The 57,671-nt window shown below is 60.9% G+C and carries 48 protein-coding genes (2 of these 48 cut by a window edge); 26 read left to right on the top strand and 22 right to left on the bottom strand.

Annotated features, from left to right (window positions below):
- Positions 1–510: the 3' portion of an MFS transporter gene (locus CKW30_RS09995; RefSeq protein ID WP_095180869.1), read on the top strand. The gene continues 678 nt to the left of window position 1, outside the view; the window shows 510 of its 1,188 coding nt (coding positions 679–1,188); its start codon lies off the left edge, out of view; it ends in the stop codon at positions 508–510.
- On the opposite strand, the gene arfB is transcribed toward CKW30_RS09995, so the two are convergent.
- Both arfB and CKW30_RS09985 read right to left on the bottom strand, forming a co-directional pair.
- On the bottom strand, positions 507–920 hold the full coding sequence (gene arfB / locus CKW30_RS09990; protein WP_016771119.1) for an alternative ribosome rescue aminoacyl-tRNA hydrolase ArfB: 414 nt from the start codon (positions 918–920) through the stop codon (positions 507–509). The genes CKW30_RS09995 and arfB overlap by 4 nt on opposite strands.
- 224 nt (positions 921–1,144) lie before the next feature.
- The gene (locus CKW30_RS09985) at positions 1,145–2,557 is read right to left on the bottom strand and encodes an amino acid permease (RefSeq protein ID WP_095180699.1); all 1,413 of its coding nucleotides are present in this window, start codon (positions 2,555–2,557) and stop codon (positions 1,145–1,147) included.
- 891 nt (positions 2,558–3,448) lie between these two features.
- Between CKW30_RS09985 and CKW30_RS27295 the strand changes: the two genes are divergently transcribed.
- Both CKW30_RS27295 and CKW30_RS09980 read left to right on the top strand, forming a co-directional pair.
- Positions 3,449–3,586, top strand: coding sequence for a hypothetical protein (locus tag CKW30_RS27295; protein WP_003222780.1), 138 nt, complete (start codon positions 3,449–3,451; stop codon positions 3,584–3,586).
- A gap of 71 nt (positions 3,587–3,657) precedes the next feature.
- Positions 3,658–4,623, top strand: a complete 966-nt coding sequence (locus CKW30_RS09980; protein ID WP_095180698.1) for a leucyl aminopeptidase — start codon at positions 3,658–3,660, stop codon at positions 4,621–4,623.
- 196 nt (positions 4,624–4,819) lie between these two features.
- Here the strand turns inward: CKW30_RS09980 and rluB are convergent, their stop codons facing one another.
- The 6 genes from rluB to CKW30_RS09950 form a co-directional block, all read right to left on the bottom strand.
- Complete coding sequence (gene rluB / locus CKW30_RS09975) at positions 4,820–6,040, bottom strand: 23S rRNA pseudouridine(2605) synthase RluB (protein ID WP_041478987.1); 1,221 nt, start codon at positions 6,038–6,040, stop codon at positions 4,820–4,822.
- Positions 6,041–6,182: 142 nt separating this feature from the next.
- The gene (locus tag CKW30_RS09970; protein ID WP_016771121.1) at positions 6,183–6,374 is read right to left on the bottom strand and encodes a DUF1289 domain-containing protein; all 192 of its coding nucleotides are present in this window, start codon (positions 6,372–6,374) and stop codon (positions 6,183–6,185) included.
- A 143-nt stretch (positions 6,375–6,517) separates the two neighbouring features.
- Positions 6,518–7,483 (bottom strand): SMC-Scp complex subunit ScpB, encoded by a 966-nt coding sequence (gene scpB / locus CKW30_RS09965; protein WP_095180697.1) that lies wholly within the window; start codon positions 7,481–7,483, stop codon positions 6,518–6,520.
- Positions 7,484–7,494: 11 nt separating this feature from the next.
- Positions 7,495–8,193 (bottom strand): ScpA family protein, encoded by a 699-nt coding sequence (locus tag CKW30_RS09960; protein ID WP_172828192.1) that lies wholly within the window; start codon positions 8,191–8,193, stop codon positions 7,495–7,497.
- A 123-nt stretch (positions 8,194–8,316) separates the two neighbouring features.
- On the bottom strand, positions 8,317–8,946 hold the full coding sequence (locus CKW30_RS09955; protein ID WP_041478985.1) for an L-threonylcarbamoyladenylate synthase: 630 nt from the start codon (positions 8,944–8,946) through the stop codon (positions 8,317–8,319).
- 13 nt (positions 8,947–8,959) lie between these two features.
- Positions 8,960–9,823, bottom strand: a complete 864-nt coding sequence (locus tag CKW30_RS09950; protein ID WP_039761090.1) for a PHP domain-containing protein — start codon at positions 9,821–9,823, stop codon at positions 8,960–8,962.
- 87 nt (positions 9,824–9,910) lie between these two features.
- Between CKW30_RS09950 and CKW30_RS09945 the strand changes: the two genes are divergently transcribed.
- The 6 genes from CKW30_RS09945 (at position 9,911) to CKW30_RS09920 (ending at position 14,241) form a co-directional block, all read left to right on the top strand.
- Positions 9,911–10,507, top strand: a complete 597-nt coding sequence (locus CKW30_RS09945) for a septation protein A (RefSeq protein ID WP_024012071.1) — start codon at positions 9,911–9,913, stop codon at positions 10,505–10,507.
- Between the two features lies 1 nt (position 10,508).
- Positions 10,509–10,808, top strand: a complete 300-nt coding sequence (locus tag CKW30_RS09940; protein WP_016771127.1) for a YciI family protein — start codon at positions 10,509–10,511, stop codon at positions 10,806–10,808.
- A gap of 108 nt (positions 10,809–10,916) precedes the next feature.
- A complete protein-coding gene (locus tag CKW30_RS09935) occupies positions 10,917–11,327 on the top strand; it encodes a translation initiation factor 2 (RefSeq protein WP_016771128.1) in 411 nt (136 codons plus the stop codon).
- A gap of 7 nt (positions 11,328–11,334) precedes the next feature.
- A complete protein-coding gene (locus CKW30_RS09930) occupies positions 11,335–12,012 on the top strand; it encodes a response regulator transcription factor (protein ID WP_016771129.1) in 678 nt (225 codons plus the stop codon).
- 259 nt (positions 12,013–12,271) lie between these two features.
- Entirely contained in the window at positions 12,272–12,724 is a 453-nt protein-coding gene (locus CKW30_RS09925; RefSeq protein ID WP_095180696.1) for a Spy/CpxP family protein refolding chaperone, read from the top strand.
- A 176-nt stretch (positions 12,725–12,900) separates the two neighbouring features.
- Positions 12,901–14,241, top strand: coding sequence for a HAMP domain-containing sensor histidine kinase (locus tag CKW30_RS09920; RefSeq protein WP_095180695.1), 1,341 nt, complete (start codon positions 12,901–12,903; stop codon positions 14,239–14,241).
- A 213-nt stretch (positions 14,242–14,454) separates the two neighbouring features.
- Here the strand turns inward: CKW30_RS09920 and CKW30_RS09915 are convergent, their stop codons facing one another.
- Positions 14,455–15,021, bottom strand: a complete 567-nt coding sequence (locus CKW30_RS09915; RefSeq protein ID WP_095180694.1) for a nitroreductase family protein — start codon at positions 15,019–15,021, stop codon at positions 14,455–14,457.
- Positions 15,022–15,142: 121 nt separating this feature from the next.
- On the opposite strand from CKW30_RS09915, the gene CKW30_RS09910 reads away from it, so the two are divergent.
- On the top strand, positions 15,143–16,597 hold the full coding sequence (locus tag CKW30_RS09910; protein WP_024012066.1) for a TrkH family potassium uptake protein: 1,455 nt from the start codon (positions 15,143–15,145) through the stop codon (positions 16,595–16,597).
- Here CKW30_RS09910 and CKW30_RS09905 read toward each other — a convergent pair.
- Entirely contained in the window at positions 16,554–17,615 is a 1,062-nt protein-coding gene (locus tag CKW30_RS09905; RefSeq protein WP_218192299.1) for an AraC family transcriptional regulator, read from the bottom strand. The two genes, CKW30_RS09910 and CKW30_RS09905, sit on opposite strands and share 44 nt — an antisense overlap.
- A 165-nt stretch (positions 17,616–17,780) precedes the next feature.
- Here CKW30_RS09905 and CKW30_RS09900 point away from each other — a divergent pair, with 165 nt between their 5' ends.
- A complete protein-coding gene (locus CKW30_RS09900) occupies positions 17,781–18,092 on the top strand; it encodes a DUF962 domain-containing protein (RefSeq protein ID WP_095180692.1) in 312 nt (103 codons plus the stop codon).
- A gap of 14 nt (positions 18,093–18,106) precedes the next feature.
- A complete protein-coding gene (locus CKW30_RS09895; protein WP_056783723.1) occupies positions 18,107–18,697 on the top strand; it encodes an HD domain-containing protein in 591 nt (196 codons plus the stop codon).
- Between the two features lie 110 nt (positions 18,698–18,807).
- Here the strand turns inward: CKW30_RS09895 and CKW30_RS09890 are convergent, their stop codons facing one another.
- A complete protein-coding gene (locus tag CKW30_RS09890) occupies positions 18,808–19,623 on the bottom strand; it encodes a UDP-2,3-diacylglucosamine diphosphatase (RefSeq protein ID WP_095180691.1) in 816 nt (271 codons plus the stop codon).
- Positions 19,624–19,758: 135 nt separating this feature from the next.
- On the opposite strand from CKW30_RS09890, the gene CKW30_RS09885 reads away from it, so the two are divergent.
- On the top strand, positions 19,759–20,523 hold the full coding sequence (locus CKW30_RS09885; RefSeq protein ID WP_095180690.1) for a helix-turn-helix domain-containing protein: 765 nt from the start codon (positions 19,759–19,761) through the stop codon (positions 20,521–20,523).
- A 72-nt stretch (positions 20,524–20,595) separates the two neighbouring features.
- Entirely contained in the window at positions 20,596–21,489 is an 894-nt protein-coding gene (locus CKW30_RS09880; protein ID WP_095180689.1) for a DMT family transporter, read from the top strand.
- Here CKW30_RS09880 and CKW30_RS09875 read toward each other — a convergent pair.
- On the bottom strand, positions 21,483–21,770 hold the full coding sequence (locus tag CKW30_RS09875; protein WP_095180688.1) for a SelT/SelW/SelH family protein: 288 nt from the start codon (positions 21,768–21,770) through the stop codon (positions 21,483–21,485). The two genes, CKW30_RS09880 and CKW30_RS09875, sit on opposite strands and share 7 nt — an antisense overlap.
- Before the next feature lie 71 nt (positions 21,771–21,841).
- Between CKW30_RS09875 and CKW30_RS09870 the strand changes: the two genes are divergently transcribed.
- Complete coding sequence (locus CKW30_RS09870; protein WP_095180687.1) at positions 21,842–24,031, top strand: patatin-like phospholipase family protein; 2,190 nt, start codon at positions 21,842–21,844, stop codon at positions 24,029–24,031.
- A gap of 105 nt (positions 24,032–24,136) precedes the next feature.
- Here the strand turns inward: CKW30_RS09870 and CKW30_RS09865 are convergent, their stop codons facing one another.
- The 3 genes from CKW30_RS09865 to recQ form a co-directional block, all read right to left on the bottom strand.
- Positions 24,137–25,939, bottom strand: coding sequence for a FimV/HubP family polar landmark protein (locus CKW30_RS09865; RefSeq protein WP_095180868.1), 1,803 nt, complete (start codon positions 25,937–25,939; stop codon positions 24,137–24,139).
- A 127-nt stretch (positions 25,940–26,066) separates the two neighbouring features.
- Positions 26,067–26,501 (bottom strand): MarR family transcriptional regulator, encoded by a 435-nt coding sequence (locus tag CKW30_RS09860; protein WP_016771142.1) that lies wholly within the window; start codon positions 26,499–26,501, stop codon positions 26,067–26,069.
- A gap of 306 nt (positions 26,502–26,807) precedes the next feature.
- Positions 26,808–28,937 carry a DNA helicase RecQ gene (recQ, locus tag CKW30_RS09855; RefSeq protein ID WP_095180686.1) on the bottom strand — a complete coding sequence of 710 codons (2,130 nt, stop codon included), beginning with the start codon at positions 28,935–28,937 and terminating at the stop codon, positions 26,808–26,810.
- A 397-nt stretch (positions 28,938–29,334) separates the two neighbouring features.
- Between recQ and CKW30_RS09850 the strand changes: the two genes are divergently transcribed.
- The 3 genes from CKW30_RS09850 (at position 29,335) to CKW30_RS09840 (ending at position 33,498) form a co-directional block, all read left to right on the top strand.
- Positions 29,335–29,922, top strand: a complete 588-nt coding sequence (locus CKW30_RS09850) for a YecA family protein (RefSeq protein ID WP_056783701.1) — start codon at positions 29,335–29,337, stop codon at positions 29,920–29,922.
- Positions 29,923–29,932: 10 nt separating this feature from the next.
- A complete protein-coding gene (locus CKW30_RS09845) occupies positions 29,933–30,328 on the top strand; it encodes a YbaN family protein (protein ID WP_056783699.1) in 396 nt (131 codons plus the stop codon).
- A 149-nt stretch (positions 30,329–30,477) separates the two neighbouring features.
- Entirely contained in the window at positions 30,478–33,498 is a 3,021-nt protein-coding gene (locus tag CKW30_RS09840) for an Ig-like domain-containing protein (RefSeq protein WP_095180685.1), read from the top strand.
- A gap of 167 nt (positions 33,499–33,665) precedes the next feature.
- On the opposite strand, the gene CKW30_RS09835 is transcribed toward CKW30_RS09840, so the two are convergent.
- Positions 33,666–41,513 carry a retention module-containing protein gene (locus CKW30_RS09835; RefSeq protein ID WP_095180684.1) on the bottom strand — a complete coding sequence of 2,616 codons (7,848 nt, stop codon included), beginning with the start codon at positions 41,511–41,513 and terminating at the stop codon, positions 33,666–33,668.
- A gap of 532 nt (positions 41,514–42,045) precedes the next feature.
- Here CKW30_RS09835 and CKW30_RS09830 point away from each other — a divergent pair.
- The 3 genes from CKW30_RS09830 (at position 42,046) to CKW30_RS09820 (ending at position 47,105) form a co-directional block, all read left to right on the top strand.
- Positions 42,046–43,404 carry a TolC family outer membrane protein gene (locus tag CKW30_RS09830; protein ID WP_016771146.1) on the top strand — a complete coding sequence of 453 codons (1,359 nt, stop codon included), beginning with the start codon at positions 42,046–42,048 and terminating at the stop codon, positions 43,402–43,404.
- Positions 43,405–43,573: 169 nt separating this feature from the next.
- The gene (locus CKW30_RS09825; RefSeq protein WP_095180683.1) at positions 43,574–45,733 is read left to right on the top strand and encodes a type I secretion system permease/ATPase; all 2,160 of its coding nucleotides are present in this window, start codon (positions 43,574–43,576) and stop codon (positions 45,731–45,733) included.
- A 10-nt stretch (positions 45,734–45,743) separates the two neighbouring features.
- Complete coding sequence (locus CKW30_RS09820) at positions 45,744–47,105, top strand: HlyD family type I secretion periplasmic adaptor subunit (RefSeq protein ID WP_056783689.1); 1,362 nt, start codon at positions 45,744–45,746, stop codon at positions 47,103–47,105.
- A gap of 114 nt (positions 47,106–47,219) precedes the next feature.
- Here CKW30_RS09820 and CKW30_RS09815 read toward each other — a convergent pair whose 3' ends face one another.
- Together CKW30_RS09815 and CKW30_RS09810 are read right to left on the bottom strand one after the other, a co-directional pair.
- The gene (locus CKW30_RS09815; protein WP_095180682.1) at positions 47,220–47,816 is read right to left on the bottom strand and encodes a tRNA-uridine aminocarboxypropyltransferase; all 597 of its coding nucleotides are present in this window, start codon (positions 47,814–47,816) and stop codon (positions 47,220–47,222) included.
- Positions 47,817–47,823: 7 nt separating this feature from the next.
- Positions 47,824–48,717, bottom strand: a complete 894-nt coding sequence (locus tag CKW30_RS09810) for a LysR family transcriptional regulator (protein WP_095180681.1) — start codon at positions 48,715–48,717, stop codon at positions 47,824–47,826.
- A 396-nt stretch (positions 48,718–49,113) separates the two neighbouring features.
- Between CKW30_RS09810 and speB the strand changes: the two genes are divergently transcribed.
- From speB to CKW30_RS09790, 4 genes are all read left to right on the top strand, one after another.
- Positions 49,114–50,064 (top strand): agmatinase, encoded by a 951-nt coding sequence (speB, locus tag CKW30_RS09805; protein WP_003222717.1) that lies wholly within the window; start codon positions 49,114–49,116, stop codon positions 50,062–50,064.
- A gap of 9 nt (positions 50,065–50,073) precedes the next feature.
- Entirely contained in the window at positions 50,074–50,496 is a 423-nt protein-coding gene (locus tag CKW30_RS09800) for a nuclear transport factor 2 family protein (RefSeq protein WP_095180680.1), read from the top strand.
- Between the two features lie 51 nt (positions 50,497–50,547).
- Positions 50,548–52,050, top strand: a complete 1,503-nt coding sequence (locus CKW30_RS09795; protein WP_095180679.1) for a cytosine permease — start codon at positions 50,548–50,550, stop codon at positions 52,048–52,050.
- A 159-nt stretch (positions 52,051–52,209) separates the two neighbouring features.
- The gene (locus tag CKW30_RS09790; RefSeq protein ID WP_041478965.1) at positions 52,210–53,589 is read left to right on the top strand and encodes a sodium:solute symporter; all 1,380 of its coding nucleotides are present in this window, start codon (positions 52,210–52,212) and stop codon (positions 53,587–53,589) included.
- Positions 53,590–53,750: 161 nt separating this feature from the next.
- Here CKW30_RS09790 and CKW30_RS27500 read toward each other — a convergent pair whose 3' ends face one another.
- Both CKW30_RS27500 and CKW30_RS09785 read right to left on the bottom strand, forming a co-directional pair.
- Positions 53,751–53,879 (bottom strand): PA1414 family protein, encoded by a 129-nt coding sequence (locus tag CKW30_RS27500; RefSeq protein WP_003184145.1) that lies wholly within the window; start codon positions 53,877–53,879, stop codon positions 53,751–53,753.
- Between the two features lie 142 nt (positions 53,880–54,021).
- Positions 54,022–54,915, bottom strand: coding sequence for a LysR family transcriptional regulator (locus CKW30_RS09785; RefSeq protein ID WP_095180678.1), 894 nt, complete (start codon positions 54,913–54,915; stop codon positions 54,022–54,024).
- Positions 54,916–55,018: 103 nt separating this feature from the next.
- On the opposite strand from CKW30_RS09785, the gene CKW30_RS09780 reads away from it, so the two are divergent.
- The gene (locus tag CKW30_RS09780) at positions 55,019–56,200 is read left to right on the top strand and encodes an MFS transporter (RefSeq protein ID WP_095180677.1); all 1,182 of its coding nucleotides are present in this window, start codon (positions 55,019–55,021) and stop codon (positions 56,198–56,200) included.
- On the opposite strand, the gene CKW30_RS09775 is transcribed toward CKW30_RS09780, so the two are convergent.
- Together CKW30_RS09775 and CKW30_RS09770 are read right to left on the bottom strand one after the other, a co-directional pair.
- Positions 56,148–57,077 carry a DMT family transporter gene (locus CKW30_RS09775; RefSeq protein WP_041478962.1) on the bottom strand — a complete coding sequence of 310 codons (930 nt, stop codon included), beginning with the start codon at positions 57,075–57,077 and terminating at the stop codon, positions 56,148–56,150. The two genes, CKW30_RS09780 and CKW30_RS09775, sit on opposite strands and share 53 nt — an antisense overlap.
- A gap of 252 nt (positions 57,078–57,329) precedes the next feature.
- A protein-coding gene (locus CKW30_RS09770; RefSeq protein ID WP_095180676.1) for a DUF2177 family protein crosses the window boundary here: on the bottom strand, positions 57,330–57,671 show its 3' portion. 51 nt of this gene lie beyond the right edge of the window; only the last 342 of its 393 coding nucleotides appear in the window; its start codon lies off the right edge, out of view — the gene reads right to left on this strand; its stop codon occupies positions 57,330–57,332.

The following is a 57,671-nucleotide window of genomic DNA, read 5'->3' as shown; positions in this document are numbered from 1 at the left end:
ATCGGTTTTGGCACCATCGCCACGTTCATTACCCTGTATTACGCGACCCAGCACTGGGACAACGCGGTGCTGTGCCTGAGCCTGTTCGGCGCCAGCTTCATCGGCGCGCGGCTGCTGTTCGGCAACCTGATCAACCGCCTCGGCGGATTTCGCGTGGCGATTGCCTGCCTGTCGGTGGAAACGTTGGGTTTGTTGTTGCTGTGGATTGCGCCGGATGCGCATTGGGCACTGGCGGGCGCGGCGCTGAGCGGTTTCGGCTTCTCGCTGGTGTTCCCGGCGCTGGGCGTGGAGGCGGTGAATCTGGTGCCGGCCTCGAGCCGTGGCGCGGCGGTCGGTGCCTATTCACTGTTCATTGATTTGTCGCTGGGGATCACCGGGCCGCTGGCCGGGGCGATCGCAGCAGGATTCGGTTTTGCTTCGATCTTCCTGTTCGCAGCCTTCGCTGCGTTGAGCGGACTTGGCTTGAGTGTCTATCTGTATAGGCACACGGCAAAATACCGCGAGGCTTAAAAATCCACTTTGCCGCGCCCGGCCTTGATACTGCCGCGCTTGGTTTTCGACTCCAGCCGACGCTTCTTCGAGCCGAGGGTCGGCTTGGTCGGGCGGCGTTTCTTTTCCACTTTGGTGGCGCTGAGAATCAGCTCGACCAGCCGCTCCAGCGCATCGGCGCGGTTGGCTTCCTGGGTTCGGTATTGCTGCGCCTTGATGATCAGCACGCCATCGCTGGTGATACGGCTGTCACGCAGTGCCAGCAGGCGTTCCTTGTAGAACTCCGGCAACGACGAGTTGGGAATGTCGAAGCGCAAGTGCATGGCGCTGGAGACCTTGTTGACATTCTGCCCACCCGCGCCTTGCGCGCGGATGGCGGTCAATTCGATCTCGGCATCCGGCAGATGCACGTTGTTGGAAATCACCAGCATGGAAAAGCGTCCGTAATCAGAGCGTGCAGGATAACCCGATTCACTCAACCTCTGTGGGAGCGAGCCTGCTCGCGAAGGCGGTGTGTCAGTCGATGCAGATGTTTCTGATGGACCGCTTTCGCGAGCAGGCTCGCTCCCACAGGGTTCGGTGTGATGTCAGATTTTTCCATTTCAAAACAACAAACCCGGCACTCTGGCCGGGTTTGCTGTTTCTGCTTGAGCGGTTACTTGGCGATCACTGGCAGCGCCTGCTGGGCACTGCGCTTGTTCTTGATCAGGTAGCAGACCCACATGAACACCACCCACACCGGAATCGCGTATACCGATATCTGAATCCCCGGGATCAGCAGCATCACGCCGAGGATGAACACCACGAACGCCAGGCAGACGAAGTTGCCGTACGGATACCACAGCGCCTTGAACAGTGGCGTCTGCCTGGTCTGGTTCATGTGCTGGCGGAATTTGAAGTGCGAGTAGCTGATCATCGCCCAGTTGATCACCAGCGTCGCAACCACCAGCGACATCAGCAGTTCCAGCGCGTGCTGCGGGATCAGGTAGTTGAGCAACACGGCAACCAGCGTCACTGCCGCCGAAGCCAAATTCGAACGCACCGGCACGCCGCGCTTGTCGATCTTCGCCAGAGCTTTTGGCGCATCGCCCTGCTCGGCCATCCCCAGCAGCATACGGCTGTTGCAGTAGGTGCCGCTGTTGTACACCGACAGCGCGGCGGTCAGCACGACGAAGTTGAGGATGTGCGCGGCGGTGTTGCTGCCGAGCATCGAGAACACTTGCACGAACGGGCTGCCGCTGTACGAATCGCCGGACGCGTTGAGGGTTTCCAGCAGACTGTCCCATGGGGTCAGCGACAGCAGGATTACCAGCGCGCCGATGTAGAAAATCAGGATGCGGTAGATCACCTGGTTGATCGCTTTCGGAATCACGGTTTTGGGTTTATCGGCTTCAGCAGCAGTGAAGCCGAGCATTTCCAGACCGCCGAAGGAGAACATGATAATCGCCATGGCCATCACCAGACCGCTCACCCCATTGGGGAAGAAACCGCCGTGGGACCACAGGTTGCTCACCGAGGCTTGCGGGCCGCCGTGGCCGCTGACCAGCAAGTAGCTGCCCAGGGCGATCATGCCGACGATGGCCACGACCTTGATGATCGCAAACCAGAATTCGGCCTCACCGAAGACTTTGACGTTGGCCAGGTTGATCGCGTTGATCAGCACGAAGAATGCAGCAGCGGAGACCCAGGTCGGGATATCCGGCGCCCAGTAATGGATGTACTTGCCGACCGCTGTCAGCTCGGACATGCCCACCAGAATGTACAGAATCCAGCAGTTCCAGCCCGAGAGGAAACCGGCGAAACCGCCCCAGTATTTGTGGGCGAAGTGGCTGAAGGAACCGGCCACCGGCTCTTCGACGATCATTTCGCCGAGCTGGCGCATGATCATGAAGGCGATGAAGCCGCAAATGGCGTAGCCGAGGATCATCGACGGGCCGGCGGATTTCAGTACCCCGGCAGAACCGAGGAACAATCCGGTACCGATCGCGCCACCGAGGGCGATCAGTTGAATATGGCGATTTTTCAGGCCGCGCTTAAGCTCGCCTGATTGCGAGGGTTGTCCACTCATGAAAAGGTCTCACGCAAGGTTTGATGATGTTCAGTAGACGTTGCTGCAAGGTTGCGATTTCAGGCAGCCCCGATCAAACCCCAGCGCAGGCACCAGGAGTTCAGCTCATTTACAACGGTCATGCGTCACCTGTTTGTTTTTATCTGTGACGAAATCGAACCCGGCACGCTTGTGGCGCGGCGGAGTGAACAAGGCGGATAGCCTCGAGATTTTTGCGATTACGCAGAGGGTCACAGTTAAAACGCGGCGCATTGTACACCGCTAACCCCCTGCTGCCAGACCCGCCTGATCAGCGTGTCGGTTGCCGGGATTGCGCGTGTCCGCCTCGACAGTGCCGAGCGGCTGCAAAATATGAGTCAGGCCTTTGCAGGCCATCGACGGGGACGAGGAAAAAACCGTCCCACGGGGAGAAGTGGAAATCAGTCGCGGCGTTCATTGCGCCTCCTTCTTGTTATTCGCCTGCACGACAGGCATGGGGCGCATCACACCCTGCCTGAACACTGGAAACAAGCGCGCCAGAGCCTTGCGCGGCAGCTGTTCTCCCGGCTTACGGAAGCTTTTCCTTACAACCAATGCGGAAGCGGGAAATCACCGCTCCGGCGGGGTCTTTTCGTCACGTTTTGTTTACAATGCGTAACGAATATTTTCCGAATCAGAAATTTCCGAAGGACGTCTGCATATTGACGGTAGCTAGCTGGCTATCAATTTCGCCTGCCTAGTTTTTTGTTTTCAAATAAGAAAACCGATCCTGAAAAACAGAAAAAAAAGTCTATTTAAAAATTAAATGGATAAAATTTTGCATTACGAAAAAGCCTCAACTAGGTTTTTCACGTCTCACCGGCCACCTCGACCGGTCAGTCATAAACCGTGAAATTCTCTAGGAGATCGACCATGCAAGCACTGGAAAAAGACTTGGATACCGAACTGCAACTGGACGAATGGTTTGAAGCGCCAACCCATGAGGCCGCTGTGGAAATGATGCAAGCCGACGCGGTGGTTCCGTTCGGCACGGCGATGTGGCCTCTGTAAGACATCCCGGGCAGGCACGGTCCGGCCGGTCGTGCCTGCCGCTTCATTCCCCGGTCAGTCAGGGAGGATTCATGGACAAGCCCCGCGCCATCTCGCATTTCCTTTACTACCTCGAACATCACCCTGCCCTCGCCGGCCTCGACTCGGCGAAGGTCATGCTTGGCCACACCGCCGATTACGAAGCCCTGACCGGCGCCATTGCCGAACAGGCCGGCGAGCATCCGCGCTTTCAGTTCAGCGCCCGGCGTCTGGACCTGGAAAGCACCACAGCGCTGTCCGAGGCAATTGCCGACAGCGATCTGTACATTTTCTTCTACGACTCTTCCACCCTGCCCAACCCGCGTCCCGATGGCCCGGAGTTCGTCCGCGCATTGCAAGCGGTCATGGCGGATAACTGGAAGAAGTCGCTGCTGTTCAAGGATTACGGCGACTACTTCTACGACACTTTCAGCATCACCCCGCAGCGCATCGCCGGGCTCAACAGTCACCTGATCCAGCGCATGTCCCAGGCGACCACGCTGAGTTTCAAGGATGACCACGGCTCATGGTTCGAAACGCCGATGAGCAGCATCAAGAAGTGGACCGACATCAACGGCGTCGGCAACTTCGACCTCGCCCCCGGCGAAATCGCCACCCACAGCGAAGCCATCAACGGCCATGTGAAGTTCAAGGGCACCTTCCTCAGCACCATCCCCTTCGCGCGCAAGTACGGCGTGCTGGAATCACCGCTGGAGCTGTGGATCGAGAACTCGACCATCAGCCGCATCGCCACCGACGTGCCGGGGCTGGAACATGATTTCAACAAGTACCTGGATGCCAACCCGTCGAACCGGCGGATTGAGGAGTTGGGGATTGGCACAAACGAAGGCGTGAAGGATCTATATGCGCGCAATGCCGGGTTTGAGGAGCGGCATTGTGGGTTGCATCTTGGATTAGGCGGTGGCGCCAAGGGCAGTCATCACCTGGACCTGATTTTTTCTGGCGGGGTGTTGGCGCTGGATGACAAGCCGGTGTTTGACGGGCGGTTTGTGTTTTAGGCGACTGACGCCTTCGCGAGCAGGCTCGCTCCCACAGGGATTTATGTTCGACGCAACTCCAATGTGGGAGCGAGCCTGCTCGCGAAGAGGCCCAATCAGACGCTACATGAGTTTCGCCAGACGAAAAAAAACGCCAACCCTAAGGTTGGCGTTTTTGCTTCAACTTGCAGCTTGCAGCTAGTAACTCACAGCTGCCTTATTCCGGCTTTTTGCGACCGAAACCCGGGCGCTGACCGGAACCAGCCGGTGCGCCGCGACGCTTGCCCGAGGGCTTGTCGCCGTCGACCAGTTTGATCCCCGGACGCTTCGGCGCCGGTTTGGCCGGGCGCTTGTTGGTGGTGTCGGCTGGACGATCCGCCACTGGCGTACCGCGACCGGCAGGAGCGCCGCGTTCGCCACGCTCAGTACGGCCATTGGCCGGACGCGGTGCGCGCTCGCCATCACGGGCAACCGGCTTGCGACCTGGGCGCTCGCCTTCGATCTGCGGCTCACGGCTCGGGCGCGGCGCGGTCGGTGCGCCAGCGGCCGGACGCAGAGTACGCACGCGCTCGGTCTTGGCCATCGGCCGCGACGATTTGCGCTGCATGCGTTCGAGCTTGTCCTTGCTCTTGGCGTTCAGCTGCGGCATTGCCACCGGCGTCAGGCCGACTTCGGCGCTGAGGACGTCGACTTCGTACTGGCTCATTTCGCGCCAGCGGCCCATCGGCAGGTCGGAGTTGAGGAACACCGGACCGAAACGCACGCGCTTCAGACGGCTGACCACCAGACCCTGCGATTCCCACAGACGACGCACTTCACGGTTGCGCCCTTCCATGACCACGCAGTGGTACCAATGGTTGAAGCCTTCACCGCCCGGCGCCTGTTGAATGTCGGTGAAACGCGCCGGGCCGTCTTCCAGCACCACGCCGGCCTTCAGGCGTTCGATCATCTCGTCGTCGACTTCACCGCGTACACGCACGGCGTACTCGCGGTCCATCTCGTAGGACGGGTGCATCAGACGGTTGGCCAGCTCACCGTCAGTGGTGAACATCAGCAGACCGGTAGTGTTGATGTCGAGACGGCCGATGTTGATCCAGCGGCCTTCTTTCGGACGCGGCAGCTTGTCGAACACGGTCGGACGGCCTTCCGGGTCGTCACGGGTGCAGATTTCGCCGTCGGGCTTGTTGTACATGATCACGCGGCGCACCGACTCGGCGGCCTCTTCGCGTTTGATCACTTTGCCATCGATGGTGATGGCGTCGTGCATGTCGACGCGCAGGCCGAGGGTGGCGTCTTTGCCATTGACCTTGATCCGGCCCTGGCTGATCCAGGATTCCACGTCACGGCGCGAGCCGACGCCGATACGGGCGAGGACTTTCTGCAGCTTTTCGCCTGCTGGGCCGATTTCCTGGTCGTCTTTCTGATTGATGTCACTCATCTGGGCACCTCCCGGTGTGGTCTGTTCAGGCGGCGCCTGAAGTATTGAAAACTGGGTCCAGGCCGAAGGGATCGACGAAGGGTCGCGAATCATACGCGGATGTGCGTCGTCGCGCATCAGAGACTAGCTGATCGATTGCCGGTTATTTCTTTTTCCGCCGACCGGCACCACCGAGTTTGATCAGGCGCAGCGCGGCTTCGGCCAGCACGGTGCGCTTGTCGTCCTTGTCGAGTTTCTTCCAGGCCTTGATCTCGCGCTTGCTGCGACCGCAACCCAGGCAGATGTCGTCGGAGAATTTGCAGAGGCTGATGCAGGGGTCTTTGGTTGAGCTCATCGCAATCTCCAGAACGACATTTCACCCTGTGGGAGCGAGCCTGCTCGCGAAGGCCCGTTGTCATTCAGCATTAATGTATCTGACACACCGCCTTCGCGAGCAGGCTCGCTCCCACAGCGTCTTCACTGGTTTCTCGATAGGCGTCAGTCTTCGAACTCGCGCCGTTCGGCTTCGATCGCCTCGGCCAGTGCGCGGGCTTCGGCTTCTTCTTCGCTGAGTTCCGGTTCAGGCTGTTCGAGGGCGGCAACGGCGGCCAGGAGTTTCTCGCGGGCCTCGGCGACACCCAGGACGTCCTCTTCCGGTTCGGCGTCAGGCGCCGCTTCAAGTTCAACTTCAGCTTCAACAATCGGCTCGATGATCTCAGGCTCGGGCACCGGCGCTTCGCCATCCACCGCATCGCGCAGCAAATCGTCGAAATCGGTTTTGATGCCCTCTTCCATGCTGTCCAGCTCCAGCAGCAGGGAATGGAAACTGGTTTCTTCCTTCTCCTCTTCCGGCTCCGCGCTGGCGTCGGCCAGTTCCTGCAGGCTCTGCGGCACCGGCGCGTCGTCGAAATCGAGCACCGGCTCGGCTTCCATCTCGCGCAGCTCGGCCAGCGGCGGCAGATCTTCAAGGTTTTTCAGGTTGAAGTGATCGAGAAACGCCTTGGTCGTGGCGAACATCGCCGGTTTGCCCGGCACGTCGCGGTAACCGACGACGCGGATCCACTCACGCTCGAGCAAGGTCTTGACGATGTTGCTGTTGACCGCCACGCCACGCACATCTTCGATCTCGCCACGGGTGATCGGCTGGCGATAGGCGATCAGCGCGATGGTCTCCAGCAACGCACGGGAATAGCGCTGCGGGCGTTCTTCCCAGAGACGGCCGACCCACGGTGAAAACTTCTCGCGGATCTGCAAACGATAGCCCGACGAGACTTCCTTTAGTTCAAAGGCGCGACCCTCGCAGGACTTGCCGAGCAGGGTCAGGGCTTTCTTGAAGACCGCCGGCTCGGGCCGCTCGCCTTCTTCAAACAGTTCATACAGGCGCTCAAGGGATTGCGGCTTTCCCGAGGCCAACAGAAAGGCTTCAAGCAGGGACGCCAGCTCGCGGGGTTCAGTCAGGTTCATACAGGGACTCGTTATTCGGCTCGGGCTCGCACGTGGATCGCGGCGAACGGCTCATTCTGCACCAGCTCGACCAAGGATTCCTTGACCAGTTCAAGGATCGCCATGAAGGTCACCACCACACCCAGGCGGCCTTCTTCAGCGGTGAACAGCTCGACAAACGGCACGAAGCCGCCGCCCTTGAGCCGTTCCAGCACATCGCTCATGCGTTCGCGGGTGGACAGCGCTTCACGGCTGACCTGGTGGCTTTCGAACATGTCGCCACGGCGCAGCACTTCGGCCATGCACATCAGAATCTCTTCCAGCGCGACGTCGGGCAACAGCTTGCGCGCCCGTGCTTCCGGGGCGTCGAGCTTGGGCACGATCACATCGCGGCCCACCCGACTCAGCCCATCGATACCTTCGGCAGCAGCCTTGAAGCGCTCGTATTCCTGCAAGCGGCGGATCAGTTCAGCACGCGGGTCGTCTTCTTCATCTTCAACGGTTTCGGCGCGCGGCAGAAGCATGCGCGATTTGATCTCGGCGAGCATCGCCGCCATCACCAGATATTCGGCGGCCAGCTCCAGACGCACCGACTGCATCAACTCGACGTAGCCCATGTACTGACGAGTGATTTCCGCCACCGGGATGTCGAGGATGTTGATGTTCTGTTTGCGGATCAGATACAGCAGCAGGTCGAGCGGGCCTTCGAAGGCTTCAAGGAAGACTTCCAGCGCATCCGGCGGGATGTACAGGTCCAGCGGCATTTCCATGACCGCCTGACCATAGACCATCGCGAACGGCAGTTCCTGCTGGGCGCCGGCCTGGGGATCGACCACGGTTTCCACTGCGGACATTCAGGCCTCGACCATGAACGGCGTCGGATCGCCGCAACCGACGCGGACCACTTCCGGGTCGTCGCCAGTCAGGTCAATCACCGTCGAGGCCTTGATGCCGCCAAAGCCGCCGTCGATGATCAGATCGACCTGGTGCTCGAGCAACTGGCGCATTTCGTAGGGATCGGTAAGTGGGTCTTCATCGCCGGGCATGATCAGCGTCACGCTCATCAGCGGCTCGCCGAGTTCGGCCAGCAGCGCCAGCGCGATCGGATGGCTTGGCACGCGCAGGCCGATGGTGCGTTTTTTCGGATGCAGCAACAGGCGCGGCACTTCGCGGGTGGCGTTGAGAATAAAGGTGTAAGGCCCCGGCAGGTGCGCCTTGAGAATGCGGAAGGTGCCGGTGTCGATCTTGGCGTAATTGCCCAGTTGCGACAGGTCGCTGCAGATCAGCGCGAAGTTGTGCTTTTCATCGAGCTGACGCAGCCGTCGCACACGCTCGATGGCGGTCTTGTCGCCGATCTGGCAACCAATGGCGTAGGACGAGTCCGTGGGATAAATCACCACCCCGCCTTTGCGGATGATCTCGACCGCCTGTTTGATCAGGCGCGCTTGCGGGTTTTCCGGATGTATCTGGAAAAATTGACTCACATTCTCTACCTGTTCAGACGGCGGCAATATCTGTGTCATGTTTGAACCGACACCACAGGGGTGGAAGGTCCTCGGGAACCGGCCGGTACTGGCCGATCTCGGACCAGCCGCCAGGGCCATGGAAGTCACTGCCGGCGCTGACCAGCAGACCGAACTCACGGGCAAGGATCGCCAGGCTGCCCACCTGTTCTGCGGGCTGATGGCCATTGACCACCTCGATAGCATGCCCGCCTGCTTGAATATAGTCGGCAATCAGCTTTCGGCGCTTGCTACGGGTGAAATCGTAGTGCCATGGATGCGCCAGGCTGACCCAGGCACCGGCGGCGCGCAGGGTCCCGACAGTGTCTTCCAGCGTCGGCCAGTGCAGTTTGACGTCGCCGAGTTTGCCGGCGCCGAGCCATTTGCGGAACGCCTCGGCGCGATCCTTTACATAACCTTCACGCACCATCCAGTCGGCGAAATGCGGCCGGGCCGGCGCGTTGCCGCTGTCGCCCAGTTCCTGCTGGATCTGCCGGGCGCCGTCGAGGGCACCGGGCATCCCCTTGAGGGCGAGCTTGCGGCTTATTTCTTCCGACCGCAGCCAGCGGCCATCGTGCAATTTGGCGATCGCTTCGACCAACGGCGCGGCGTTGACGTCGAAACCGTAGCCCAGCACATGAATGGTCGCCCCGCCCCAGGTGCAGGACAATTCGACGCCGTTGACCAGTTGCATGCCCAACTCGGTGGCCGCCGTACGCGCCTCGGCGAGCCCCTCAAGAGTGTCGTGGTCGGTCAACGCCAGGACTCGCACGCCGTTTTCGAACGCTCGCGCAACCAGAACCGCAGGCGCCAGGGCGCCATCGGAGGCCGTGCTGTGGCAGTGCAAATCAACATTCACGGGGAGTTGTAACCTCAAATCAGCTGGCGCTATCGCGCGCCCATATGTTTGTTATTATGCCGCCACATCCAGCTTCTGGCTCTCACTGTGAAACAATTCATCGATTTCATCCCGCTTCTGCTGTTCTTCATCGTTTACAAACTTGATCCACGGGTCGTCGACATTGCCGGCCAGCAAGTGACCGTAGGCGGTATCTACAGCGCCACGGCGATGCTGATCATCAGTTCCCTGGTGGTGTACGGCGCGCTGTTCATCAAGCAGCGCAAGCTGGAAAAGAGCCAGTGGCTGACGCTGATCGCCTGTCTGGTATTCGGCAGCCTGACGCTGGCCTTCCACAGCGAAACCTTCCTGAAATGGAAAGCGCCGGTGGTCAACTGGTTGTTTGCAGCGGCGTTCATCGGTAGCCACTTCATCGGCGATCGCTTGCTGATCAAACGCATCATGGGTCACGCGCTGACCCTGCCGGACCCGGTCTGGACCCGCCTGAACATCGCCTGGATCGCGTTCTTCCTGTTCTGCGGCGCCGCCAACCTGTTCGTCGCTTTCACCTTTCAGAGCATCTGGGTCGACTTCAAGGTGTTCGGCAGCCTGGGCATGACCGTGCTGTTCCTGGTCGCACAGGGCGTTTACCTGTCGCGCCATCTGCATGACACCGATACCACAACGCCAAAAACCGAGGACTGACATGCTCTACGCCATCATTGCCACCGACGTTGCCAACTCGCTGGAAGCCCGCCTGTCCGCGCGCCCGGCGCATCTGGAACGCCTGCAAGCGCTCAAGGGCGAAGGCCGCATCGTGCTGGCCGGCCCGCACCCGGCGGTCGACAGCAATGATCCGGGCGCAGCGGGTTTCACCGGCAGCCTGATCGTCGCCGAGTTCGACTCCCTCAGCGCCGCACAGGCCTGGGCCGATGCCGATCCGTACATCGCCGCTGGCGTTTACGCCAATGTGATCGTCAAGCCGTTCAAGCAAGTCCTGCCTTAAGTCCTTCCACGCGATGAACCTTCTCGGTTCATCGCGCTCTCAATCGCTCATTATTCTCGTTTGCCTGCCGACAACCTGCCCAATATCCATTTGGAAACAGGTGTCGCGATGCGCAAGGGTCCGTTGTGTCTGATGTTGCTCACGTTGTCGATCATGGCCCCCGCCCATGGTGAGGAAACCACCGAAAGCGGCAGCTCCACGCCATTGTCATTGAGCGCCGGCAGCCAGATCACCGAGCTGCAACAGCGGCTCAAGGCCAGTGAGCAGCAGCGCGAAGAACTGAACAAACAACTGCAAAATGCCGACAACACCCGCGAAAGCGCCCAGCTCGCCCGGCTGCGCCAGGAGAACCAGCGTCTGAAGCTGCAACTCAAGGAAGCCCAGGCCAGCCCGCTGCCGCGTTTGCTGACCGATCAACAGCAGTGGTTCGTCACTGGCGCCGGAGTAGCGCTATTGGCGCTGCTCTGCGGTATCTTTGCCAGCGGTGCAAGCCGAAAACGTCGGCAATGGCTAAATTGAGTGAGTCATGAGCGAGCTGTTATTGATTGATGATGACCAGGAGTTGTGCGAACTCCTGAGTAGCTGGTTGAGCCAGGAAGGCTTCCAGGTGCGCGCCTGCCACGACGGCCAGAGCGCCCGCAAGGCGTTGGCCGAAACCGCCCCGGCGGCGGTGGTGCTGGACGTGATGCTGCCCGACGGCAGCGGTCTGGAACTGCTCAAGCAATTGCGCAACGACCACGCCGACCTGCCGGTGCTGATGCTGTCAGCGCGGGGCGAACCGCTGGACCGCATCCTCGGCCTCGAACTGGGCGCCGACGATTATCTGGCCAAACCCTGCGACCCCCGCGAACTGACCGCGCGCCTGCGCGCCGTGTTGCGCCGCAGCCATCCGGCCGCCGTATCGACGCAACTTGAGCTGGGTGATCTGAGTTTCAGCCCGGTGCGCGGCGTAGTCAGCATCGACGAAAAAGAACTGACCCTGACCGTCTCCGAAAGCCGCCTGCTCGAAGCCCTCCTCAAGCAGCCCGGCGAGCCGCTGGACAAACAGGAACTGGCGCAACTGGCCCTCGGCCGCAAGCTGACCCTGTACGACCGCAGCCTCGACATGCACGTCAGCAACCTGCGCAAAAAAATCGGCCCCCACCCCGACGGCCGCCCACGCATCGTCGCGCTGCGTAGCCGTGGTTACTACTACAGTCTGTAAAACCATCTAGTTTCGTGTACGAGCTGCCCAAGGCGGCGATCTTCAGGCTGCAGGACGCAGAGCGTCCTCGGCTGCATTCCCACGCAGAGCATGGGAACGATCAGATCGCAGCCTTCAGCACCTCCTGCACTGGAAATGTGTAAGGCCGAGCGCGAAACGTCTTTACCGAAGCTTTACGCTGCGCTGACCGCCGCTGACCTTGATCTGCGTAATCTGCACTCATCCGGAACGTACCGGGAACGAGACAAGGAGATACACCATGCGCAAGACTCTTATCGCTCTGATGTTCGCTGCCGCTCTGCCAACCGTGGCCATGGCCATGCCGCAGGATGGCGGTCCGCTGGGTGGTCCGCTGGATGGCCCGCGCCACGGCGGTCAGATGCACGGTGGCATGCACGACAAAGGCCCGTACAGCCAGCTCGACCTGACCCGCGAACAGCGCGAGCAGATTCGCAAGATCATGGGCGAGCAGATGCACGAGCGTAAGCAGGTGGTCGACAAGTACCTGGAAAAACTCTCGCCGGCCGACCAGAAAGCCATGAAGGACGAGATCGCGGCCAACCACAAGAAAGCCGAGTCCGATGTCCGCGCACTGCTCAAACCCGAGCAACAGAAGCAGTTCGACGAAATCCAGAAGAAACGCGCCGAACGCCGCGCCGAGTGGGCCGAGTTCAAGGCCTGGAAAGCGCAGCAGGCACAAAAGGCGCAATAATGGCTTGACCCTGGGCCCGACGACTCACATCGTCGGGCCTGTTCCATTCAAATCGAATGTGGGAGCGAGCCTGCTCGCGAAGGCGGTGTATCAGCCAGCAATGGATTGACTGACACTACGCCTTCGCGAGCAGGCTCGCTCCCACATTTGAACGGAGTGATTTTCGAGGAGTTTCTGTGCGTTCACTGTTCTGGCGGATTCTTGCGAGCTTCTGGCTGGCCATCGCTCTGGTAGCCGGGCTGTCGATCCTGCTCGGGCACATGCTCAATCAGGACGCGTGGATTCTCAGCCGCCATCCCGGCCTCAACACGCTGGCAGCAGAATGGACGCAGACTTACGAAGCCCAAGGCGAGGAAGCCGCGCAGGATATCCTCGAACAACGTAAACGCCAGTATCACATCGACGTTCAGGTGCTCAATGAAACCGGCGATCCGGTGGTGCGCGGCACCTTTCCGCGCCGCGCCGCCGCGTTCGAGGCGCGGCAGAACAACGACGATCGCCGTCTGCCGTGGCGCCGCCTGACCGACGAAATCACCAGCGAAAAAACCGGTGAAACCTACCTGTTCATCTACCGCATCCCGCACCCGGAACTCGACGCCTGGCACCGCGAAAGTCTGCTCTGGCCACTGAGTGCGCTGGGTATTGCGCTGGTGGTGCTGACCCTGTTCAGTTTGCTCGTGACTTTCTCCATCACCCGCCCGCTCAGTCGCTTGCGCGGCGCGGTGCATGATCTGGGGCAGACGACTTATCAGCAGAACAGTCTGGCGAAACTGGCCAACCGCCGTGACGAATTCGGCGTGCTGGCCACCGATTTCAACCGCATGGGCGCGCGCCTGCAAAGTCTGATCGGCAGTCAGCGCCAGCTACTGCGCGATGTCTCCCACGAACTGCGCTCACCACTGGCGCGCCTGCGCATTGCGTTGGCTTTGGCCGAGCGTGCCAACCCTGAAGAGCGCGAAAAACTGTGGCCACGCCTGACCCGCGAATGCGATCGGCTGGAGGCGTTGATCAGTGAAATTCTGGTGCTGGCGCGAGTCGATGCCGACAATGCCAGCGCTGAAGAAGTCGACCTGAATGCGTTGCTCGCCACACTGCAAAAGGATGCGCAGTTGGGCTCTCCCGAGCAGACCGTACGCCTGCAAGCTGAGTCACAACTGAATCTCAAAGGCTGGCCGACGATGATCGAGCGCGCCGTGGATAATCTGCTGCGCAACGCCCAGCGCTTCAACCCGAGCGATCAGCCAATCGAATTGCAGGCTGCGCGGCAGGGAGAGCGGATTGTCATCAGCGTGCGCGACCACGGGCCGGGGGTGCAGACCGAACATCTGAGTCAGTTGGGCGAGCCGTTCTACCGGGCGCCGGGGCAGACCGCTGCCGGGCATGGCCTGGGGCTGGCGATCGCCAAACGCGCGGCAGAACGGCATGGCGGCACGCTGACGCTGGCCAATCATCCGCAGGGCGGCTTTGTGGCGAGTCTGGAATTGCCGCTGGTACCGGGAGTCGTGGTCCAGCCCTGAAAAAGCCCCTCACCCCAACCCTCTCCCGGAGGGAGAGGGGGCCGAGCGAGTTGTCTGCCGTTGTGCATCGACCTTATGGATTCGCAGAAACCAGACGTCGGTATCCCGACGCTGGATTCAGCGAAGGACGCTCAGGTCGGTGTAATTCCAAAGCATCCCCCAATCAGTCCCCTCTCCCTCTGGGAGAGGGTTAGGGTGAGGGGCTTTTGATCTTCAGACCTTACCTGGCCAGGCGCTGACGAACTCAGCCAGATCAACCTTCTCCGCCACGCGCGGCTCTTTCTGCGGCGTGCCGAGATAGAGGAACGCGATCACCTCCTCGCCTTCCACCAGCCCCAGGCCTTCGGCCACATGCTTGGAGTACGCCAGATCCCCGGTGCGCCACACCGCGCCAATCCCCTGCGCATACGCCGCGAGCAAAATCCCGTGGGCCGCACAGCCGGCCGTGAGCAGTTGCTCGGCCTTCGGGTATTTCACGTGTTCCTGCAATTTCGCGATCACCACAACCACCAGCGGTGCCCGCAACGGGCCGTTGCGCGCCTTGTCGATCATCGCTTCGGTGACTTCGCCGCCCTGCTGGCGGGCCGCCTCGGCCAGCAACTCGCCCATTTGCTCACGCGCTGCGCCTTCGACGGTCAAAAAACGGTACGGCTGCAAGTGCCCGTGATCCGGGGCACGCAAGGCCGCGCCGAACAGGGCTTCGCGCTGCTCGGCAGTAGGGGCCGGTTCGACCAGGCGGGGAACGGAAACACGGTTGAGCAACGCGTCGAGAGCCTGCATCGGCCACCTCCTTTGAAAAATGTGCAGCTATTCTAGCTGCAACTGCGCAGCGCCTGCCGGTTTACATGCCTTGCCCCGCAGGTAGAATGGCGCCCTTGTTCAATCAGCCCGAGCGGATTTCATGGCGTTGCCGACCTTACGGATCATTGGTTTTATCATCGGCATCTTCCTGATAACCCTGGCTGTGGCCATGGTTGTGCCGATGGCCACGCTGGTGATTTTCGAGCGCACCAGCGATCTGCCGTCGTTCCTCTGGGCGAGCATGATCACCTTTGTCGCCGGCCTCGCTCTGGTGATACCCGGCAGACCGGAACACATTCACCTGCGCCCGCGCGACATGTATCTGCTGACGGTCAGCAGCTGGCTGGTAGTGTGCATTTTCGCCGCGCTGCCGTTTCTGCTGACCCAGCACATCAGCTACACCGACTCGTTCTTCGAAAGCATGTCCGGCATCACCGCCACCGGTTCCACGGTGCTCAACGGCCTGGACAACATGTCACCGGGGATTCTGATGTGGCGGTCGCTGCTGCACTGGATCGGCGGCATCGGCTTTATCGGCATGGCGGTGGCGATTCTGCCGCTGCTGCGCATCGGTGGCATGCGCCTGTTCCAGACCGAATCCTCCGACCGCTCGGAGAAGGTCATGCCGCGTTCGCACATGGTGGCGCGGTTGATTGTGGCGGCCTACGTCGGTATCACCATTCTCGGCAGTCTGGCGTTCTGGTGGGCCGGGATGAGCCCGTTCGATGCGATCAACCACGCGATGTCGGCGATTTCCACCGGTGGTTTCTCGACCTCTGACCAGTCGCTGGCCAAGTGGACGCAACCGGCAGTTCATTGGGTGGCGATTGTCATCATGATCCTCGGCAGCCTACCGTTCACCCTGTACGTGGCGACGCTGCGCGGTAACCGCCGTGCGTTGATCAGGGATCAACAGGTGCAGGGTTTGCTGGCGATGTTGCTGGTGACCTGGCTGGTGCTCGGCACCTGGTATTGGTGGACCACCAAGCTGCATTGGCTGGAAGCGCTGCGGCATGTGGCGCTGAACGTGACCTCGGTAGTCACTACCACCGGCTTCGCCCTCGGTGACTACAGCCTGTGGGGCAACTTCTCGCTGATGCTGTTTTTCTATCTGGGCTTTGTCGGCGGCTGCTCAGGTTCGACGGCGGGCGGGATCAAGATTTTCCGTTTCCAGGTCGCCTACATCCTGCTCAAGGCCAACCTCAATCAGCTCATCCACCCGCGCGCGGTGATCAAACAGAAGTACAACGGTCACCGTCTCGACGAAGAAATTGTCCGTTCGATCCTGACTTTCTCGTTCTTCTTCGCCATCACCATCTGCGTGATCGCGCTGCTGCTGTCGCTGCTCGGAGTCGACTGGATGACCGCACTGACCGGTGCCGCCAGCACCGTGTCCGGCGTCGGCCCGGGTCTGGGCGAAACCATCGGCCCGGCCGGCAACTTCGCGACGTTGCCGGATGCGGCGAAGTGGATTCTGTCGTTCGGCATGCTGCTCGGCCGACTGGAGATCATTACGGTGTTTGTGCTGTGTATTCCGGCGTTCTGGCGTCATTGACTGCGTCCGGCACCTGCGTCAGGCGCAAGCGGTATTCGCCGGGTGTGGTGTCGAACCAGCGGCGAAAAGCGCGGAAGAAGTTGCTCGGGTCGGCAAAGCCCAGCAGGTAGGCGATTTCCAGCAAGGTCATGCTCGGTTGCGCCAGATATTGCTCAGCCAGCTCGCGCCGGGTGTCGTCGAGCAACTGCTGAAAACTGGTGCCCTCCTCCTGCAAGCGCCGCTGCAAAGTGCGCTGCGACAGGTGCAGCGTCTGCGCCACGGTGTCGCGCTTGGGCTCACCTTGAGGCAACAAACGACACAACACTTGGCGTGCCCGGTGCGTCACGCGGCTCTCGGAGAACCGCGCCAGATATTCCCCGGCAAAGCGATCATGCAACAGCGCCATGGCTTCGTTGGCGGTCGGCAGCGGCGCCTCCATATCGGCCCGTTCGAAAATCAACGCGTCGTACGGCGCGTTGAACACCAGCGGTGCGTGAAAGGCTTCTTTATAAGGTTGCAGATTTGTCGGCTGATCGCCCTGAATCAACACTTTGACCGGGTGCAGCGGGCGCCCGGTCAGCCAGCCGCACAGCGCCAGTGCACAGGCGAGTGACGCTTCGGCGCTCTGCCGGGTCGGCGGCAGATGATCGCCGTGCACGGTGAGAATCAGCGCGTAACCTTCGTCGAGCAGGCGAAAGCTCAGATCAGCGCTTTCGGCAATGATGCGTTGATAGCGCACCAGACGCTGGAAGCCTTCAGCCAGGGTATTGCTCGACATCAGCGCATAGCCGGCGACATGAAACGAGGCCGGGCGCACCACTTTGCCCATGTTCAGGCCGATCGCCGGGTTGCCGGACACCTCGACCGCGCGCTGCCAGAGCCGGGTCATGGAGTCTTGCGGGAAGCGTGCATCCGGATCTTCAAGGGCGCTGAAATCCAGCCCCAGTTGCCTGAACAGAACCCGGCAATCCAGGCCGTCCATCTCCAGTGCTTTGACAATCCCCATCGCCCAGCTTGCAGAAGTCGTTCGTTCGCTCATGGTTGTTATTCTTTTACATGACGGGCTGCAGATAACCGCCCTATTTGCGAAGGATACTAAAGTGGCGCCGATTGTCACTCGCCCACGCCAATGATCACTCTAGACTCAAATAAGCTGCCCGACGCACAACTTGTTGCCAGAACAATCACCACAGAGAGCGCGGTCGTGGAAAACATCAAGCAGTTCAACAGCTTCGCCGAGTTCTATCCGTATTACCTCGCCGAACACAGCAACAGCACCTGCCGTCGTCTGCATTTCATCGGCACTTCTCTGGTCATCTTCATTCTCGCCCTGAGCATCGCCAAAGGCGCCTGGCTGCTGTTGCTCGCGCTACCTCTGGCCGGTTACAGCTTTGCCTGGATCGGCCATTTCTTTTTCGAGAAAAACCGCCCGGCGACGTTTCAGTATCCGCTGTACAGCCTGCTCGGCGATTTCGTCATGTACCGCGACATGATTCTCGGTCGCGTGGCGTTCTGAATGAGGGTCTGCCAATGAATGCCCATGCTCGCTTCACCCATATGAAGGACGGCACCGAGGAAGACTGGGCGATTATCGCCGCCGATTTCAGTGCCTATGCCAGACAGCTGCCATCGCGGATCCTCGCGCATTTGAAGCTGCTTGAAGGCGACTTCGGTGGTTTCCCGGTGGATCGCCTGACCCACTCGTTGCAAACCGCGACCCGCGCGTTTCGCGACGGGCGTGACGAGGAATACGTGGTCTGCGCGCTGTTGCACGACATCGGCGACACCCTCGGTTCCTACAACCATCCGGACATCGCCGCAGCGATTCTCAAGCCGTTCGTGAGTGCGGAAAATCTGTGGATGGTGGAGAAGCACGGCATCTTTCAGGGCTATTACTTCTTTCATCACCTGGGCATGGATCGGCATTTGCGCGAGCAATTCAAGGACCATCCGCAGTTCCACGCCACTGCCGAGTTCTGTGCCAAATACGATGCGGCGGCGTTTGATCCGGCGTATGACACGCTGCCGCTGAGCTTCTTCGAGCCAATGATGGAGCGGCTGTTTGCGCAGCCGAAGAACTCGATCTACAAAGCCGCGATGCAAGAACACAGCCCGGCCTGAGAACACATGTGGGAGCGAGCCTGCTCGCGAAAGCGCTGTATCAGGCACATAAGCTTTGTCTGACACTACGCCTTCGCGAGCAGGCTCGCTCCCACAGGGTGATCTTTCGCTCAGGCGAGCTCGGCAACTTTGGCAGCTTTCAATTGCGCCTCCCGCGCCTGGGCATCCGCCAGCCGATACAACTCGATCGTGCCGTCCCAATGCTCGATCAACGCGGTGCACGATTCGACCCAGTCGCCACAATTGAGGTAGTCCACCTCCCCCACCTTACGAATCTCGGCATGGTGTATATGCCCGCAAACCACGCCATGCAGTTCGCGCTTCACGCACTCGTGGGCGATGGCTTCTTCAAAGTCGCTGATGAAACTGACGGCGGTCTTGACCTTGTGTTTCAGGTACGCCGACAGCGACCAGTAACCGTAGCCATAGCGGGCGCGCCAGTGATTGAGCCAGCGGTTGAGGGTCAGGGTGAATTCGTAGGCGGAGTCGCCGAGAAACGCCAGCCAGCGGTGATAGCGGGTGATCACGTCGAACTGATCGCCGTGAATCACCAGCAAATGCCGGCCATCCGCGGTAACGTGCACCGCCTCGTCGACCAACTGGATATTGCCCAGAATCAGCTTCGAATAGCGCCGCAGGAATTCGTCATGGTTGCCGGTGACGTAGATCACCTCGGTGCCGCGCTTGCTCATGGTCAGCAATCGGCGGATGACGTTGGTGTGCGCTTGCGGCCAGTACATGCCGCTGCGCAGTTTCCAGCCGTCGATGATGTCACCGACCAGATAGACCTTGTCGGCGTGGTAGCCCTTGAGAAATTGCGACAAGTGCTCGGCCTGGCAATCCCGGGTGCCCAGGTGCACATCGGAGATCCACAGGGTTCGCACCCGTTGTTTGCGACTGGGTCTGGCGAGCTCGGCGCTGGTCATGGGCAACCCTCTGCGATGTTTTCGCCAGCTTGCGCGCGCCGGGTTAATCGACCGTGACAAGCGTGAGTCAGTCGTGTGACAACGCATCCGGCGTACGGCGGTGTAGACTGAGGGCCACTTCGGAGACAACCTGCCATGCGACCGATCCTCACCTTGCGTCAGTACACCCACGACTTGATTGTGCACAGCCACGAGCACCCGCAGTTGGTGTTCGGGCTGTCCGGTGCGCTGGATTTCGAGGTCGAGGGCTGTGGCAGCCAAGTGCGTCAGCAGAGTGTCGTGGTGGTTCCGTCCGGCGCTCATCATGCCTGCGACAGTCCCCAAGGCAGCAGCTGCCTGGTGCTCGACATCCCTGAAGGGCAATGGGTGCAGGATTCGCTGGGCGCGCATGCCGAGGCCAGTCGCCGCTTGCTCGATCATCCGGGGCGGCTGTCGCTGGACTCGGGGCAGAGCCAATTGGTCAGCTGGCTGGCGAACAGTCCGGTCAGCGATCCGTTGATCGCGCAGCAAGGCGCGGTGTTGCTGTTGGCCAGTCTCAATCACGCGCAACCTGCCGAACTCCGCGCGCGTCGCTTGCCCTACGCCGCGCTGGATGCGCACATCGAGCAATACGCCGCCTATCCGCTGCAAGTGGCCGACCTGGCGCGCGTGGCCGGGTTGTCCAGCGCGCGCCTGCACGCTCGGTTCATGGCCGAATGCGGACAGACGCCGATGGATTACATCCGCAGTCGACGCCTGCATCTCGCGGTGCAACTGCTGCGCGACACTGCATTGCCGATTGGTGAAGTAGCCAGTCGCGTCGGTTACAGCTCGCAAAGTGCGTTCTCGGCCGCAGTCCTACGTGAGTTCGGCTCGTCGCCCGGACATCTCCGGCGCGATTCCTACGACAAAAGACGATAGCCTGCCGACAGACTTGCAGGCCGAGACGCGGTTCAATGGCCCCATGAAGTTGAACCTGAAAAAAGGAATGCAATGACTCCGCGTACCGCCCTCGGCGCTCTGCATATCGGCGCTTTGATGTTTGGCCTGACCGGTGTGTTCGGCAAACTCGCTGCCGCATCCCCTGCTGTGATCGTATTTGGACGTGCAGCTTTCGCCGTGCTCGCCCTGGCATTTTTTGCCCGTTTCGCCAGCCAGCATGGTTGGCAGAAACTTCAGGCCGTGGACTGGCGGCGCCTCGCCCTCAGCGGCGTGTTGCTGGCCGGGCACTGGGTGAGTTTCTTCATATCCGTGAAGATCGCCGGGGTGGCCATCGCCACGTTGGGCTTTGCCAGTTTCCCGGCGTTCACGGTGATTCTCGAAGGACTGATCTTCCGCGAACGTATTCGTGCCAATGAAATCGTCCTGGTGGTATTGGTCAGCATCGGTCTGGTGCTGGTGACGCCCGCATTTGATCTGGGCAGCGGCGCCACCGTCGGCTTGCTTTGGGCAGTGTTGTCCGGCCTGCTGTTTTCCCTGCTGTCGCTGACCAACCGCGCCAGTTCCGGGCGCATCCCGGCGGTGCAGGCAGCGTTGTGCCAGAACGTCGTCGTGGCGTTGTGTCTGTTGCCGGTCGCGGCGCCGCAGTTGAGTCAGGTCCGAGCGCTGGACTGGTTGTGGATCGCCCTGCTCGGAGTGTTCTGCACGGGCGTGGCGCACAGCCTGTTCGTCGCCAGTCTGGCGGTGATCAAGGCACGCACGGCGGCAGTGGTGTTCGCCATGGAGCCGGTCTACGGCATCACCCTCGCCTGGCTGCTGTTCAGTGAAACCCCGACCCTGCGGATGCTCATCGGTGGCGCGTTGATCATCGTCGCGATTGTGGTGTCGGCGCGGATGTCAGGCGGCAGCGACAAGACAACCGTCGCCGCCGAGGCCGCCTCTCACTGAGTGCGGTCGTTGTGGCCGAGGTCGCGGTCAGGATCGATCTGATCGCGCACTCGCTGCTTCAATACCTTGGCCTCAGGGAAACCACCGTCGGTCTTGCGCTCCCAGATCTGCACACCCGCACAAGTGATATGAAACACCCCACCGGTGCCCGGCACCAACGACACTTTGCCCAAGTCGTCAGCGAAGGTGCTGAGCAGTTCCTGAGCCAGCCACGCCGCGCGCAGCAGCCACTGGCATTGAGTGCAATAAGTGATGACAACTTCGGCTTTGGCGATGGTCATGATCGCTGAAACTCCTGAGACAGAGGGCGCCGCTATAATAGCCGGCTTTACCGCTTGCCCCGAGACTCACAATGCGCCGTTTGCTGTTCTGCCTGCTGCTTGGTTTCCTTCCCCTGCTGGTTCACGCCAGTGAAGCGCCACGACCGAAAGTCGGCCTGGTGCTGTCCGGCGGCGCTGCGCGCGGGCTGGCGCACATCGGCGTGCTCAAGGCGCTGGAAGAACAAGGCATCAGGATCGACGCGATTGCTGGCACCAGCATGGGCGCGGTAGTCGGCGGCCTGTACGCCTCGGGCTATAAGATCGACGAGCTGGAAAAACTCGCCCTGAGCATCGACTGGCAAGCGGCGCTGTCCGACGCGCCGCCGCGTGAGGACGTGCCATTTCGACGCAAGCAGGACGACCGCGATTTTCTGGTGAAGCAGAAACTCAGCTTCCGCGACGACGGCAGTCTCGGCCTGCCATTGGGGGTAATTCAGGGCCAGAACCTCGCACTGTTGCTGGAAAGCCTGTTGGCGCACACCAGCGACACCCGCGACTTCGACAAACTGCCGATCCCGTTTCGGGCCGTGACCACCGACATCGCCAATGGCGAAAAAGTGGTGTTTCGCAAAGGCCACCTGCCGCAAGTGATCCGCGCGAGCATGTCGATCCCGGCGGTGTTCGCCCCGGTCGAGCTCGATGGGCGCCTGCTGGTGGACGGTGGCATGACCGACAACATCCCGCTGGATGTTGCGCGGGAAATGGGCGTCGACATCGCCATCGTCGTCGACATCGGCACGCCGCTGCGCAATCGCAAGCAACTGACCACGGTGGTCGATGTGCTCAATCAGTCGATCACTCTGATGACCCGGCGCAATTCCGAGGAACAACTGGCGACTCTGCATGCCAATGACGTGTTGATCCAGCCTGCGCTGGCCGCGTTCGGCGTGACCGATTTCGGCAAGGCTCAGGAGATGATCGATGCTGGTTACCGCGCCACGCGGATTCTCGATGCGCGGCTGGCGCAGCTGAAGCCGACTCAAACCCAGGACGCGGAACTGAACGCCGCCCGTCAGCCTGGGCAACGCACGCCGATCATTACCGGGATCCGCGTCGAAAATGACTCGAAGGTCGACGATGACGTGATTCGCTATTACATCCGCCAACCGATCGGCGCGCCGCTGGACCTGGGCCGCCTGCATTCGGACATGGGCACGCTGTACGGCCTCGATTACTTCGATCAAGTGCGCTATCGCGTGGTGCACAAAGGCCAGGATCACACCTTGGTCATCAGTGCCAGCGGCAAGCGCAGCGGCACCGATTACTTGCGGGTCGGCCTCAATCTGTCGGACGACATGCGCGGCGACAGTGCTTTCAACCTTGGTGCCAGTTATCGCGTCAACGGCATCAACCGCCTCGGTGCGGAATGGCTGACCCGCGCGCAGATCGGCGACAAGCAGGAGCTGTACAGCGAGTTCTATCAGCCGCTGGACGTCGGCTCGCGTTACTTCGTCGCGCCCTACGGGTCGTTCGAGGCGCAGAACGTTGACTCGGTGCTGGATAACGATCCGATCGCGCAGTATCGGGTCGAGCGTTACGGCTTCGGCCTCAACCTCGGCCGGCAGATCGGCAACAACGGTGAAGTGCGACTCGGCGTCGGCCAGGCCTGGGGCAAGGCTGACGTACGCATCGGCGATCAGGATCTGCCGAGCGAGAGTTTCACCGAAGGCTTCTATACCGTGAAGTATTCCTACGACTCGCTGGACAACGTCTACTTTCCGCACGAGGGCAAGGACGTCAGCCTGACGTTTGCCCAGTTCGAACCGGGCCTGGGTTCAGACAATCGCTATCGCCAGTGGGAATTGAATTTCGACAAGGCCATGAGCCACGGGCCGGATACGCTGATACTCGGCGGGCGCTACGGCCGGACGCTGGACGATGCCAATGTGGTGACATCGAGCTTCCTGCTCGGCGGCGCGCGGCAGTTGTCAGGATTCCGTGAGGATGCGCTGTCCGGGCAGAATGTCAGCCTGATGCGCGCCGTGTACTACCGCCGCCTGACGCCGCGCTCGTATCTGCCGCTGGACTTCCCGCTGTACGCCGGCGCCTCGCTGGAGCGCGGTCGGGCGTGGAACAATGACAATGAGTTCGACAGCGGCTACATCAACGCCGCGAGTGTGTTTATCGGCTTCGACACGCCGCTGGGGCCGTTGAACTTCACGTATGGGTTGAATGATGCGGATGAGCAGGCGGTTTACCTGAATCTGGGGCAGACGTTCTGACGCCTTCGCGAGCAGGCTCGCTCCCACAATGGAATGCGCTCTATCCTGTGGGAGCGAGCCTGCTCGCGAAGGCGGTCTCGGGTGAACCCAAAAATCCGTTGGCGCTCAGCGAATCCCCGCCAACAACGTCCTTGCCGTCTGCTTCAACGGCTCATCCCCTTCCCTGAGCAATTCATTGAGCAGCGCGATCGCGCTGTCGATGTCGCCATCGTCGATGCAGGTTTGTGCCTGTTCGAGCTTGCCGGCGGACTCGATGTCGGTGGACTCGGGTGGTTGCAGATCCAAAGGTTCCAGCACCAGCGACGGCTCGGGATCGCCGAACTCATTGAGAAAGTCATCGTCGAGCGGCTGGGCGTCGGGTTCGGGTATCCATTCAAGTTCGGCTTCTTCAGCAGATGCAGCCTGTGGCAGGTCAAAATCGACAGGCAGCACTGACAAGCTAGTGCCCAGCTCTGGATCATCGATTGGCGGTGCGGCGGAATCGGTGCGGCTGTCGTTCAGATCCCAATTTGAATCCATCGACAGCTCGCCCAGATTCAATTCGAAATCATCCTCGAGAGCGCCGGGCGACGATGCAAGCGGCGCAGCTGCGGTCGCTGCCGTGGCCGCGGGCAGCTCAGGCGCGATTGGCGTTGCTGCAAATGCCGCCGGTGCGGCGCCTGCCAGTTTGGGATGGCGAGCGCGGGTTTCAATCAGTTCGCGCTCATCGACGCCAAGCGCACGCAGGCGGTTTTCCTGCTGTTCGTAAGCGGCGCTGTCACCCTGGCGCCCAAGAACCTCCAGCAACTGCAAACCGAGATCGGTGCGTTCAGGCTCCTTGTGCAAGGCATCGCGCAGCAGCCCGGCGGCTTCGCTGAGCCGGCCGTAGGCCAGATAGATGCCCACAGCCTCCAGCACGTCGCCGGCACCGGGTTCGTCGCGATGATCGGCGGCCGCGTGCGCACCGACAGATTGTTGAAGTTCAGGCTCATCAACGTTGTCTTCGGCGCTCACAGGCAATAGCGGCATCGGCGTGCCATCTGCGGTCGAACCTTGCTGACGGCGACGTATGAGCAACGCAGCCAGCACGCCCAGCAGCAATAGAAGTCCGCCGAGCAGCGGCCAGTTCACGCCATCGTCTGCCGCCTCGACCGGGGCTGAAACAGCGGCCGGAACCGGAGCGACCACGGGCGGTGGCGGTGCTTTCTGCACTTCGGCCAAGCGGGTTTGCAAATCTTCAATCTGCTTCTTGCCGTCGGCTATTTGCACTTGCTGCTCTTGCAGCCTGAGGTTCTGTTCGTCGAGGGTCTTTTGCAGTTGCTGGGTGAGCAGCACGCTGGCGGCCAGTTGCTCGGCCTGCGCATCATTGGCAGGCGGCGCCGGCGTTGGCGGCACAGGCGTCGCAGGGCGTTTGCCTTGGGCAGCCTGGGGCGGTGCGGTAACCGGTTCGACGGTTGGAAACTCAGAAGATTGCGGGCGCGGATCCGGCTCGTCAGTAGTGGGCACGATGCCCGGCGAACCCGGCGGGTCGATCAGCACCGTGTACTCGCGCAGCAGACGGCCGTTGGGTTGATCCAGCTGCACGAGAAAATTCAGGAAAGGTTCGTTGACCGGTTTACCCGAGGTCACCCGGATCATCTGGCGGCTGCCGCGCAGGATCGGAGTGAACTTGAGGTCATTGAGAAAGAACACCCGCTCGACGCCCGCCCGGCCGAACTCATCCGCCGAAGCCAGGCTGGCCGAGAGATCGTTTTGCGTCAACGTGCCGACATCGACCAGCGCGATGTCGGCCTTGAACGGCTGATTGAGGGCTGAGTGAACAGTGATTTCGCCCAACCCCAACGCCATCGACCAGGTCGAATAGCTGAAAACGCCAGCGAGCAGCAGCCATTTGGCGCCCCCGCGCAGCACGTGCCGACTTGCGAGCATGAGCATCCCTTAAATAAGCAAAACCGGTTTCTATGCGTTCGCACATCCGGTACGAACACGATATTGCCCAGTAGTTCTTATAGTCCGCTCAGCGCGATCTCTCAAAAAATCGCTGCAGGGATGTGCCTCAAGATTTTTCCAGGTTGGCCAGGATGTGACCGTGTACGCGCATGCACACCTTCAAATCCGCCTCATCGACGCCCTCGAACAATTCGTGGCGCAGTTGCGTGGCAATGGTTTCGATTTGTTCGATCAAGGGCAAGGCAGGTGCGCAGAGCACGATTTTTTTCGCCCGGCGGTCTTCCATCACGGACTGGCGTTGCACCAGTCCCTGGTTCTCCAGACTATCGAGCAAGCGCGCCAGGGTCGGGCCTTCGACGCCGACACTCTGCGCCAGTTCGCGTTGGGTCGGCGCCTCTTCGAAACGCGCCAGATGCAGCAGCACCAGCCAGCGCGCCTGCGACAGGCCCAGCCCGGCGAGGCGACGATCCAGTTCGGCACGCCAGCCACGGGACATCTGGGCCAGTTGCATACCAAAGCGATGTTGATCGGTTAACGGCATAAAACACTCACGGTTAGACTGAAAATACGGAAAATCTAATTATTAGTCAGCTAAGCATGGGAGGCAGTTATAGGCAAGAGTGGCTCTGTACTGAATCGTTACAACTGCGCGAAGATCAAAAGCCCCTCACCCTAGCCCTCTCCCAGAGGGAGAGGCAACTGAGCGGGGGATGCTTTGAAAATTCGCCGACCCGACAGCGCTCGCTGAATCCATAATCGACTCGGTTTGCAGGTCGAGTCTGCCGCCAGACACCGCGGTCGGCTCCCTCTCCCTGTGGGAGAGGGCTGGGGTTAGGGAACGGCAAGATTACATCTCGAATTCAGACTGCAACGCCGCCCGCACACAATAAAGCACGCCTTCAGGAACACGTCCGGCGAACAACTCGGCGACTTCGGCGACGGACGGCAACTCGCCCTCGCCATCGAGAAACGCGTCCTGCACTTCGCCCATCAATTCCTCAGGCAAATCCAGCGCCTGCTCCAGCGACAACTGCTGCTTGCCGATGGCTTCGGCGAGCATGGCGTAGACGTTCTTCTCCGAGCACTGCAACTGCCCGGCGATCTGCAGCGGGGTCATGCCGGCGCGGGCCAGGGTGATCAGCTCGTGACGGACATCGGCGACCACCTTCGGCGCCTCCGCCCCGCCGCCGAGCACTTCGAGGAAGGCTTCGCCATAGCGCTCCAGCTTGCGTGCGCCGACGCCGCTGACCCGGGCCATTTCCGCCAGAGACGTCGGCTGGCTGCGGAGCATTTCCAACAACGTCGAGTCGGGGAAGATGACGTAGGGCGGCACGCCGTGTTCTTCGGCCAATTTGCGCCGCAGTGCGCGCAAGGCTTCCCACTGTTCGCGTTCCTCGCCGCGCACCAACTGGCTGGCCTGGCTCTTGCTGCCCGTTTTCGCGGTGACTTGCGGTTTCAGGTCGCGGCGCAGTTCCAGCTTCACTTCGCCTTTGAGCAGCGGCCGGCAACTGTCATTAAGACGCAGACCGCCATAACCCTCGTGATCGACATCGGCCAACCCACGCGCCACCAACTGGCGGAACAGCGAGCGCCACTCGCTCTCGCTTAATGCCTTGCCAACACCGAATACCGACAAATGCTGATGGCCGAAGCTGCGCACCTTTTCGTTGTCCTTGCCCAGCAACACGTCGACCAGATGACCGACGCCATAGCGCTGGCCGGTGCGGAAAATCGCCGACAAGGCCTGACGAGCAGGTTCGGTGGCGTCCCAGGTCTGCACGCCGTCGACACAGTTGTCGCAGTGCCCGCACGGCTCAGGCATGTCTTCATCGAAATAGGCCAGCAACGCCTGCCGGCGGCAGCGGGTTTCTTCGCACAGCGAGAGCATCGCGTCGAGCTTGTGCTGCTCCAGACGCTTGTGCCGCTCGTCGCCTTCGGAGTTCTGCAGCATCTGCTTGAGCATCACCACGTCTTGCAGACCGTAGGCCATCCACGCATCCGCCGGCAGCCCGTCACGGCCGCCGCGCCCGGTTTCCTGGTAATACGCCTCGAGAGATTTCGGCAGATCGAGGTGCGCGACAAAGCGTACGTTGGGCTTGTCGATGCCCATGCCGAACGCCACGGTGGCGACCATGATCAGGCCTTCCTCGTTGAGGAAGCGCTTCTGGTGATAGGCGCGCAGATCGTTGGGCAGACCGGCGTGATACGGCAGCGCCGGGAAGCCCTGCTCGCTGAGGAACGCCGCAACTTCTTCGACCTTCTTGCGCGACAGGCAGTAAACGATGCCGGCATCGCTGCGCCGCTCGGCGAGGAACGCCAGCAACTGTTTGCGCGGCTGCTCCTTGGGCACGATGCGATAGAAGATGTTCGGGCGGTCGAAACTCGACAGAAAGCGCTCGGCGTTCTGCAGGTGCAGGCGATCGACAATTTCTTCGCGGGTGCGCTTGTCGGCGGTCGCGGTGAGGGCAATGCGCGGAACGTTGGGGAACAGCTCGGCCAATTGACCCAGTTGCAGGTATTCGCGACGGAAATCGTGGCCCCATTGCGATACGCAATGCGCTTCGTCGATGGCGAACAGGGCGATTTCCAGGCTTTGCAGGAACGCCAGCATGCGTGGCTGCACCAGACGCTCGGGCGCGAGATAGAGCATTTTCACTTCGCCGCGCTTGATCCGCAGGGCGAGATCACGCTGCTGCTCGGCACTCAGCGTGGAGTTCAGCGCAGCGGCGGCGACGCCCAGTTCTTCAAGGGTGGCGACCTGATCGTCCATCAGCGCGATCAACGGCGAAACGACCACCGCCAGGCCCTCGCGCAACAGTGCCGGCACCTGGAAGCACAACGACTTGCCGCCACCGGTAGGCATCAGCACCAGCGCATCACCGCCGCTGGCCACGCGCTCAATGATCGCACCCTGACGGCCACGGAAACTGTCGTAGCCGAAGATGTCCTTGAGGACGCGTTGAGCCTGTTCGAGCATAAAAACTCCAAAAATCTACCGATACATCCCTGCTCAGGCTGGTTCAGAGCAGCCTCGGCTGCTTAAACAAAACGTAAGAACACATTGCATGACCAGCGCAGCGCCGGCAGGGATCGCAAAACGCGGCAGTATACCCGAGGCCTTCGCCGCACAGGGTGCCGCTGAGAAGACACCGCCCGACCGACACACAAAAAGCCCTTGTGGGAGCGAGCCTGTTCGCGAAAGCAATCGGTCAGTCAATGCAACAGTGCCTGACATGCCGCCTTCGCGAGCAGGCTCGCTCCCACATGGCTTTGTATACCGTCCGGCATTTACGGCAAATCTGCCAAGCGGCTGGCTAGAGCGCGCAAGAAAGCCTAGAATTCCCGCATTGTTTATTCCCCAAGGTAGCCCCGTAATGTCCTTCGCTGAGCAACTGACCCGCCTGCAAGTCTTCCTCGATGCCGACGAGCTGCACGACGAGGCGCTGGATTACGTCGCCGCCCACGGTTACCTGACCGCGCTGTCTATCTGCTCCGAAGACGTTCCGGAGCGCGAGTGGATCGACGCGCTGTTCGCCGAAGAGCCGCATTACGCCGACGAAGCCCAGCGTGCCGAAATCGAAGCCACACTGATCGGCCTCAAAGCACACATCGCTCGCCAACTGGCCTCGGATGAAGAATTCGAATTGCCGTGCGAACTGGATCTGGGCGAAGAGCCGGACGATTCCGAATTGCGCGGCTGGTGCATCGGTTTCATGGAAGGCGTGTTCCTGCGCGAAGCGGCCTGGTTCGAAACCGCCGAAGAAGAAGTCAGCGAAATGCTCCTGCCGATCATGGTCGGTTCCGGCCTGTTCGACGAGCAGCCTGAGTTCGAAGACATCGCCAAGGACGCCAACCTGATGGACGACATGATCGTTCAGATCCCGGAAGCCCTGACCGCGCTGTACCTGCTGTGCCAGGCCCCCGAAGAAAAACCGGCGATCCTCAAGCCCCGTCATCACTAAGACCCGGCCTATGGACAACCCCATAGGCAACCGCCCCCTGATGTTGCGCTACGTCCTGCTGGCCATCGGCTGGCTCAGCGTCGCATTGGGGGTGATCGGTATCTTCCTGCCGGTCCTGCCCACCACCCCCTTCCTCCTGCTCGCCGCGGCCTGCTTCGCGCGCAGCTCTCCGCGCTTCTATCGCTGGCTGGTCGAACATCCACGGCTGGGGCCATGGATTCGCGACTACCTCGAAGGCAACGGCATCCCGCTCAAAGGCAAGGTCTACGCGATCGGCCTGATGTGGGTGAGCATTCTGTTCTCGTGTTATCTGGTGCCGTTGGTTTGGGCGCGTGGGTTCATGCTGACCAGTGCGGTGTTGGTGACGGTTTATATTGTGCGGCAGAAGACCTTGAAAAAACGCTGATTGCTCCACCGTCGGCGGCACAACCGTTCATCCGATATCCGTCCGCACCTGTCAGAGTTGACAGGTGCGCGCTTTAACGTCGCATGCTTAATTCTTCCGTATCGGCGCTGACAGCCCAGGTAAGCGCCCCGTATGGAAGGCGAAAATTCATGACCAGCTCACAATACCTGATATTCCCTCCTGCGCCGCGTTCCGGTATCGGTGTGCTGGCCCTCTATCCGCCGCAACCACTCCTGCACAAGCTGCAAACTGACCAGAGCTACGGTATCAACATCGCCATGATTGCTCAGAACATTAACGGATTGGGCTTCAGTCTCCCGGCGTATCTGTCTCAAGCCCTCGGTGACCGGATCGAAGTCTTCCTCGATAGACCCGATGTCACCACCCCTTCGTCCGTGATTGATTTCGCCCTTACAGAGGACGATTTTGAGGCCGATGGAAAGACCCCTAAAACCGTACTTTTTTACATTACAGCTGAAACCCTCGAGGAGAAATTCCTGCCGTTTACCGACGTCAGGCTGGATTGCTGGTTTAAAGTCACGAGACTGAGCGGCAACCCGGGGGAATCGCCACACTCACAACTCTGGTTCAAACATCCCGCTCCGGGCGAAGCGGACATTGACGGCGGCAAGCCTTCCAATCAGGGCCTCAAGCTGCCGATCGCATCGGAAAGTATCGTCGATCAGAACGTCATCGATGAGGGCATGGAAGTCACGGTCAAGCATTACTTCAATCAGCAGATCGGCGATACGGTCGTGCTGACATTTGGTTCGCTGCGGCTGGACTTTGTCGTTACCGACGACTCGGCCGACATCGTTTTCAAGCTGACGCCTGACTTGCTCGGCAAATTGCAACAAACCAGCAATCTGGTGGTGCGCTGGAGCGTTTATGACGTTGTCGAGAACTCCAGTGGTTTTTCGGAACCGCTCATTCTGCCGTTCAAGCCCGTAATAACCCTGCTGACCGCGCCGATTTTCGAGCAGTCCGATGCCGACGACGTAATACACCATGACTGGCTTGCAGGCGGCCCGACGAACATTCTCCTGACGGGCAGTTTTGCGATCAACGATGTGATCGCCCTGACACTGGAAGGATTCACCCGAAACAACGTGCCAGTCACTCATACCTATTCTTTAACGGTGACCGTAGACAGCAAGACACTGAACTTTCCCGTGGAAAATTTCCGCATTCAAAATGTGATAGGTGGAAGTTTACGGGCAACTTATATTCTGACCAGAGCAGGTCAGTCCAAACTTTCCAAACCTGCTGACGTCACCGTTGCGGGTAAATCCTTGCCACTGGGAGCACCGGAGGTCACCCCACTGGTGGAAGGTGAGCTGGCAGTCGACACTGCCAAAGCCTTTATAAATGTCGCCAGTTTCTGGCCCTTGAAACAAGGGGCAGAGGTCAAGCTGCATTGGCAGACCACAGACATCAACGGCAAGTTGGTACGGTTTACTTGGGGACAGCTTGTAACGGATCCTTCAAAGCCCATCGTTTTCGAGGCTGAGAACGAGTACATCAAGCCCTACGCCAGCGCGAGACTGGCCGTGCAGGCCACCATCACCAATCCCGGCGAAAGTGAAGTCTTTTCCGATATCGCGCAGTTGAAGATCGGCGATCCCAAGGAGCTTGTCCTCACGCCGCCCTCACTGGTATCGCCTTTCACTAATCCGCTTGATCCCTTGGCAGCGCTGCCGAGCATGCTCGTGGAGTATCTCGATGCCACGACCGAAAAAGTCCGTCTGGTATGCACACCACTGCCTCTGGGATTTGATCGCTTCCCGCTGGTAGAGCTTGATTCGGCCAAACAAGCCCGCTTTCCGTTCGACAGGCGCCTGATCGTGGCGCTTCACGGTGAAACCGTGCGATTCAAATTCAACCTGAATCAGGACGGCAAGAAAATCGGATCTTCTCCGGAAACTGAGATTTCTTTCAAACTGATCGCTGATCAGGATCCCAGGTTTCCGAGACCGCGAATCATTGGCATTGATAACGCAATCCTGGACGTAAAAAAACTGACCAGCGCAGACAAATTGGCGGTCAACCTCTGGCACGGACAACGGCCGGGCCAGAGCATGACGCTGGTGCTGATCGGCATCGACAGCAAAGACAACCCTGTTCGCCACGTCATCATGAACGCGGAGGCGAGCGTCACCAGCGCCGGGCTGATACGGGAACTGTCAACGCCGACGCTGGAAGTGTTGAAAAATCTCAAAAGCGGCAGTACGGCGACATTGATATTTTCCGTGCGCCTGGGGTTGCGCGGCAATCCAGTGGAATTTCCCCACCAGACCTATCAGATCGAATCTCTGGTTGAGTTGCAGCCGGTCATCACACTGATTAAGGACTCGCAGAACAGGGAGATTCCGCATAGCGACCTGACGGTTGATCCGAATGTCACGATCGAGGGAACTGCGAGCGTAGAACAGCAGGTTGAAGTTCTGGTGAATGGCAAGTCGATAGAGACATTGACCACAGACAAGGACGGGAAATTTTCAACGCTATTGAAGGGGCTCGTTGTCGATGTACTGACAGTCGTGCAGATTCGAGCACTCTATGGCGACGGTCTTCTCTCTCCTTTACGCTCGTTCACGCTGCGCAAAGCGCTGCAAGTCAACAACAGCGCCATGGCCCTGTCAGGACTGAGAGTTTATGCATGGCGCCACACTCACAGTGCAGATTTTCCAAACAACACCCAAATCCGCGCCGCCGTCCCGTCTACAGGCGTCCACCCGATCACCTACAGAAGCAGTAATCCGAACGTGGCTTATGTCGACGGCAACGGGAAAGTCACGGGCATACGTAACGGCAATACGTACATTACCGTACAGGACCGATTCAGCTCATTTTCCTATTACGTCAGTGTGACGAATGTTTATCAGTTGGCTATCGGCGGCTACGGCATGACACACCAAGAGGCGCTCAACTGGCGATACAGCATTCCGGGCGCAGAAGCCATGGGTGGTGCACTGCACACAATGCAAGTGGTATATGGACCCGATCCTTATTGGCCAATAGCCGCTGGGGGCATATACCGGATGTGCGATGAAGGCGGCTGCCCGAGCAACTCGCGGTCGATATATGCGCATGCCAATGGCGGAATTGTTTGCCATCCGGACCTGAATGCCCGATGGGCTCCATGGTGTATCTATCCCATTTACGGATAAACCGGCCTCTTCGCGAGCAGGCTCGCTCCCACAGTTTCACCGCTCTCCCCTGTGGGAGCGAGCCTGCTCGCGAAGGCTGACTTAAAGACAACACGTCTCTACAGACAGACAAAACCCACCGTCCCGAATCAACCGGGGCGGCGGGTTTTGTTGTTTCAGACCTCAGATCAGACCGTATCCACCTTCAACGAATGATCATTGAGCATGCCGCTGATGATCGTCGCTGTGTCGTGACCGCTGGCAATCATGCCGCCTGCGCCCGGGGTCACGCCGTAGTGGCTGGCGAGGTTGACGCCGGCCAGGTCGATGGTCTGGCTCGGCGCGGCGCCGGCCATGGCGCTGACGTCGATGCTGGTCATCACCGAGGCGCCGCTGCCGCTGACGGTGAAGTGCAGATAGTCGTCCAGCGACGCGGTACTGGCGTTTTCGCCTTGCAGCAGTTGCGACAGATCGAGCCTGTCGGTACCGGGGGTGAAATCGGTAATCAGGTCATGGCCGCTGTTGCCCTTGAGCCACTGGAAGGTGTCGGCCCCTGCCCCGCCCGTCAGCGTATTGTTGCCCATGCCACCAATCAGTAAGTCATCGCCAGCGCCGCCATTGAGGAAGTCGTTGCCGAGGCCACCGTTGATCACGTTGTTGTTGCCGTCGCCGGTGAGGCTGTCGTTGAAGTTGGAGCCGAGCAGGTTTTCGATGCCGGTCAGCGTATCGGTACCGGCGCCGAGGGTGTTCTGCGCACCCAGCAGGCCGAGATTGACGGTGACGGCGGCTGTGGCGTGGGCGTAGCTGGCGGTGTCGCTGCCAGTGCCGCCGTCGAGCAGATCGTTGCCCGCGCCGCTGTAGAGCAAGTCGTTGCCAGCGTCGCCGTGCATTTCGTTATTGCCGGAGCCTGCCGTGAGTACGTCGTTGCCGTCGCCGGCATTGATCACGTTGTTGCCGCTGCCCGCCACCAACACATCGTCGCCAGCAGTGCCGGTCAGGGTGTGGCCGTCCTGATAGCTGATGCTGACGTTGGCCGTGTCGCTGCCGCCGTGGTTGTCGTTGGCGGCGTAAGTGCCGTGGTAGTCCGGCGTGATGTCGTGGGCCGCGGCGTAGTTGAGGGTCATGGTCAGCTGGTAGTTCTCCGCCGCATTCGGGTTGCCGCCACCATTACCAATGTTGGTGATGTGAATCTGGTAGACGCCGTCCGCCGAGGCGCTGAGGGTCTGGCCATCCGCCAGCGCCATCCAGGCACCGCCATTGAGCGAATACTCCATGCTGATCTTACCGGCACCCAGATTGTGATCCAGATTGAGGGTTTCGCCCTGACGCAGATTGACGGTAATGCGGTCTTCATCGTTGGCATTGCTGTTGCTCACCATGCCCAGATAACCGCTGACCACCAGCACGGCGGTCATGGTCGCGGCATTGGCGCTGAAGGCGCTGCGCACATTGGCCAGATTCTGGTTGGCTGCGTTATTGGTCTGCCCAGTGAAGCCGATCAGGCCGCTGCCGGTGAAGTCCGCCGCTTTCGACACCCAACCGGTATTGAAACTGGTGGGTGTGGCGTTGAGGGTGTCGCCGTTCGGATCGGTGTCATTGGCCAGCAACAGCTCGCCCGGCACCACGATATTGCCCGACAGCACGTTGGTGATGACGTGATCGTCCATCGCCACCGGTGGCGCGTTGGGGATCACTTTCACCGTCAGGGTGGAGCTGGCCAGATCGCCGTCGTTGTCGCTGACGGTGAAGCCGATGTTTTCGGTGATCACCACTGCGGTGGTTTTCTGCGAGGTGTAGCTGTATTCGCCGGTATCAAGATTGACCACCAGCGTGCCGCTGTTGTTGGTGGCAATGCTGACGCTGTTGTTGGCGGTATTGAAGGTGCCGTGATTGGCGCCGCCGCTCGCGGTCAACGAACCCTGGCCACTGAGGGCTTTCGGATCGTAGGTGTAGGTGGTGCCGTCGACCACGATCGACTTGATGAAACCGCCATCGGCGCCGAACGAACCGCCCTCGCCCAGCAGCGAACCGGTGACCGGCGCGCCCTGCACGGTGCCGGACAATACCGAGTTGAGCTGATTGAGATCGGTGACCACCACCGCATTGGTATTGGTGTGGTTAATGCCGTCGTAGGCCAGCGGATCGAGGTTAGCGTTGCTCACGCCACTGCCCAGACCAATGGCGTAGTTCTTGATGTTGTTGGCGTCGAGGAAGTTTTTCAGCGCGGCTTCGTCAGCCGTGCCGATGTCGCCCTCGTTGGGCTTGCCGTCGGAAAAGAAGTAGCCGACGTTCTGCGCCCCGGTGAGTTTGCCGGAGGTGTTGAACGCGGTCTGCATCACCGCCACGGCGGCGTCGTAGTTGGTGCCGCCGCCGGCGTTGAGGCCGGCGAGGAGTGTCTTGGCAGTAGCGACATCGACCCACACGGTGGTGCGGTCGGCGGCATTGCTGCTGAACGTCACCAACTGCACTTTCACATCGCCCAGATCATCGTACTTGTCGAGCAAGGCACCAATGGCCTGCTTGGCCAGTGCCAGCCGCGACAGGCCCGGCACGCCAGAGGCATCAGCCATACTGCCGGAGATGTCGAGGACGATGAGAATGTTCGAATCGATCTCCACTGCGGTTACCGAGCGATCCGAGGCAACGGCTTTCGGTATGTCGTCGACGATGTTGACCACGAGGGTGCTGGTGGTGCTGTTGCCCAGTGCATCGGTGGCTTTGTAGGTGAACGTTTCGCTGAGGGTGTTCGGCCCGTCGTTGGCGTTCGGCGCGGTTTTCGGCGCCGAGGTCAGCGTGTAGGTGTAGGTGCCGTCAGCGTTGAGCAGCAGTTGCCCGTAGCTACCGGTGGCGTTGCCGACCAGGGTGTAAGTGATCGCGCCGCTGCCGCCACTGACCGAACCGACCAGCGTGCCGCTGGCGGTTTCACCGGTATTGCCCGGTTCGCTGCCGGTGACTGTGCCGGGGGCGAGATCCTGGCCATCCTTGTTCAGGTCGAGGGCTTTTTCATAGACCGTCACATCCTGATCGACCGAGGCGACCAGTTTGCTGTCGGCGACGTTGATGGTCAGCGTCGTGGTGCTTTCATCGCCATCGCTGTCACGGATGGTGTAGGTGAACGTGTCGGTCGCGCCCGGCGGGCTCACCGAGTTCGGGTTGCTGTGGTAAACCGCATTGCCCGCCGCGTCGAGGGTCAGGTAGCCGTAGTTGCCGTTGATGTTGCTGTTGAGCCCGCCGCTGGCTGATGTCGCGGTGTTGCTGCCGGCGCGCACGCCGACCACCGTTGCGGCACCATCGGCGCCGCTGAGGTCATTGCCGAGCACACTGACATTGACCGTGCCGCCCTCCGCTACCGAGCCGGTATCGGCGTTGGCAGTCGGCAAATCGTCGACGATATTGACGTTGATCTGACCGCTGGCGGTACTGCCATCGGTATCAGTGGCGACCACGTCGAAGCTCTCGCTGAGGCTGTTGGCACCGTTGGCGTTCGGATGAGCTTCGTTGTCGACCAGGGTGTAGCTGTAACTGACCACGCCGGTGGCCGGATCGTAACCGGTGATGGTGAAGGTGCTGCCCAGTGGCGAGACCACCGATTGCGGCAAACCGGCGGCGACGCCATTGCTGATCACCGCAATGCCGCCGACCGTGAGGGTTTGCAGGCCATCGAGGGCGGTCACGGTGAAGCTGCCGCTTTGGGTCAGCGCCGAGGTGTTGGGGCTGCTGCCGTCGCTGAGGTTTTTCTCGTAGACGGTGATTTCGCCGCCCTTCACATCGAGGCCGTCGAGGCACACCGGATCGTCGTTGTTATGGATGTTCAGCACCAGGTTGGCGGTGCTGGTGTCGCCGTCGGCATCGGTGATGGTGTAGGCGAAGGTTTCCGTGCCGTTGCCGCCGCCGTGGAGGTTTTTGAAGTCGGCGTCATTGGCGTCCAGCGTGTAGGTGTAAGTGCCGTTGGCGTTGAGCACCAGGGTGCCGTAAGTGCCGGTGAAAGTACCGGCGGTCACCGGGCCGCTGGCGACGCGGTCGGCGCCTTGCACATCGTTGTCGAGGACGTTGCCGGTCAGGGTCACCTGGGCTTCGGTCGCGTTGTCGGCATTGCTATCATTCAGCGCCTTCGGCACGTCATCGACGATGCTCACAACGATCGTGCTGGTGACGACATTGCCCAGCGAATCGGTGGCCTGATAGGTGAAGGTTTCGCTCAGGCTGTTGGCGCCGTCGTCAGCATGCGGCGTGGTGGTCGCTGGCGAAGTCAGGGTGTAGGTGTAAGTGCCATTGGCATTGAGGACGATCTGCCCGTAATTACCGGTGGCGCTGCCGACCAGTGCATAGCTGATCGCGCCGACCGCACCAGTGACCGAGCCGACCAGGGTGCCGGAAGCGGTTTCGCCAGTGCTGTTCGGATCGCTGCCGACCACACTGCCCGCCGCCAGATCCTGGCCATCCTTGTTCAGGTCGAGGGATTTTTCGTAGACGGTGACGTCAGTGTCGCTGACCGCTTTCAGGCAGCTGTTATAGACGTCGATGGTGATCGTCGTGGTGCTTTCATCACCATCGGAATCGCGCACGGTGTAGGTGAACACATCCACCGCACCCGGACCGTTCACCGCGTTGGGATTGCTGTGATAAACGGCGTTGCCGTTGGCATCAAGCGTGAGGTAACCGTAGGTGCCGTTGATCTGCGAATTGAGTCCGCCGATGGCCGAAGTCGAGGTGTCGGCACCGGCACGCACGCCGACCACTGCGCCGGTAATCGCCGGACCATCCGCGCCGCCGACATCGTTATCCAGCACATTGCCGCTGACGGTGCCGCCCTCCGCCACCGAAGCCGCGTCCGCATGCGCGGTCGGCAAATCATCGACGATATTGACGTTGATCTGGCCGCTGGCGGTACTGCCATCGGTGTCAGTCGCCACCACGTCGAAGTTCTCGGTGAGGCTGTTGGCGCCGTTGGCGGTTGGATGGGCTTCGTTGTCGGCCAGGGTGTAGCTGTAGCTGACCACGCCGGTCGCCGGGTCATAACCGCTGATGGTCAAGGTGCTGCCCAGGGGTGTGATCACCGATTGCGGGAAACCTGCGGCCATGCCGTTGGTGATCACCGCGATGCCGCCAACCGTGAGGGTCTGCAGACCATCGAGAGCACTGACGGTGAAAGTGCCGTTCTGGGTCAGCGCCGGGGTGTTGGGGCTGGTGCCGTCGCTGAGGTTTTTTTCGTAAACGGTGAGTTCGCCACCGTTGACGTCGAGGCCGTTGAGCAGCACCGGGTCGTCGTTGTTGTGAATCTGCAGAACGAGGTTGGCAGTGCTGGTATCGCCGTCGGCATCGGTGATGGTGTAGGCGAAGGTTTCCGTGCCGTTACCGCCGCCGGTCAAGGCTTTGAAGTCGGCGTCGCTGGTGTTCAGCGTGTAGGTGTAGGTGCCGTCGGCGTTCAGCATCAACGTGCCATAAGTACCGGTGAAAGTACCCGGCGTGACTGGGCCGGTCGGTACGCGATCGGCGCCTTGTATGTCGTTGGTGAGGACATTGCCAGTCAGCGTCAGTTGGCTTTCCGAGGCGGTACCGTTGCTGTCGTCGCTGGCTTTCGGCAGGTCGTCGACGATGTTCACGTCGAGGGTGCCGGTGGCCGTCGTGCCGTTGTCATCGACCACCGTGACTGCGAACTGCTCAGGCAGATTATTCGCGCCGTTGGCGTTCGGATGCGCTTCATTGTCGGCCAGGGAATAGCTGTAACTGACCACGCCGGTTGCAGCGTTGAAACCAGTGATGGTCAGCGTGCTGCCCATTGGTGTGGTGATCGATTGCGGGAAGCCTGCGGCGACGCCGCTGGTCACCACGGCGATGCCGCCAACGGTCAGCGTGGTGACGCCGTCCAGTGCAGTGATGGTGAACGTGCCGTTTTGCGTCAGCGCGCCAGTGTCCGGGGCGCTGCCGTCGCTGAGGTTTTTCTCGTAAACCGTCAACTCGCCACCGGCGACGTTCAGGCCGTCGATGATGACTGGATCGTCGTTGTTGTGGATCTGCAGAACCAGATTGGCGCTGCTGCTATCTCCATCGGCATCAGTGATGGTGTAGGCGAAGGTCTCTGTGCCGTTGCCGCCACCGGTCAAGGCTTTGAAATCGGCATCGCTGGTGTTCAGGGTGTAGGTGTAGGTGCCGTCGGCGTTCAGAACCAAGGTGCCGTAAGTACCGGTGAAAGTACCGGGCGTGACTGGACCGGTGGGTACGCGGTCGGCACCTTGCACGTCGTTGGTCAGGACGTTGCCGGTCAGGGCCAGTTGGCTTTCCGAGGCGGTACCGTTGCTGTCATCGTTGGCTTTCGGCAGGTCGTCGACGATGTTGACGTCGAGGGTGCCGGTGGCCGTCGTGCCGTTGTCGTCGACCACCGTGACTGCGAACTGCTCAGGCAGATTATTCGCGCCGTTGGCGTTCGGATGCGCTTCATTGTCAGCCAGGGTGTAGCTGTAACTGACCACGCCGGTTGCAGCGTTGAAACCGGTGATGGTCAGCGTGCTGCCCAGTGGCGTGGTGATCGATTGCGGGAAGCCTGCGGCGACGCCGTTGGTCACCACGGCGATGCCGCCGACGGTCAGCGTGGTGACGCCGTCCAGTGCAGTGATGGTGAACATGCCGTTTTGCGTCAGCGCGCCAGTATCCGGAGCGCTGCCGTCGCTGAGGTTTTTTTCGTAAACCGTGAGCTCGCCGCCAGCGACGTTCAGGCCGTCGATGATGACTGGATCGTCGTTGTTGTGGATCTGCAGAACCAGGTTGGCGCTACTGGTATCGCCGTCGGCATCAGTGATGGTGTAGGCGAAGGTCTCTGTGCCGTTACCGCCGCCGGTCAAGGCTTTGAAATCGGCATCGCTGGTATTGAGCGTGTAGGTGTAGGTGCCGTCGGCGTTCAGAACCAAGGTGCCGTAAGTACCGGTGAATGTACCGGGCGTGACCGGTCCGGTGGGCACGCGGTCAGCGCCTTGGATGTCATTGTTGAGGACGTTGCCGGTCAGGGTCAGCAAGTTTTCCGAGGCAATGCCGTTGGCGTCGTCAAACGCTTTGGGCACGTCGTCGGTGATATTCACGTCCAGCGTGCCAGTGGCGCTGTCGCCATTGCTGTCGGTGGCGATCACGGTGAACTGTTCGCTGAGATTGTTCACGCCGTCGCCGGCCGCGTGGGTTTCGTTGCCGTTGAGGGTGTAGCTGTAGCTGACCGTGCCAGTGGTCGCGTTATAACCGGTGATGGTCAGGGTATTGCCCAGTTGCGTGGTGATCGACTGGGGAAAGCCGATCGGCACGCCGCCAACGATCACGTTGATGCCGCCGATGCTCAGGCTGTTCAAACCATCCGCTGCCGAGACCGTGAAGCTGCCACTTTGCGTCAGCGCGCCTGGATTGGCCGCTGTACCGTCAGGCAGATTGGCTTCATTGAGGTTGAGTTCACCATCCGCCCCATTGAGGCCGTTGAGGATGACCGGGTTGTTCACTGGTGGCGGTGGCACCACGACCGGCGCCGGCGTGTCGTCGCCATTGTCGATGTCCGCGTCGCGACGATACTCGGGAAATTCGGGAATGCCGTTGAAGCCGGCGGTGGGGAAACCGATGATCGGATCGACCCGGCCACCGACTTCGGTCAGCAGAACGAAGCTATGCCCGCCGCCCAGTTCACCGGTATTGCCGGTGGGCGCGTTGGGGCCGGCCGCAGTGGCTTCGGCAGTTTTGCTTGGGTCTTCACCGGCGGCGATGGCTTGCTGGATTTGCTCGACATCGGTCAGTTGCGCCTGGCTTGGGGTCTGCGCTTCGTCGACGTTCACCGGCACAGCCTGGTCGGCCAGCAATTGCCCGGTCATGGTGATGCTGCTGCCCCGACCGAGGGTCAATTCCTCGCCGTTTTGCAGTTTCACTGCCACCGCGCCTTCCGCGCCGGTGATCAGTTGATCGCCGGCGTACAAACGATCGCCTTCGAACAACGGACGCTTGATGCCGTCGCTCGCTTGAGCGAACACCTGACCAATGACTTTTGTGACCGTACCGATGAGCGCTGCCATGTGAAATCCTCCGCTGCCGACCACCGTCGGCACAGGTTCGCGAAGCAGCCCATGGCTCAATCGGGTTGCCGGGGGCGACGCTCGCACCCTCGACAGTTCGTTTCGCAGGCCCGGTTTGAGGTGAATTGTCAGCGCTATCAAGCACTTGCCAACCCTGTTCAATCCGCCGACCCACTAGCGCTACGTAACGGTGGTGAATCACCCGAGTGACAAAAATCTGTCGCTCATTCGCCGTTACGCGTCCCTCCCCTTCAGCAGTACTTCGCAGTGTCTCGCAAAGTGAATGGAACTTTCCTCAAGCCTTTTCGAGCTCCCTAAAGCGCATAAAACAAAGGCTTTCGAGCTGAACAATGTGCTGCTTTTGAAAAACCGCATAAGTTTTTTTTGGAATAAACCTTATGAATATTTTTTCTTAGCTACGCTCTAGGATGTTCTTAGCTCTGTTGTTACAAGAGTGAAACGCTTATACCCAAAATTTACGTCAAATATTTGGCGACGGTAACACAACATTGAGATCCAGGGAGATGCACCCATGCGCGTTTTAACCCCCCTCTGCAGCGCGGTTTTGCTGGCCATGGCTTGCACTTCCCAAGCCCAGGCGATGAACCTCACCGAGGCGATTCAAAGCACCATCGCCACTCACCCGGAACTGGCTTCGCGCGTGGACGCCCGCCTGTCAGCGGATGAACAAGTGAAAGTGGCCAAGGGCGGGTTTTATCCGTCGGTCGATCTGAACGCTGCCTACGGTCGCGGTTACAGCGACAACACCAATACCCGCGCTTTCGGTAACCACAACACCGAAATCCTCAATTACACCCAGTCGGAGCTGCGCTTGCGGCAGATGATCTTCGACGGCTTCAACACCGCCAACGAGGTCGAGCGCACCAAGGGCGTGTCCAACTCGCGCGCCTACTACGCGCAAGGCACCGCGCAGGATCTGGCCCTGCGCACCATCGAGGTCTACCTCGAAGTGCTCAAGCGTCGGGAACTGGTGACGCTGGCCAAGAACAATTTGCAGGCGCACTTGCGCGTCAACGATCAGATCGGCCTGCGCACCGAGCGCGGCATCGGCAGCACTGCAGACTCGGATCAATCGGTTGCCCGTCGTGCACTGGCGCAGAACAACCTCGACACCGCCGAAGTCGATCTGGCTGACGCCGAATCGAATTTCTACAGCGTGGTCGGACGCATGCCCGATGAGCTGGAAACCCCGGCCTCGACTCGCGGTGAGATGCCACCGGACCTGCGTGAAGCGCAGCAAAGCATGGTCGACAACAACCCGTACCTGAAATCGGCCCAGGCTGACGTGCAGTCCGCCGAGAGCCAGTACGAAGTGGCCAAGTCGCCGTTCTACCCGCGCTTCGACGCGGAAGCGGCAGTGGGCGCGAACAACAACGTGCAGGGCGACGAAGGCCACGACAACGAGTGGCGCGTCGGTGTAGTGATGAACTACAACCTGTTCCGTGGCGGCAGCGACAAGGCACGTCTGGCGGCCAATGCGCACGACATCAACCAGGCGATGGACATCCGCAACAACGCTCTGCGTCAGCTCAACGAGAACATTCGTCTGGCCTGGAACGCCATGGAGAACGCCAAGAAGCAGACGCCGACCGCTCGCGAATATGCCGAAACCACCAAACGCGTGCGCGCCGCTTATCAGGACCAGTTCGGCCTCGGCCAACGCACCCTGCTCGACCTGCTCGACAGCGAAAACGAGCTGTACAACGCCAACCGTCGCTACACCGAAATCCGCTACACCGAGGAATACTCGATGTATCGCGTGCTGGCGAACATGGGCCAGTTGCTGAGCAAGCAACGCGTGGTGCTGCCGGCTGATGCGATTGCCACGACCGAAGTAAAAAACCAGGCGCGCCTGCCCGAGTTGAAATAGCCCCTCCGGGACGCGCCGACGGCTGCGATCTCTGATCGTTCCCACGCTCTGCGTGGGAATGCAGCCCGTGACGCTCCGCGTCACTGGACGCAGAGCGTCCCTAGAGGCATTCCCACGCAGAGCGTGGGAACGATCCGATAACCGAGCCCGTTCAACAGAGGCAATCACTATGACCAGCATGGAACCCGGCGCCACCGGGGTCGATCCGCGCCTGAGCTTCGACGACCCGTTACTCGACGGCCTGCTGATCCTCTGCAAATTGCATGGCGCCACGGTCAGTCGTGCCAGCCTGAGTGCCGGGCTGCCCCTGAACAAGCAACGCCTGAGCCTCGATCTGCTGCCCCGCGCAGCAGCGCGGGCCGGATTACAGGCGCGGTTGTTGCGCCGTGACCTGAAAGACATTTCACCGCTGAACCTGCCGATCCTGCTGCTGCTCAACGACGGCCGCACCGCTGTGCTGCGGCGCTTTGGCGAGGACGGCAAAGCCCTGCTGCTGCCCAGCGAAGCCGACGGCGGCGAGCAATGGGTCAGCCGCGAAGAACTCAACGAGCACTACAGCGGCCAGGCCTTGTTCGCCCGCCCGCGCCATGAACTCGAAGACCTACGCGCGCCGCTGGTGCCACGGGTAAATGCGTGGTTTCGCGACACCCTTAAACTGTCAAAATGGCTGTACAGCGATGCGATTCTCGCCAGTTTCCTGATCAACCTGCTGGGCCTGATGGTGCCGCTGTTCGTCATGCAGACCTATGATCGCGTCGTGCCGAATCAGGCGACCTCGACGCTGTGGGTGCTGTCGATCGGCCTGTTGATCGGCACCGGTTTTGAACTGGTGCTGCGCGTCGTCCGTGCGCACCTGCTCGACACCGCCGGCAAGAAAACCGACGTGATCCTCTCGGCGACGTTGTTCGAGCGCATCACCGGGATGTCGATGAAAGCGCGGCCGGCGACCATCGGCGGCTTTGCGCAGAGCATTCACGATTTCCAGGGCCTGCGTGAATTTCTCACTGCCGTGACCCTGACCAGCCTGATCGACTTGCCCTTTGTGGTGTTGATGCTGGTGGTGATCGGCCTGCTCGGCGGCTGGCTGGTGGTGATTCCACTGTTGGCGTTTCCGATCACGATCATTTTCGCCATGGTGATTCAGGTGCGCCTGCGTGACACCGTGCAGAAAAGCCTGAGCCTCGGCGCCGAGCGTCAGGCGGTGCTGATCGAAACCCTCGGTGGCCTGGAAACCCTCAAGGCCTGCGGCGCCGAAAGCGAGCGTCAGCACAAATGGGAAAGCACCCACGGCGCCCTCACCCGCCTCGACAGCCATGCGCGCAACCTGTCGGCGCTGGCCACCAACGGCACGCTGTTCATCCAGCAGTTTTCCGGGATGGCGACGATTGTTGCCGGGGTCTACAGCATCATTGCCGGCAACCTCAGCGTCGGCGCGCTGGTTGCCACTTACATGCTCGGCAGCCGCGTGCTCGCCCCGCTCGGCCAGATCGCCGGGCTGATCACCCGCTACCAGCAAGCGCAACTGACGATGAAAAGCACCGACGCGCTGATGGCCCTGCCGCAGGAGCGCGACGGCAAACAACGACCACTGGAACGTACGCAGCTGCAAGGTGCCCTCGACGTCAGCGGCGTGACATTCCAGTACAACGGCCAGAATGCGCCGGCGCTGAGCGAAGTCAGCTTCAGCCTGAAAGCCGGCGAGCGGGTCGGCATCATCGGCCGCAGCGGTTCGGGCAAAAGCACGTTGGCGCGGCTGGTCATGGGCTTTTATGAAGCGGAGGAAGGCCAACTGCTGCTCGACGGCCTCGACCTGCGCCAACTGGACGTGGCTGACCTGCGCCAGCAGATAGGTTATGTCGCCCACGACCTGCCGCTGCTGGCTGGCAGCCTGCGCGACAACCTGACCCTGGGCGCGCGTTACATCAGCGACTCACGCATGCTCGAAGTCGCCGAACTCACCGGCGTCACTGAACTGGCCCGGCAACACCCGCAAGGTTTCGACCGACCGGTGGGCGAACGCGGGCAATTGCTTTCCGGCGGCCAGCGCCAGGCGGTGTTGCTGGCGCGCGCGTTACTGCTCGATCCACCGATCATGCTGCTCGACGAACCCACCAGCGCCATGGACAACAGCAGCGAAGATGCGCTGCGGCAGAAACTGCATGGCTGGGTGCAAGGCAAAACCCTGCTGCTGGTCACCCACCGCACCTCAATGCTGAGCCTGGTGGACCGGTTGCTGGTGCTGGACAACGGCCGGGTCGTCGCTGACGGCCCGAAAGAAGCAGTCATCGAAGCGCTGCGCAAGGGCCGTGTCGGCTCGGCGGCGGTCTAGGAGTTACGCCATGCCTGCTTCTTCCGATAGCAACAAGCGCGGCTACTTCGACAGCTTCGGCAAAAGTGCCGAAGCCGAGTTCATGCCGGAAACCGCCGGCGCGGCGTTGCAGGATTCGCCGCGCAAATCGCGGATCACCGTATGGCTGGCGGCAGCGCTGCTGATCGCCGCCCTGGTCTGGGCCAAATTCGCCGTGCTCGAAGAAGTGACCATGGGCGAAGGCAAAGCGATTCCGTCGAGCAAAGTCCAGGTGATCCAGAATCTCGAGGGCGGCATCGTCACCGAGATTTTCGTTCGCGAAGGCCAGATGGTCGGCAAGGGCGACACCCTGCTGCGTCTGGATGACACGCGCTTTCGCTCGAACAAGGGCGAAAGCGAGGCCGACCGTTACGCGCTGACCGCACAGGTTGAACGGCTGTCAGCGGAGGCCGAGGGACGCCCCTTCAAACTCTCCGCTGAAGTCATCGCCAAGGCGCCGCAAGTCGCCGAGGACGAGCGCTCGCTGTACGAGCAACGCCAACGGCGGCTGGCCAGCGAGCAGCGCACCCTCAGCGAACAGCTGCGGCAGAAAACCCAGGAACTGGCCGAGTTTCGTTCCAAGCAAGGCCAGTTCAGCTCCAGCCTCGCGTTGTTGCAACAAGAGATGAACATGTCCGAACCGCTGGTGAAAACCGGCGCCGTCTCACCAGTGGAAATCCTCCGGCTCAGGCGCAGCGCCGTGGAGATCCGTGGTTCGCTGAACGCCACCACGCTGGCGATTCCCCGCGCCGAATCGGCCATCGCCGAGATCCGCAGCAAGATCGACGAATCCGAGCAAACCTTCCGTTCCGAGGCCGCCAAAGAGCTGAATGAGAAACGCACCGACCTGTCGAAAATCACCGCTTCGAGCATCGCCATCGACGATCGCGTCAGCCGTACCACGGTGACGTCGCCGGTGCGTGGCGTGATCAAGCAGATGAAGGTCAACACCATCGGCGGCGTGGTCCAGCCGGGCAGCGACATGGTCGAAATCGTGCCGCTGGAAGACAACCTGCTGATCGAAGCCAAGGTCCGCCCGCAAGATGTCGCATTCCTGCATCCAGGCCAGAAAGCCATGGTCAAGTTCAGTGCCTACGACTACACGATTTACGGCGGGCTGAGCGCCAAGCTCGAGCTGATCGGCGCCGATACGATCACCGATGACAAGGGCAACAGCTTCTATCTGATTCAGGTGCGCACCGACAGGAATCACCTGGGCGGCGATGTCAAACCGCTGCTGATCATCCCGGGGATGGTGGCGACGGTGGACATCATTACCGGCGAGAAAAGCGTTTTGGATTATCTGCTCAAACCGGTGCTGAAAGCGCGGACCGAAGCGATGCGCGAGCGCTAGCCAATGATCGTTCCCACGCTCCGCGTGGGAATGCCGCCCGGGACGCTCCGCGTCCCTTCACGACGGTGACGCAGAGCGTCACTGGATGCATTCCCACGCAGAGCGTGGGAACGATCATTTGTCGCCATGGTTACGCTGAAAGGTCTCCTCCCCCATCGCCGCAATCTGCCCTTCGATCAGCGCTTCAAACGGTTTCAGTAACGGCGCAAACGTCGTCGGTGCTTCGAGGGTTTCGAGCGCCTGCACGATCGCCTCGATAGTCGATAACGCCCCCGGCCCCGGTGCCTTGCGCAAGCGATAGCGCGACACGCCGCCCTCGGTCAGGGTCACCCGTGGCAGTGCTGCCAGCAGCGGATTGAGGTGCAACATCTTGCGCGCCTTGCGCCATGTTCCATCCGGGACGACCAGCAACATTGGCTGATCATTTGGCGCGTAGACCTGCAGCGGCTGCGCATCCTCAGCCGGGAACAGCAAGCGCGCCTGATAACCCGGCCGGTTCAACAGTTTCGGCAAATCTTCGAATACCTCGCCGACAATCAGCTCGGCATTGCTCAGTCCCAGCGCCGCCAGCCGCGCGGTATTGAGCGCGTGACTGACCTCGCTCGGATGCTGCAGCAGCAACACCCGGGTGCGGCTATCGAGGTGCGGAATCAATGGGCACAGGCAATGGGTCTGGGGGCGAAGGCAGCGCGGGCATTGGGGTCGGGACATTTTTTTCTCAAGCCTGATTGAGCTGCGCTTTGAGCAAATCGCGGAAGGTCTGGATCAGCGGCTCGCGGCTGCGGCCCCTGCGCATGATCATCGAAAACGGCGCCTGATAACCGAAGGTCGCTGGCAGCAGAACGCGCAGATCGCCCTTGTCGGCCCAGGCCTGCGCGTAGTGCTCCGGCAGATAACCGATGTAGGCGCCGGAGAGCACCAGAATCAGCTGCGCTTCCATACTTTCCACGGTCGCGGCACTGTGTTTGAAACCGTGGCGGGCCAGTTCCGCCTGACTCCAGTAACCGCGCCCGACCATTCGTTGCTGGGTGATGACCTGCTCGGGGATGCGCCGCTCGTTGAACAACGGGTGACGACTGCTGCAATACAGCCAGTGCTGCTCGCGGTACAGCGGCATGTAGACCAGACCGCTCATGCGCGTGGAAAACGCACCGATGGCCAGATCGAGGCGATTGTCCTGCACGCCGAGTTGCAATTCATAAGGGCTCATCACCGACAGATGCAGATGCACCGCCGGGTGTTCCTGGCTGTAGGCGCCGATGGCTTCGGCAAACGGCAGGGCCTTGTCGCTGACCGTGGAATCGATCACGCCAAGGTTGAGCGTGCCGCGCAGTTCGCCCTTCAGCGCGGCGGCGTATTGCTCGAAGCCTTCAAGCTCGGCGAGCAGGCGCAGGGTTTCCTGATGGAACAGCTCGCCCTTGCTGGTCAGGCTGAAGCCACCGCGCCCGCGATGGCACAACACCAGACCGAGCGCGGTTTCGAGCTGGCTCATGTAAGTGCTGATCGCCGAGGTCGACAGGTTGAGTTCCTGCTGCGCGTTGGCAAAACCCTGATGGCGCACGACGCTGACGAAGATGCGCAGGAGTTTCAGGTCGGGTAAAGCGTTGGCCATGTCTACTCCGGGCTTTGCAACTGTGTGTATGTGGGAAAAGCCCCTCACCCCAGCCCTCTCCCCGAGGGAGAGGGAGCCGATCTCCATGGCTTTCAAATCCTGAGTTCGACTCGATTTTTCAGGTCGATGCAGATTCCGCCAACAACTCGGTCGGCCCCCTCTCCCTCTGGGAGAGGGATGGGGTGAGGGCAACAATCTTCAGCCCTACACTTCATTCGAACCCACCAAAGTCTAATCCCACCTCTCCCATTAGTTTAGAAAAATCTGAACTAAGTTTTTGCCCGTAGCGATTCTTCCCCGTCACTACATTTCGCATGATCGGCCCCACAGCGGCGTCCGAACCTGTGCTCAACGGCGCGCCGGCATAAATAAAACAAAGACGATGAGGCCCTACCCGTGGACAAGATTCTTCACCAACCACTGGGCGGCAATGAAATGCCGCGCTTCGGCGGCATCGCCACCATGCTCCGACTTCCCCATGTACCGACCGCAGCCGGCCTCGACGCTGCCTTCGTTGGCGTGCCGCTGGACATCGGCACTTCGCTGCGCCCCGGCACGCGCTTCGGGCCGCGCGACATCCGCACCGAATCGGTGATGATCCGCCCGTACAACATGGCCACCGGCGCCGCGCCGTTCGACTCGCTGTCGGTGGCCGACATCGGTGACGTGGCGATCAACACCTTCAACCTGCTCGACGCCGTGCGCATCATCGAAGAAGCCTACGACAACATCCTCGAGCACAACGTCATCCCGATGACCCTGGGTGGCGACCACACCATCACCCTGCCGATCCTGCGTGCGATTCATAAGAAGCACGGCAAGGTAGGCCTGGTGCACATCGATGCCCACGCTGACGTCAACGATCACATGTTCGGCGAGAAGATCGCCCACGGCACCACGTTCCGTCGCGCTGTCGAAGAAGGTCTGCTCGATTGCGATCGCGTGGTGCAGATCGGTTTGCGTGCCCAGGGTTACACCGCCGACGACTTCAACTGGAGCCGCGATCAGGGCTTCCGCGTCGTTCAAGCCGAAGAGTGCTGGCACAAGTCGCTGGCGCCGTTGATGGCCGAAGTGCGCGAGAAGGTCGGTGGCGGTCCGGTGTATCTGAGTTTCGACATCGACGGCATCGACCCGGCCTGGGCGCCCGGCACCGGCACCCCGGAAATCGGCGGCCTGACCACCATTCAAGCGATTGAAATCGTCCGTGGCTGTCAGGGCCTCGACCTGATCGGCTGCGATCTGGTAGAAGTCTCGCCCGCTTACGACACCACCGGCAACACCTCGCTGCTGGCCGCCAACCTGCTGTACGAAATGCTCTGCGTACTGCCTGGCGTGGTTCATCGCTGAGGGTCGGTCATGCACGCACGTGATCAGGTTTTGCACGCGGCCGCCGAGTTGGTCGCCGCGTTTGCGCGTAACGATCGCGAAGCTTACTTCGGGGCGTTCAGCGCCGATGCCAGCTTCGTCTTCTACACCCTCGACCAGCCATTGCTGTCGCGCGATGCCTATCAGGCGTTGTGGGACCGCTGGCGTGCCGAGGATGGTTTCGAGGTGCTGTCGTGCACCTCGAGCAACGCCTTTGTCAGCCTGCAGGGTGACGTGGCGGTTTTCATCCATGACGTGGCCACCGAGCTGCGCATGCAAGGGGAGCAACATTTCAGCCAGGAGCGCGAGACGATTGTTTTCAGAAGACAAGCGTCGAGCGTAGAACAACAAGGCCTATGGCTGGCCTGTCACGAACATTTGTCCGCAATGCCGGAAGGGCTGCCACCCCCTTAGCCAATGGTGACGCTCACGCACGATGAGCGCGCCTGATGATCGGAGCAGATCATGAATAACAACAACAACGAAAAAAGCCTTAGCAGCATCGAAACAAACGGGGTCGAACAGATCCCGGATCATGAGCGCGACGCCCGACCCAGCGACCTGTTTCGCTTGATCTTCGGCGGCGCCAATACGTTTGCCACCGCTGTGCTCGGCAGTTTCCCGGTGCTCTTCGGCCTGTCGTTTCAGGCGGGTGTCTGGGCGATTGTCCTGGGTGTGGTGGTCGGTGCGCTGATCCTCGCACCGATGGGCCTGTTCGGCCCGCTCAACGGTACCAATAACGCCGTGTCTTCCGGTGCGCACTTCGGCGTGCACGGGCGGATTGTCGGGTCATTCCTATCGTTGCTGACGGCAATCGCGTTCTTCTCGCTGTCAGTGTGGAGCTCAGGTGACGCGCTGGTCGGCGGCGCCAAACGCCTCGTCGATTTGCCGGAAACCGACCTGACCCTGGGCCTGGCCTACGGTCTGTTCGCGCTGCTGGTGCTGACCGTGTGCATCTACGGTTTCCGCATCATGCTGTGGGTCAACCGCATCGCCGTGTGGGCCGCGAGCCTGTTGTTCCTGCTCGGCATCTTCGCCTTCGCCCCTGCTTTCGACAGCCAGTACGCCGGCAGCGTGGCGCTGGGTCAGGCGGGATTCTGGGCGGCATTCATCGGCGCGGCGCTGGTGGCGATGAGCAACCCGATTTCCTTCGGTGCGTTCCTCGGCGACTGGTCGCGCTATATCCCGCGTGAGACGCCGAAGGGCCGGATCATGCTGGCGGTGATCGCCGCGCAACTGGCAACGTTGATCCCATTCCTGTTCGGCCTCGCCACCGCCACCATCGTCGCGATCAAGGCACCGGACTACATCGCCGCGAACAACTATGTCGGCGGCTTGCTGGCCGTGTCGCCGAGCTGGTTCTTCCTGCCGGTGTGCCTGATTGCGGTGATTGGCGGCATGTCCACCGGCACCACGTCGCTGTATGGCACCGGGCTGGACATGTCCAGCGTGTTCCCGCGCGTGCTCTCCCGGGTCAAGGCGACCTTGCTGATTGGCGTGCTGTCGATCGCCTTCATCTTCATCGGCCGGTTTGCGGCGAACCTGGTGCAAAGCGTGTCGACCTTCGCCGTGCTGATCATCACCTGCACCACCCCATGGATGGTGATCATGATCATCGGCCTGCTGGTACGGCGCGGCTTCTACTGCCCGGATGACCTGCAAGTGTTCACTCGCGGTGAACAGGGCGGACGCTACTGGTTCAACCACGGCTGGAACTGGCGCGGTCTCGGTGCATGGATTCCGAGTGCGCTGGTCGGCCTGTGCTTCGTCAACCTGCCGGGACAGTTCGTCGGCCCGCTGGGCGAACTGGCTGGTGGCATCGACATCAGCTTACCGGTGACATTGGGCCTGGCGTCGGTGGTGTATCTGACGCTGCTCAAGCTGTTCCCGGAACCTCGGGAGGTGTTCGGGCCAACGGATGTGCGCAGTGAAGCCGCAATAAAACCTCAACTGCGTCAGGCCGCCTGACACGAATCCCCTGTGGGAGCGAGCCTGCTCGCGAAGACTTCAGCACATCCAACATTGGTGTGACTGACAGACCGCCTTCGCGAGCAGGCTCGCTCCCACAGGAAGCCTTGCAGACCCCATTTGCTTGACCATAAAAAAGACAATCGGAGACACGCCATCATGGCTTTGGATTTATTCGTCGTACTCATTTATGCCGCTGCGATGCTGATTCTCGGCTACTACGGCATGCGCAAGGCCAAGACTCACGAAGACTATCTGGTTGCCGGGCGCAATCTGGGACCATCGCTGTACATGGGCACCATGGCAGCAACCGTACTCGGCGGCGCGTCCACCGTCGGCACTGTGCGTCTGGGCTACGTGCATGGAATTTCCGGTTTTTGGCTGTGCGCGGCACTGGGCTGCGGCATCGTCGCGCTGAACCTGTTCCTCGCCAAACCCTTGCTGAAACTCAAGGTATTCACCGTCACCCAGGTCCTGGAGAAGCGCTACAACCCGATGGCGCGCACCGCCAGTGCGACCATCATGCTCGCTTACGCGCTGATGATCGGCGTGACCTCGATTCTGGCGATCGGCACCGTGCTGCAAGTGTTGTTCGGTCTGCCCTTCTGGATTTCCGTACTGCTGGGCGGCGGTATCGTGGTGACTTATTCAACGATCGGCGGCATGTGGTCGCTGACCCTGACGGACATCGTCCAGTTCGGCATCCAGACGGTGGGCCTGATGTTCCTGCTGCTGCCGATCTGCCTTTACCGCGTAGGCGGCTGGGATCAACTGGTCGCGCAACTGCCGGCGGCCAGCTTCAACTTCACCAGCATCGGCTGGGACACGATCATTACCTACTTCATGATCTACTTCTTCGGCATCCTGATCGGCCAGGACATCTGGCAGCGGGTGTTCACCGCCAAAAGCGAAAAGGTCGCCAAGTACGCAGGCACCTCGGCCGGGATCTACTGCATCATTTACGGTCTGGTCTGCGCCTTGATCGGCATGGCTGCGCATGTGCTGATTCCGGATCTGGACAACGTCAACAACGCGTTCGCCGCCATCGTCAAAGTCTCGCTGCCCGACGGCATCCGTGGCCTGGTGATCGCTGCCGCACTGGCGGCGATGATGTCCACCGCCAGCGCCGGCCTGCTCGCCGCGTCCACCACCCTGACCGAAGACCTGCTGCCGAAACTGCGCGGTGGCAAACAGTCCAATGTCGCGGTCAGCCGTCTGTTTACGCTGCTGACGGGGATCGCGGTGTTGGGCATTGCTCTGGTCGTCAATGACGTGATCAGCGCGTTGACCCTGGCTTACAACCTTTTGGTCGGCGGCATGCTGATTCCGCTGATGGGGGCGATTTTCTGGAAGCGTGCGACTACTGCCGGGGCGATCAGCGCAATGACGCTGGGCTTTGTCACTGCGCTGGTGTTCATGGTCAAGGACGGCATGGACGCGAACACGCCGATCTATTACAGCCTGGGTGTCAGCCTGGTGAGCTTCGTACTGGTCAGCCTGTTCTCGCCGCGCCCGGCGACCGTGGCCACTGCGGTGTGAATCGACTGTAACGAGGTGATGTTTTCTTCAGCGGGTGTGGCGTCGGTGGCCACACCCGTTTTTTTCGCTTGGCGAAAAGCAAAAGATCGCAGCCTTCGGCAGCTCCTACCATTTGTAGAAACTGCCGACGGCTGCGATCCTGAAATCTCTGATCGGAGGTATTAACGGCGACGTGGCTGGCGCCGACGCTGTTCGTCGTCCGTGCGAATCGGTACCGGTTGCAGAGGCGGTTCGATCAAACCGAGGGCAACTCCCAAATCGTGCAGCCAGTTCTGGATTTTCTCTTTCATCGTCATGCCCCCTTCAGGGTGGTGCTGAGCGGCCGGAATTCTGAGGCCGCTTCGCACTGATAATAGTCCGAAGTCCTACGCAATGCTCGGCCAAATCCGCAATGATCTGTTACTGAATTGAACAGAATCTGTTGCGATTGGTTCACGCGGTTTCCCGCACTTCATGCAAAGCCACGGGATAGACCGCTTGCTGCACGTCGATCCAGGCATTCAGGTTGGCCCCGGCCATACCCTTGCGCCACATGAGCCATGTTGTCGCACCCGCGAACGGCTCGGCCAACGGATGCACCGCGACGCTTTCGCGACCCGGCAGGCTGGCGAGCATCGACTCGGCCATCAACGCCACACCACTGCCGGCAATCACACAGGCGAGCATGCCCTGATACGACTCGATCTCCATCGGCCGGCCCATTGCGGCATGGTAGTGAGAGAACCATGCCTCCAGGCGCATGCGATAGGAACAGCCCTGACGGAAGGTGAATACCGAACGCCCTTCCACGTCGCGCGCGCTGTGCACCGGTGGATGGTCCATTTCGGTGATCAGCACAAGGCGTTCCTCGCACAGCGGCACGCCATCGAGCCCGGCCAGTTGCAGCGGTCCGTCGACCAATGCCGCGTCGAGGCGGCCGGTGAGCAAACCTTCGAGCAATTCGCCGGTCGGTGCCGATTGCACCTGCAAATTCACTGTCGGGTATTGCTTGTGATAACGCGCCAGCAGCGCCGGCAGATGGATCGCCGCCGTGCTGTACATGGTGCCCAGCACGAAATCCCCGGCCGGTTGCCCGCCCATCACCGCCGCACTGGCCTGATCGCGCAGAGCGAAGAGTTTGCCGGTGTAGTCGAGCAGCACCTTGCCCGCCGGCGACAACTGCAAACGCTGCCGTTCGCGCACGAACAATTCGACACCCAGTTGCTCCTCGAGCTGTTTCAGGCGCGTCGACAGATTCGACGGCACACGATGCAGGCGCTCGGCGGCGCGGGTGATCGAGCCTTCCTCGGCGACCGCCTGGAATATCCGCAGTTGGCTGAATTCCACTGCTTTCTCCTGAACAGAACAAGTTACTCACTATTATTCAATTTTAAAGAAAGTCAATCGATCCTAGCCTGACGGTCATTGCTGCCTTGAAGGAAGCCCGACCATGTCGCCGCTGATACGTTTATCCGCCTGTTTCGTTGCCCTGATGATGGCCATGGGCATTGGCCGTTTCGCCCTGACGCCACAGATGCCGCACCTGCTCAGCGAAGGGCAGATCGACCTCACCGCCGCCGGGCTGATCGCGGCGGCCAACTACTTCGGCTATCTGCTCGGTGCCGTGGATGCGATGTTCGCCCAGCGGCCGCAGCAGGTGCAGCGTCGCCTGCATGGCGGGCTATGGCTGTGCGTGCTGCTGACCCTGGCGTCGTTCTGGGCCAACGGTTTCTGGTCGCACCTGCTATTGCGCTTTGGCACCGGGGTGGCGAGTGCCTGGGTGCTGGTGATGATTACTTCGCTCAGTCAACCGCTGGCGGCGGCAGCGGGTCGCGCGCGCTGGGGTGCTCTGGTTTTTGCCGGGCCGGGTCTGGGGATTTTTCTCACAGGCTTGCTGGCGCTGGTCTCACATCGCTTGCAGCAGACATCGGCAACTCTGTGGCTGATTTACGCGGCCGCCGCGTTGCTGATGATGCTCGGCGTCTGGCGGTTGTTGCCGCAGCCCACGGTGGTAGCGAGGCCAGCGCCACCCCATGTGAACCCAGCGAATCGCGGCATTGCCCGGCTGGCGCTGGTGTATGCGTTTTACGGCATCGGCTACATCATTCCGGCAACGTTCCTGTCGCAGATGGCCAACGCGCAGTTTCATGGCCAGTGGCAGGCGGATCTGTTTTGGCCGTGCTTTGGCCTCGGCGCGGCGATCGGTGTGTGGTTGGTGAGTCTGCGCCGACATGATCCCGAGACCACGCGGCACTGGCTGATGGCGACGCTGTGGCTGCAAGCGGCCGGAGTGTTCGCCTGTCTGCAGGGCAGCGGCCTCGGCCTGGCGTTGGGGGTGATCCTCTGCGGCACGCCGTTTCTGGCCTGCATGCAACTGGTCATGCAGCGTTCGCGAGAGCTGGCGCCCCACGCCACTCAGCGCAACGCCGGGATGCTCACGGCGTGCTTCGCCGTCGGCCAGCTCAGCGGCCCGCTGCTGGCGGCGCTGAGCAGCCATTTCAGCGGCGGTTTGCAGCCGGCGCTGCTGATCGCCGGTGCCGGCCTGTTGCTGGCCGGCGCGCTGGCGATGCAGCCCAAGGCTACTGGCCCAGCGCCTTGCGCAAACGCCGACGCAGCCACTGTTCGGCGCTGACGAAAGTGATGCCGAGCAGCACCAGCACGGCGCCGATGACGAAGTTCAGGCTCAACTGTTCGCCGAGCAGCAGCACGCCGAAGGTCACGCCGAACAACGGCGTCATGAACGAAAACACCGCAAGGTTGGCCGCCAGATAACGGCGCAGCAGCCAGAACCACACCAGGTAACTGAAGAACGACACCACCAGGCCCTGGAACAGCACACTGGCCACCGCCACGGTGGTCAGGCTGACGTGGGTGATCTGGCCGCTGAACAACGCGATCAACAGCAGGCCGATGAAACCGACCAGCAACTGATAGAACAGGGTCAATGTCACCGGCGCTTCCGACAGTCGCGAGGCCCGCACCACCACGGTGGTCGCGCCCCAACAAGCGCCGGCCAATACGCCGAAGGCATCGCCCAGCAGCATGCGCCGATCAAGGTTGTCCCACGACACACCGCCAGCGAAGGCAATCGCAATGCCGATGAACGCCAGCAGAATCCCCAGCCATTGCAGCGGTCGCAAACGCTCGCTGGCCAGCAGGAAATGCACGCCGAGTGCGGTGAAGATCGGCGCGGTATAGAGGAACACCGACATGTGCGCGGCGGTGGTCAGTTGCAGGCCTTCGGCGATGAACAGGAATTCCAGACCAAACAGCGCACCGGCCAGCAAACCGCCGCGCCAGGTGCTGCCGACCTGATCCCAGCCGCCCTTCCAGCAGATCAGCAAACCGACCAACAAAGCCGAGATTCCTGAACGCCCTGCCGCTTGCATGACCGGCGCGATGTCAGTCGCCGCCCACTTGATCAGGACTTGCTGCACACCCCAGATCAGGCACAGGCCGATCATCACTTGCAGGGCAAAACCGTCGGCATTGCGCCGCTCGGCACTCACCGCAACACCTCGAACACACACAACATGGCAGGCCATCCAATGGTCAGAAAACAGTGTCGGGGATTATCAATCAGATGCGCGGAAAAAGCCGTCTGGAAAAGACCTTTATTTGGTCAGTGGCGTCAGCGCTGAATGGTTGACGGCTGCGCCGTCATTCGCGGGCAAGCCCGCTCCCACAGAGGGTTCGGTGAACATGTGGGAGCGAGCCTGCTCGCGAAGAGGCAGCATTGCCAACACAACTGCCGGAGCAGCTCAGGCAAACCGCTTCGCCACCAAATAACCCACCGTGCAAGCAACGGCCGTCGCCACTGTCCCCCACGCCCAATCCATCAAACTCACCTGCACCGACCAGTCGCGCAATGTCGCCCAATTGGTCAGGTCATAAGTGCCGTACGCCACCAGCCCAAACAGCGCACCAAGCTTCGCCGCTCGCTGCCAGCTCAGCGCCGGCAAGACCACGAATACCACGCAGCCAATAACGTACAGGCAATAAAAAACCGCTGCGGGCAACAGCAGCGGTTTATCCAGCATCAGCGAACCGAGCAGTTCGCGATAGGTCGGCGCCATCAGCAGCCCGAGCCAGATCCCATCGAG

The organism is Pseudomonas sp. Irchel 3F6 (assembly GCF_900187595.1).
GTDB classification, from domain to species: domain Bacteria; phylum Pseudomonadota; class Gammaproteobacteria; order Pseudomonadales; family Pseudomonadaceae; genus Aquipseudomonas; species Aquipseudomonas siliginis.
Note: the sequence above shows the minus strand (reverse complement) of the source record. Positions and strands in the feature narration are given on the sequence as shown.

What these genes read in the sequence shown, in the direction of transcription:
- CKW30_RS09925 (WP_095180696.1), top strand. Translation starts at nt 12,272, where the DNA reads ATGCGCAAGACTCTTATCGCTCTGATGTTCGCTGCCGCTCTGCCAACC.
- CKW30_RS09830 (WP_016771146.1), top strand. Translation starts at nt 42,046, where the DNA reads ATGCGCGTTTTAACCCCCCTCTGCAGCGCGGTTTTGCTGGCCATGGCT.
- rluB (WP_041478987.1), bottom strand. Translation starts at nt 6,040, where the DNA reads ATGAGTGACATCAATCAGAAAGACGACCAGGAAATCGGCCCAGCAGGC.
- CKW30_RS09825 (WP_095180683.1), top strand. Translation starts at nt 43,574, where the DNA reads ATGACCAGCATGGAACCCGGCGCCACCGGGGTCGATCCGCGCCTGAGC.
- CKW30_RS09845 (WP_056783699.1), top strand. Translation starts at nt 29,933, where the DNA reads ATGGACAACCCCATAGGCAACCGCCCCCTGATGTTGCGCTACGTCCTG.
- CKW30_RS09860 (WP_016771142.1), bottom strand. Translation starts at nt 26,501, where the DNA reads ATGCCGTTAACCGATCAACATCGCTTTGGTATGCAACTGGCCCAGATG.
- CKW30_RS27500 (WP_003184145.1), bottom strand. Translation starts at nt 53,879, where the DNA reads ATGAAAGAGAAAATCCAGAACTGGCTGCACGATTTGGGAGTTGCCCTC.
- CKW30_RS09880 (WP_095180689.1), top strand. Translation starts at nt 20,596, where the DNA reads ATGACTCCGCGTACCGCCCTCGGCGCTCTGCATATCGGCGCTTTGATG.
- CKW30_RS09795 (WP_095180679.1), top strand. Translation starts at nt 50,548, where the DNA reads ATGAATAACAACAACAACGAAAAAAGCCTTAGCAGCATCGAAACAAAC.
- CKW30_RS09820 (WP_056783689.1), top strand. Translation starts at nt 45,744, where the DNA reads ATGCCTGCTTCTTCCGATAGCAACAAGCGCGGCTACTTCGACAGCTTC.
- recQ (WP_095180686.1), bottom strand. Translation starts at nt 28,937, where the DNA reads ATGCTCGAACAGGCTCAACGCGTCCTCAAGGACATCTTCGGCTACGAC.
- CKW30_RS09940 (WP_016771127.1), top strand. Translation starts at nt 10,509, where the DNA reads ATGCTCTACGCCATCATTGCCACCGACGTTGCCAACTCGCTGGAAGCC.
- CKW30_RS09850 (WP_056783701.1), top strand. Translation starts at nt 29,335, where the DNA reads ATGTCCTTCGCTGAGCAACTGACCCGCCTGCAAGTCTTCCTCGATGCC.
- CKW30_RS09905 (WP_218192299.1), bottom strand. Translation starts at nt 17,615, where the DNA reads ATGAGCGAACGAACGACTTCTGCAAGCTGGGCGATGGGGATTGTCAAA.
- arfB (WP_016771119.1), bottom strand. Translation starts at nt 920, where the DNA reads ATGCTGGTGATTTCCAACAACGTGCATCTGCCGGATGCCGAGATCGAA.
- CKW30_RS09895 (WP_056783723.1), top strand. Translation starts at nt 18,107, where the DNA reads ATGAATGCCCATGCTCGCTTCACCCATATGAAGGACGGCACCGAGGAA.
- CKW30_RS09815 (WP_095180682.1), bottom strand. Translation starts at nt 47,816, where the DNA reads ATGTCCCGACCCCAATGCCCGCGCTGCCTTCGCCCCCAGACCCATTGC.
- scpB (WP_095180697.1), bottom strand. Translation starts at nt 7,483, where the DNA reads ATGAACCTGACTGAACCCCGCGAGCTGGCGTCCCTGCTTGAAGCCTTT.
- CKW30_RS09980 (WP_095180698.1), top strand. Translation starts at nt 3,658, where the DNA reads ATGGACAAGCCCCGCGCCATCTCGCATTTCCTTTACTACCTCGAACAT.
- CKW30_RS09870 (WP_095180687.1), top strand. Translation starts at nt 21,842, where the DNA reads ATGCGCCGTTTGCTGTTCTGCCTGCTGCTTGGTTTCCTTCCCCTGCTG.
- CKW30_RS09985 (WP_095180699.1), bottom strand. Translation starts at nt 2,557, where the DNA reads ATGAGTGGACAACCCTCGCAATCAGGCGAGCTTAAGCGCGGCCTGAAA.
- CKW30_RS09835 (WP_095180684.1), bottom strand. Translation starts at nt 41,513, where the DNA reads ATGGCAGCGCTCATCGGTACGGTCACAAAAGTCATTGGTCAGGTGTTC.
- CKW30_RS09930 (WP_016771129.1), top strand. Translation starts at nt 11,335, where the DNA reads ATGAGCGAGCTGTTATTGATTGATGATGACCAGGAGTTGTGCGAACTC.
- CKW30_RS09790 (WP_041478965.1), top strand. Translation starts at nt 52,210, where the DNA reads ATGGCTTTGGATTTATTCGTCGTACTCATTTATGCCGCTGCGATGCTG.
- CKW30_RS09970 (WP_016771121.1), bottom strand. Translation starts at nt 6,374, where the DNA reads ATGAGCTCAACCAAAGACCCCTGCATCAGCCTCTGCAAATTCTCCGAC.
- CKW30_RS09885 (WP_095180690.1), top strand. Translation starts at nt 19,759, where the DNA reads ATGCGACCGATCCTCACCTTGCGTCAGTACACCCACGACTTGATTGTG.
- CKW30_RS09840 (WP_095180685.1), top strand. Translation starts at nt 30,478, where the DNA reads ATGACCAGCTCACAATACCTGATATTCCCTCCTGCGCCGCGTTCCGGT.
- CKW30_RS09865 (WP_095180868.1), bottom strand. Translation starts at nt 25,939, where the DNA reads ATGCTCGCAAGTCGGCACGTGCTGCGCGGGGGCGCCAAATGGCTGCTG.
- CKW30_RS09910 (WP_024012066.1), top strand. Translation starts at nt 15,143, where the DNA reads ATGGCGTTGCCGACCTTACGGATCATTGGTTTTATCATCGGCATCTTC.
- CKW30_RS27295 (WP_003222780.1), top strand. Translation starts at nt 3,449, where the DNA reads ATGCAAGCACTGGAAAAAGACTTGGATACCGAACTGCAACTGGACGAA.
- CKW30_RS09935 (WP_016771128.1), top strand. Translation starts at nt 10,917, where the DNA reads ATGCGCAAGGGTCCGTTGTGTCTGATGTTGCTCACGTTGTCGATCATG.
- CKW30_RS09890 (WP_095180691.1), bottom strand. Translation starts at nt 19,623, where the DNA reads ATGACCAGCGCCGAGCTCGCCAGACCCAGTCGCAAACAACGGGTGCGA.
- CKW30_RS09810 (WP_095180681.1), bottom strand. Translation starts at nt 48,717, where the DNA reads ATGGCCAACGCTTTACCCGACCTGAAACTCCTGCGCATCTTCGTCAGC.
- CKW30_RS09800 (WP_095180680.1), top strand. Translation starts at nt 50,074, where the DNA reads ATGCACGCACGTGATCAGGTTTTGCACGCGGCCGCCGAGTTGGTCGCC.
- CKW30_RS09915 (WP_095180694.1), bottom strand. Translation starts at nt 15,021, where the DNA reads ATGCAGGCTCTCGACGCGTTGCTCAACCGTGTTTCCGTTCCCCGCCTG.
- CKW30_RS09875 (WP_095180688.1), bottom strand. Translation starts at nt 21,770, where the DNA reads ATGACCATCGCCAAAGCCGAAGTTGTCATCACTTATTGCACTCAATGC.
- CKW30_RS09780 (WP_095180677.1), top strand. Translation starts at nt 55,019, where the DNA reads ATGTCGCCGCTGATACGTTTATCCGCCTGTTTCGTTGCCCTGATGATG.